This is a genomic window from Paraburkholderia haematera (assembly GCF_905220975.1).
Lineage (GTDB): Bacteria > Pseudomonadota > Gammaproteobacteria > Burkholderiales > Burkholderiaceae > Paraburkholderia > Paraburkholderia haematera.
Genome location: NZ_CAJNBK010000024.1, coordinates 1 through 56,491, shown reverse-complemented (window position 1 = coordinate 56,491; position 56,491 = coordinate 1). Strand labels below are relative to the sequence as shown.

Below are 56,491 nucleotides of genomic sequence, written 5' to 3'. Positions count from 1 at the left end.
GCCGACGCTACCGCCGCGCCGCTTGCCCCTCCTTTCGCACCTTGGCTTGCACCGTTCGAACCACTGGCAGCCACCGCACCCGACGCGCCATTCGCCGCTGTCGCGCCCGAAGCGGTGACCTCCGTCGACGAAGCGACCGCTGCAGCCGCTGCGGAAGCCGCTGCCGCTTCCGACGCAGCCTGTGCGTTAGCCTGGGCGGCGAGCTTGCTCGCGCCCGCCTTGCCGACCGCCTCCGCCGACGCATTGCGCGACGCCGCCTCCTGCTGCTTCATCGCCTCGCCGATCGGGATCGGCTGGCCGAGCGTGTCGATGACCATCTGCATCTCGACCTTCTTCTGCTGATCGGACAGCGCGATATTGCCCTTGGCAAACGCGATGTCGTGCAGATCGAGCTTCCATTCGGAGGGCCCGCTGGAAGACGCCAGTTTGAAAGTCCAGTTGTTGCGCCCATCGAGCAGTCGTTCGAGGTCGACCGACGGATTCACGAGATTGATCGCGGGAATCACAATGTCGTGCGCGAGCAGCGGCAGAACCTTGACCTCGAAGTCGATCTCGTCGAGCGTCGCGAAGTGCGGCTGCCGGGTCCAGTCGGGATTGCCTACCGCGATACTGGCCGCCGAAAAACGCGGCCAGGGCACCCAACCCCGCCAGCCGGTCTCGCCAACCGGGCGCTGCCACCCGACTTTCAGATCGCCGTTGATCGCGAAAGGCCGGCCGATCGCTTGTGTGACTTTGTCGTTGATGTAAGGCCGGGCCCGATTCCAGTCAAAGGTCAGAATAAAAATTGTCAGCGCAGCCATCAGAATGACGATGATCGCCATCAGCCATGCGATGATTTTTCCTATCCGTCCTCCGATCGTGTGCGACACCGCCATTGAGAAGCTCCGCCTTTGTTCTTCGTTGTGCATTGGGGCAGCACGTATCGTGCCTGTTAGTGTTATCTAATAAGGTGTCGTTTTATCATGCCGCGCCGTTCCGGCACAGATTACTGGCCCTGGAAACGTCAAGGAATGTCATGGCGGCCGCCGAATCCACGCAAAAATCCACCACGATCCCACTCATGACCGATGTTCCCTTCGTTCTCGCCGACGGCATCGCCCGGCGCGATGCATTGCGCGGGCAGACCCTGCTGCAACCGACGACCTTCGCCCTCTGCGCCGGCGACCGCGTCGCGGTCACCGGGCCATCGGGCTCCGGCAAGAGCGTGTTTCTGCGTGCCCTCGCCCTGCTCGATCCGCTCGATGCCGGACGCATCATGTGGCATGGCGCGCCGGTCGAGCGCGCCGCTATTCCGCGCTACCGGCGCAACGTCGCGTATATCCGGCAGCGGCCCGCGCTGCTCGACGGCAGCGTCGAAGACAATCTGCGTTACCCGTTCGAATTGCGCACCTATCGCGACGTGCGTTTCGATCGCGCTCGCGCGGCGAGTCTCGCCGCCCAGGCCGGCCGCGGCGACGATTTTCTGGACAAACGTGCGAGCGAGTTGTCCGGTGGAGAAGCGCAGATCACTGCGTTGATTCGCGTGCTGCAACTCGCACCCGAAGTGCTGCTGCTGGATGAACCCACCGCTTCGCTCGACCCGGAGTCGTCGCGCGCGATCGAGGCTCTGGTGCATGCGTGGTTCGCGGCCGATCCCGGCCGGCATGCGTCGATGTGGGTATCGCACGATCCAGCCCAAGCCGCGCGCATGAGCGCGCGGCATCTCACGATGCGCGCCGGTGTGCTCGACGAATCCGTGGCGACGCCCGCGCATCAGGAGCTCGGCCAATGACATTGCAAAACCTGAGTCTCTGGGACGTCGCAATCGCCGCGTTGCTGATCGTGGTGAACGGTGTCGTGTCGGTGGCGCTCAAGCTGGATCTCGAACGCAAGCTGGCGTGGGCGGCGCTACGCACCGTCGTGCAGTTGCTGGCGATCGGCTATGTGCTGGGCTGGGTGTTCCGCTACGACCACTGGTTCGTGGTGCTGCCCTTGATGGTCGTGATGACGCTGATCGCCGGCTTCGCGGGCGCGCAGCGCGGCAGCCGCACCTATGCGGGCCAGCGTCTGGACAGTGTGCTGTCGATCTGGGTGAGTTCGTGGCTGGTGGCCGCGGTTGGACTCTTCGTCGTGATCCGCATTCACCCCTGGTACGAGCCGCAGTATGCGATTCCGATTCTCGGCATGATCCTCGGCAACACGCTGACCGGCGTGTCGCTCGGTATCGAACGGATGACCGAGGAATTGACCGCGCGGCGTGACCGTGTGGACATGGCGCTCGCGCTCGGCGCGACCCGTTGGGAAGCGGCGCAGGCGCCGGCGCGCCAGGCGGTGCGCGCGGGCATGATGCCCACGCTGAATCAGATGGCCGTGGTCGGCGTGGTGAGTTTGCCCGGCATGATGACGGGGCAGGTGCTGGCGGGTCAGTCGCCCTTGCAGGCGGTGCGCTATCAGATCGTGATCATGTTCCTGATCGCGGCGGCGTCGGCCTTGGGGACCGTGGGCGCGGTGCTGCTCACGTATCGCCGGGTCTTCTCGGCGGAGCACCGGTTTCTGTCAGCACGGCTGGTCGAGCGGCCCTCAACCCAGCGTTGAAGGGACAAACAGACGCGCGACGCGGCTTGCGTCGCGTGTTCGCTATCTGTTCACCCTTTACGCCGCGCAACCCTCAACGTTTCGCGGTGACCGCCACCTCGGTGCCGTCATTGAGCGTCAGCGTTTTCGTGCTGCCATTGGTCGGCATCGTAAAACGCACAATCTGGCTGACGGACACGTTGTTCGGACACTTGAGCGTTTTGCCGCCGCTCGTCACTGTCTTCACGCCGTGCGGCGTCTGCGCCTGGAAGCTCAACTGCACGGACGCGGTGCCGTCACTCGCAACCACCGGTGCAAAGCGGATCTGCGTCTGACGAATCATCGCGCCGTTGGTATCGGTTGGGAGCGACGAGTAATTCGGGCAGCTATCCGTTGCGGGCACGGGGCCGCCAGGCGGCACGGTTTTCCACGTGAAGTCGTCCGATTCGCCGGAGCGGATCGTGCGCGTTTCCTGTGAATTGCCGAACTGTTTCGACGTGACGCGGACCGTATAGCGAATCGGACCGTCGAGGGCGGACTGCGACGTCACCGTGATCGGCGTGGCCGCGTGGGCCGCTGTCACGAGCATGCCGAATGCGAGAGAAGCGACAACTGAAACGGCGGAGAGTTTGAAGCTTAAGCTCATACTGTCACCTCGTTGTTGTGCCGTTGCGCGCTCGCTTTGGCGCTACCGCCAGTGCATCGCCTGACCGAAGCCCGACCGAAGTCTGAATGATGCCTGATCGACGCCGGGTAAAGGCCCAGCCAGACGAGCCGCGAGACACGCAACTGTTTTAGCATGATGCCCCACCAGTCTACCGCCAAGCGGCGCCGCGCGCGCCTCATACGAATCGGGTGTTACCCCGCTTGCAATGAGGCGTTTTCTGCGCGTGCGATCTGACAGCAACACCCAACCCTCGGCAAACCCTGCGCGGTTTAGAAACCCGTCAGGACCAGCTTGCCGATGGCGCGACCGTCTTCGAGCAGCCGATGCGCGCGGCGCAGATTCTCAGCGTTGATCTTGCCGAGATCCTGGCCGACCGTCGTGCGCAACGTGCCCGCATCGACGAGACGCGCCACCTCGGTCAGCAGCTTATGCTGCTCGATCATGTCCGGCGTGCCGAACATCGAACGCGTGAACATGAATTCCCAGTGGAACGCGGCGCTTTTCGCCTTCAGCAATTCGACCGGCACCGGCTGGCTGTTTTCGACAATCGAACAAATGCCACCCTGCGGCTTGATCACTTCGGCGGCTGCAGGGAAATTCCGGTCGCTATCGTTGAAGATCAGCACGTAATCGACCTGGTCGATGCCGAGCTTTTTCAGCTGCGCGGGCATATCGCCGAAGTGATCGACGATATGATCCGCGCCCAACTCCGTTGCCCACTTCGCCGATTCAGGACGCGAGGCGGTCGCGATCACTTTGAGTTTCGCCAGTTGTTTGGCCAGTTGGATGCCGATCGAGCCGACCCCGCCCGCCCCGCCGACGATCAGCACGGTGCGGCCTTCGTCCGCGCCTTGCGGCGACACGCCGAGGCGGTCGAAGAGCGCCTCCCAGGCCGTGATTGCGGTCAACGGCAAGGCGGCCGCGTGCGTGAAATTGAGCGATGCCGGCTTGCGCCCGGCAATGCGCTCGTCGACCAGATGAAACTCGCTATTCGCACCCGGCCGCGTAATGCTGCCCGCATAGAACACCGGGTCGCCGACCTTGAACAGCGTCACGTCCGGGCCGGCCGCCACCACGGTGCCGGCAGCGTCCCAACCGAGCACGCGCGGCGCTTTCTCGACGGTGTCTTTGGGGGCGCGCACCTTGGTATCGACCGGGTTGACGGAGATGGCTTCGACCTTCACCAGCAGGTCACGGCCAGTGGCTTCAGGTTGGGGAATATCGACGTCGACCAGGGACTCAGCTTGATCGATCGGCAAATAGCGATAGAGACCTACGGCTTTCATTACGGCTCCTGTTGTTTCAGATGAGGTTGAGAGACGGGCGATCGTTGCCGGCGGCGCCTCGCGCCATGCGGGCCAATCGATCGCTTTGGCGTCATCCTAAAGGGGTTCTTATTCTCAAAAAACCATCATAATGACTGAAACATCTTTTTGAATTTCAGAAGAATGGACCATCCTGACGATCCTGCGGCACCTGCCTTACAACCCGCCATAAAACCCTCATCCGGCGAACGGGAACGGCTCGATCTGCTCGACGTCGCCCTGTTCGTGCGAGCCGCCCTGCTCGCCAATGTGTCGGCGGCCGGCCGTGAATTCGGCCTGTCGGCGGCGGTGGCAAGCTCGCGCATCGCACAACTGGAAAGGCGCCTCGGTGCGCGCCTGCTGCATCGGACCACCCGGCGCATCAGTCTCACGCAGGACGGCGAAGTGTTCATGACCCGCGCGCAGGCGCTGCTCGACGCGGCCGATGCCGCACGCGCCTCGGTGGGCCGCGCGCGGGCCGAACCTCAAGGGCGTTTGCGGGTGTCGATGCCGTCGTCGTTCGGGCGGCAACACGTATCGCCGGTGATCAGCGAATTTCTGCGCCGCTATCCCGGCGTGAGCGTCGATCTGCGCCTGACGGATCAGGTGATCGATCTGGTCGATGCGGGTATCGACGTGGCGATCCGTGTCGGCGTGCTCAAGGATTCGTCGCTGGTGGCGCGGCGCCTGGCCGTGAACCGCCGCGTGCTGTGCGCCGCGCCTGCTTACCTCGCCGCACGCGGGACGCCGCACCATCCTTCGGACCTCGCGCAGCACGAATGCATGATCCTGTCGGACCAGCGCGACTGGGCATTCGTGACGCCCGCCGGTCGGATCGAGGTCCGCGTGAGCGGACGCCTCGTCGTCGACAACGGTGAGGTCATTCGCGACGCCTTGCTGGCCGGTTTCGGCATCGCGCTCAAATCGACCTGGGACGTGGCGCGGTATCTGCGCAGCGGCGAACTGATGAGCGTACTCGACACCTATCCGCTCGCGGAGAATGTGGCGATCTGGGCGGTGTATCCCAGCCGTGCGTTCGTGCCGCCCAGGACACTGGCGTTCATCGAGTTCCTTGCCGCGCATTTTGGCGATCCGCCTTATTGGGACGCCGAGCCAGGATGAGTGGGATGAGTGGAGTGCGCGGAGTGCCGGAATGAAGGTCGCGGCTTTTGAATGAGGTCAGCTAGATCGCGCTCATCCGGCCTCATCCAAACGTTTCTTCATTGCCGCGGTAATGCGCTGACGCGTCTTCGCGTAGCCCGCCCACGGGCCGGGATTAAGGTCCTGTAGGCGCTCGTGCAGCTCGGCGCCGGCTCTTCAACCGATGCTCGTCAACCGCCGCTCGCCGGCTCGAGCTCGATCGGCACCTCCGCGAAGCCGCGAAATCGAACGCGTCCGCCGCGCGTTGGTTCGCCGCCGAGCCGATACGCAGGAAAACGCTGCACGAAACGTCCGACGGCAATGCGCGCCTCGAGCCGCGCAAGCGACAACCCCGCGCACTGGTGAATGCCGAAGCCGAATGCCAGATGCCGGTTCGGATCGCGACGGATGTCGAAGCGGTCTGGTTCCGCGAACTGCTCGGGGTCGCGATTGGCCGCGCCGATGCACAGTGTGACGGGCGTCCCGCGCGCCACCGCGACGCCGCCGATCTCCGTGTCGACCGTTGTCATCCGGTTGCCGAGCTGATTCGAGCTTTCGAACCGCAAACACTCTTCGATCGCCGACTCGATAAGCGACGGTTCGCGCAGTAACGCGGCGCGTTGCTCAGGCCAGTCGATGAGCGTAACGAGACCGTTGCCGATCAGATTCGTGGTGGTCTCATGACCGGCATTCAGAATGAAGATGCAGTTTTGCAGCAACTCCGTTTCCGATAACTGCTCGCCACCCTCTTCGCCCTGGATCAGGCGCGTCAAGACGTCGTGCTGCGGATCGCCGGGTTCGCTGCGGCGCCGCGCCACCAGACCGCGCAAATAGTCGACGAATTCGCTGACCGCGCGGTTTCCCCGTTCGAGTTGCGCCTCGTTCGGCGACGGCTCAAGCGCGCCGAGTATCGCCAGCGACCAGTCGCGTAACGGCTCGCGCTCAGCGTGCGGCACATCCAGCAGATTACCGATGATCTCGACCGGAATCGCCGACGCGAACGCGCCAATCAGATCGATCCGGCCACGCACCGCGGCAGCGTCGAGCAAGCCATCCACGAGGCGGATCAGCCCTGGCTCCATGGCCGCGATCGCGCGCGCCGTCAGCGCACCGGCGATCAGTTTGCGCACCCGCGCGTGACGCGGCGGATCGTTGAAGACGAGACTGGTGGTGTGGTGGGTGTAGAGCGGCGAGTCGCCGTACTTCGGCTTGAACTCGACGGTCTTGTCGGAACTGAATGTTTTCGGGTCGCGATAGACCGCTTGCACGTCGCGAAAACGCGTCAGAAACAGCGAGCCGTCCGGCATGCGTTTGACCGGCTCATGGGTGCGCAGCGCGTGATAGACCGGGTACGGGTCAGCATGGAACGCGGGGCTCAGATGGCGCAGATCGAAGTCGCGCGCAAGAGTGGACGCGTCGCTGGTGGTCGCGGGGGTCATGACTTGTCTCCGTGGTGGTGCGCCGCTTCGCTGGTGCCAATGCGTGCCGTGTACGGTGTGCCACGCGTCTCATCGGCGCGGCGGGCTCGACAGGCTCGATGGGCTGCGGGGCGTCGTTCGAAGCGCCAGTATGACGCGGGCCCCCGATGATTGCACAGCAGATTGCCGGGCGGAGCACGCGGTGGGAAGCATGACAGGTTTCCAGGCAGGTCGGTTGTCAGCTACCCAGGCGGGCCGCGGGTCGCCGAACCGTTACAATGGCGGAATTTTCCGCGCGAGCCGCGCGCCCGTCCTTTTCTGCGTTAACGCGTCGTCCATGAACCTCGTCATCCAAAGCACCGCGCCCCTTTCCGCCGATCATCACAAAACGCTCATCGCGCTTGCGCGTGGCTCGCGTGCCACCGTCATCGACGCGAACGCGATTCGCATTGCCGGCGCGAACATTGCGCAGCGCGCCGACCTCGAGGTCTATTGCAGCACGCATCAACTGGACTACGCGTTTGTCGAACCCGGCCGCCAGTTGCGTGACTTCGGCCTCGTCGCGATGGACATGGATTCGACGCTGATCACGATCGAGTGCATTGATGAAATCGCCGACTTCTGCGGGTTGAAAGCCGAAGTTGCCGCGATCACCGAAGCGTCGATGCGCGGCGAAATCAAGGACTTCAACGAAAGTCTGACGCGCCGCGTGGCACTGCTCAAGGGACTCGATGCCGGCGCCCTCGAACGCGTTTATGAAGAGCGGCTGCAACTCTCGCCGGGCGCCGAACAGATGCTGGCCGGCGCAAAAGCGGCGGGATTGAAAACGCTGCTGGTGTCCGGCGGATTTACGTTCTTCACCGAGAAACTGAAGACCCGACTCGGCCTCGATTTCACGCACGCGAACACGCTCGAAATCGTTGATGGCAAGTTGACCGGCAACGTAATCGGCGAGATCGTCAACGCCGACGTGAAGGCACGCACACTGCGCGAAACGTGCGCCCAACTGGGCATCGAACCGACCCGCGCGATTGCGATGGGCGACGGTTCGAACGATCTGAAAATGATGGCCGCTGCGGGACTTTCGGTCGCATTCCGTGCGAAGCCGGTGGTACGCGAAGCAGCCAGCGTGGCGTTCAACCACGTTGGACTGGATGGATTGCTGCGTTTGTTCTGACGCCTCGAATTTGCGCTGGCCGGCGCAATGACGGCCAGCGCAGAGATGCGTGTTATTTGTTGAGATAGGTTATCAGGAACACACTCAACATGCAGATTGCAACGGCGCCTGTCACGACGTTGAACCACTTCAGAACACGAGCAAAATTTTCGTCAGATTCCAAGAATGTGAACACTTTGTGCATGATTGCCTCCTTTAGCGAATCAGTATAATTGCTGCGCTATCTGAAAAATCTAAATCAGGCATATGTGTAGGATTGCAAATAGTACTGCCGCAACGGATGTTGCAAATATTGAAGCTCCGATTACCACGCGCGACAATGCCCCCGCAACGAACCGCTTCTGCCTGTTGCCGGCGGATGTGCCCGCCCGGTCATGATGTGCGTAGACCAAGGCCGACATCACGACAATGGAACAGGAAAAAGCGAGCACACAGAATCCAGCAATGGCGGACTCCAGAGCAGTCACCACGCCACGCCCCCGCTCCAGCGCAGTCACCGCTTCATAAACCGCGGCCGCGCACAGTCCGATCGCACACCAGAGCAATTGGCCGTCTTTCACGGATGCAGCGATCAACGCCTTCGCGACGCGCCAGCCGTGCGTGGGGGCGACGAGCGCTAGCGTAAAGATCGGGCCGACAATCGGCACGCCAAGATTCAGCAACATCCAGAAGAATAGATTCATCGAAGCTCACCATTGTGCAGTTACCGTTAGTCAGGATGTGCACCATCGTAGCGTCGAGATCCGGCGTCGACCATTCGGCCGAATGGTTAGGCTTACTGGCTATCTTGACAAAATAAAAAGCCCATCAGGAACACGTCCCGATGGGCTCATTCGACCTTCAACAAATCTTTTTAGGCGCTTAACCCAGTGCCACCAGACATTGTTCGATATCCGCGCGCAAATCGGCCTCTTCTTCCAGACCGATATAGAACCTCACCAAGGTGCCGCGATACGGCCATTGACCTTCCGTGCGCATCGAGGCGACGTCGTAGGGCATCGCGAGACTGTGTGCGCCGCCCCAGCTCCAGCCGAGCGAAAACAGCTCAAGCGACTCGCAGAACGTGTCGATTTGCGCCGCGCTGTAACGCGCGTCGAACACCACCGAAAACAGTCCGCCCGCGCCCGTAAAATCGCGCTTGAAAAACTCATGCCCTGGACAGTCGGGCAACGCCGGATGCAAGACCGCCGCGATTTCCGGGCGAGTTTTCAGCCAGGTAGCGAGATTGAGCGCCGCGCGGTCGTGCTGTTCGAAGCGCAACTGCATGGTCGGCAGACTGCGCAAAATCAGCGAACAGTCATCAGACGACACGCCGATACCCATACGCATGCGCGCAGCCTTCAGCTTCAGATGCAACTCGCGATCGACGGTGATCGTCGCGCCCATCAGGACGTCGCCGCCACCCGACTGGTACTTGGTTAGCGCCTGCACCGAAATATCGACGCCGTGGTCGAACGGCCGGAAACCGAGCCCCGCCGACCAGGTATTGTCGATTGCCGTGACGACGTTGCGCGCGCGCGCCGCCGCGGTAATAGCAGGCACGTCGGGCACTTCCATCGTGACCGACCCGGGTGCTTCAAGCCAGATCAAACGCGTATTCGCCTGGATCAGATCCGCGATCCCCGCGCCGATCATCGGATCGTAGTAGCGTGCCGTAATTCCAAAATCTCGCGCCAGCCAGTCGCCATGGTCGCGGTTCGGCGAGTAGACGTTATCGGGAATCAGCACGTCGTCGCCGGCCTTGACGAGGCCGAAGTACACGTTCGAAATCGACGACAACCCCGACGGCTGCAACAACGCGTGATTGCCGCCTTCGATGGTGGCAAGCCGCTGCGCCAGCGCGAGCGAAGTCGGCGTGGCGTGCAGGCCATAGCGCCATTGCGCGTCGTTTTTCCAGTCGAGCGCGCGCATCGTCGCGAGATCGGGGAACACGACCGTCGACGCGCGCGTAACCGGCATTGAGAAAGATTCGAAGCCCGGCGTGAGCTGGTCATCGGCACGCACGATGCGGGTCTGCAGATCGCGTTTGAGTTTGTATTGAGTCATGGTCCAGGTCGGCTTCATTCGCCGGTTTGCAGGTTGCTAACGCCACCGACGGCGTGACCGCCGTTCGTCGCCGAGGCGGGCGCTGCTGCGCTGCCTGCGGACGGTTGCGGCGTGGTCGCCTTGCCGGCCGCTGCACCGGCCGCCGCTGAAGCAGCCGGCACGGCCTGCCCCGCTGCCAGTGGCTTCAGATCGAACGGCTGTGGGTCGGAGTCGTCGACGTTCATACGGTCGCCCGCGACCGAGCCGTCGGCGGCGAATTTGCCCACCCAGTTGCCGGTGATATGCGTGCCGTCGTTCGATTCTTCGACTTCGAGCGTATCGCCGTCGCGGTCGCCCGCGATCAGGATCACCTCGCCGGTATCGGTGTACTGATACTCGCCGTGTACGCCGGCGGGATCGTCGGTTTTCGCGCCGAGCCGCAGCACGATCTGACGCGCGCCCAGCATGCCGGCGTAGCGCGGAAACTTCGCGAATTCGGGGCTCGGCCTGAGCGGCAACTGAATCGGCGGGGGCGCCGCCAGCGCCTTGACCGCGTCGCTTTCCGCCCATGCCTGCGCGGGCAGCACAGCGCCGGCACACAGCAATGCAGCCGCGCTCACTACGCTCCGAAGGAAGTTCCCTTGGGGGACTGCCCAACCGCGCCGACGCGTCGCACCCTTCATCGCTTTCGATTCCTGCATCCGTTCGTTCCTTGTTGCCCGATACGTGCTTGTACCCGCTGACTGCTGACTAACTGCCGGGCTTCGTTCGGCAGGGAAAGACGACGCCTAGCGTTGCTTTGCGTTGCCTTTCCCGCCTCGGACCTAGATCCGTTCGAAGATCGCCGCGATGCCCTGACCGCCGCCGATACACATCGTCACCAGCGCATAACGGCCGCCGACCCGCTGCAATTCATACAGCGCCTTGACGGTGATCAGTGCGCCGGTCGCGCCGATCGGGTGGCCGAGCGAAATGCCCGATCCGTTCGGATTGACCTTGGCCGGATCGAAGCCCAATTCCTTGCTGACCGCGCACGCCTGAGCGGCAAACGCTTCGTTCGCTTCGATCACATCCAGATCGGCGACCGTCAGGCCGGCGCGCTCGAGGGCTTTGCGCGTCGCCGGCACCGGGCCGATGCCCATGTAGGCCGGATCGACACCTGCATGCGCGTACGAAACCAGCCGTGCCAGCGGCTTGATACCGCGCTTTTCAGCGACGCTGCGTTCCATCAGCACGACCGCCGCGGCGGCGTCGTTGATGCCGGACGCGTTGCCGGCCGTCACCGTGCCGTTTTCCTTCGCGAACACCGGCTTCAACTTGGAGAAGTCTTCGGCCGTTGCGTTCATACGCGCGTGCTCGTCCGTATCGAACACGACGTCGCCCTTCTTCGACGGAATCGTGATCGGCAGGATCTGGTCTTTGAAGTAGCCGGCGGAAATCGCGTTGGCCGCGCGGCGATGCGATTCGAGCGCGAGCGCATCCTGCGTTTCGCGCGAGATTTCATATTTGCGCGCGACGTTCTCGGCGGTCACGCCCATATGGATCGACTGGAACGGGTCGTTCAGCGCGCCGACCATCATGTCGACGAGGCGCGCATCGCCCATGCGCTGACCAAAGCGCGCAGCCGGCATGGAATACGGCGCACGGCTCATGTTTTCCGCGCCGCCGCCGATCGCGATGTCGGCATCGCCGAGCAGCACGCTTTGGGCGGCCGAGACGATCGCCTGCAAGCCCGAGCCGCACAGGCGGTTGACGGTCAGCGCGGGCGCATGTTGCGCGACGCCGCCGTTGATCGCCGCCACGCGGGCCAGATACATGTCTTTCGGTTCGGTATGCACGACGTTGCCGAACACCACGTGGCCGACTTCGTCGCCCGACACGTTCGCGCGCGCCAGCGCTTCACGCACGACGCGTGCGCCTAGATCAGTCGGCGGAAAATCCTTCAGACTGCCACCAAAACCGCCGATTGCCGTACGTACACCGCTTACCACCACTACGTCCCGTTGCATCGCTCGCTCCTCTCTTTAGTCTCAGGATAATCTGGCCTTGCCGGTTGTGGGACGCGCCTCGCGGCGCGTTGCCGTCAGCCGGCCAGGATGTGTTCGACCGTTGCCCGCGAAGGGATCGGCGCGACCGCACCGTAACCTTGCGTGGACAGTGCCGCGGCGACGTTCGCATAACGCGCCGCTTGAAAAGGATCGTCACCCGCTACGATACGCGCGATGAACGCGCCGCCGAAGCAGTCCCCCGCGCCGGTCGCATCGACCGCGTTGACGACGTGGCCCGGCACGACGCGCCGTTCGTTGGGCGTGGCGATGTACGAGCCCTCCTTGCCGAGCTTGAGCGCCACGACGCGCGGACCGTGCGACAGCAGAAAGTCGACGATCTCGTCGCGGCCGGTCAAGCCAGTGAGCTCGGTCACGTCGTCCCAGCTCGGCAGGCAAATGTCGGTTTGACGAATGGCTTCGAGCATCACCGCGCGTGCTCTGGCGAGCGGCCAAAGCTTCAGGCGCAGGTTGGTGTCGAAGCTCACGCGCACGCCGTTCGCGCGCGCATGCCCGATCGCCGCCAACGCTGCGTCACAGGCGCTCAGGCTGATCGCGAGACTGATGCCGGACAGATGGATGACTTTAGCCGCGGCGATCGCATCGAGCGGCAAATCGTGCGGCGCGTAGCGGCTCGCGGCCGACCCCGCGCGCAGATAGTCGAACGCGTGACCAGCGGGACCGTGCGAAACGAAATAGACCCCGGTGGACGCGTGCGGATCGACGCGCACGAGCGACGTGTCGACCTGCTCGCGTTCCCACAGATCCATCAACAGATGCCCGAAATGGTCGCTGCCGACGGCCGACACGAAACTTGTGTTCGCGCCCTGGCGCGCTGCCGCGATGCAGAAGTTCGACGTATCGCCGCCGAAGCCTTGCAGATAGTTCGGCTGATCTTTAGCCGACTGATTGAACTCGATCATCGCCTCGCCGAGCGCGAGGATTTCTGAGGGTCGGCTTGCCGGGGGCCGGCCGTCCGGCGTACTGGCCATGCTCACCGTCATCGCTTACACCTCGCCCCACAGGTCGTGGCCGTCGGCGCCGGTGATCTTCACCGAAACGAAATCGCCGACCTTGTAGCGCTTCGACGCCTTGGTGGCCGGCGCGATATACACAACACCGTCGATCTCGGGCGCGTCCGCCGCCGTACGGCCAATGCCGCCGTCGGCATTGATCTCGTCGACCAGCACTTTCAGCGTCTTGCCGACCTTCTTCGCGATCCGTTTGGCCGACACTTCTTCAGCGACTTGCATGAAACGCGCGCGGCGTTCTTCACGCACTTCGTCGGACAATGCGCCGTCGAGTTCGTTGGCGCTCGCGCCTTCGACCGGCGAGTAAGCAAAGCAGCCCACCCGATCCAGTTCCGCCTCGCGAATGAAATCGAGCAGCGTCTGGAATTGCTCTTCGGTCTCGCCCGGGAAGCCGGCGATGAACGTGCTGCGGATCGTCAGATCGGGACAGATTTCGCGCCAGGCCTTCACGCGCTCCATCACCTTCTCGGCGTTGGCCGGACGCTTCATGCGCTTCAACACTTCGGGATGCGCGTGCTGGAACGGCACATCCAGATACGGCAGCACGTGGCCCTTGAACGGACCTTCGGCCATCATCGGAATGACTTCGTCGACGCTCGGATACGGATACACGTAATGCAAGCGCACCCATGCGCCGTATTGCGCCGCGAGTTCGCCGAGCGCGCCGACCAGATCGGTCATGCGCGTCTTGATCGGCTTGCCGTTCCAGAAACCGGTACGGTATTTGACGTCGACGCCGTATGCGCTCGTGTCCTGCGAAATCACCAGCAGTTCCTTCACGCCGGACTTGAACAGGTTCTCCGCTTCGAGCATCACTTCGGCAACCGGCCGCGACACGAGGTCGCCGCGCATGGACGGGATGATGCAGAACGTGCAGCGGTGGTTGCAGCCTTCGGAAATTTTCAGGTACGCGTAGTGGCGCGGCGTGAGCTTCACGCCGGCAGCCGGAACCAGATCGATGAACGGATCGTGCGGCTTGGGCAGATGGTTGTGCACCGCCTGCATCACTTCGCCGAGCGCGTGCGGGCCGGTCACGGCCAGCACCTTCGGATGCACTTCTTCAATCAGGTTCGAGCCGCTCGCACTCTGCTTTGCGCCGAGACAGCCCGTGACGATCACTTTGCCGTTTTCGCTGAGCGCCTCACCGATCGCGTCGAGGCTTTCCTGCACCGCTTCGTCGATGAAACCGCAGGTGTTGACGACCACAAGGTCTGCGCCGTCATAGGTGCCGGAGATCTCGTAACCCTCGGCGCGCAACTGCGTGATGATCTGTTCGGAGTCGACCAGGGCTTTAGGACAGCCGAGGCTGACGAAACCGACCTTCGGAGTCGAAGGGGTCGGCACGGCGGGGGAAATGGTCTGCGACATAGGTGGGTCCGGCGTATAGCGGTGACGATGGCGACAAATGGGGACGGTGCGGCAAGGCCAAGGGGTCCGATGGTCATCAAGACCCAGCCCGGAGGGCGTCCCGCGCACGCAACCCTTTATTGTACCGCGCTGGCGGGCGTACAGCCGGCCAAGAGGCGAGGCATTGCCGGTTCGAGCCGCCCGAGGGCCGCGCCTTGATATGCCGGTATCAAGTTATTGAATTCCAGCGCGCGCTCGATCACCTCGAGAATTTCGCGCGAATCATGCAGGCGTCGGATGGCGGCATGCAGTTCGGCAGCCTGCGGCCAGGTCCGCTTGAGATAGCTGAGCCACATTTTGACGCGTCCATGCTCATGGCGGGCCGCGACACGGGCTTGCAGTTTTCTCAGGTAGTCAGCGAGCTGCTCCAGCACGGCCGGCCACTCCTCGGCGGAAGGCGTCCGGTCCATCAGTCCGCGTATGCGCAAGGCGAGGAAGGGATCCGATACGGCGCCCCGCCCGATCATCACGTCCGCGCAGCCGCTGACCGCCCGGCACCGCTCCCAGTCGGCCACCGTCCAGACCTCTCCGTTGGCAATGACCGGCACGTCCACGGCGGCATCGATACGCGCGATCCACTCCCAGTGGGCCGGCGGCCGGTAGCCATGGTCGCGTGTTCTGGCATGCACCACGATGGAGGCCGCGCCGCCTTCGGCCAGCGCCGTGGCACAGTCGATCGCGAGCGACGTATCGGACACGCCGAGCCGCATTTTTGCCGTCACGGCAATGCCGGCAGGCACCGCGGCGCGAACAGACGCAACGATCCGGTTCAACTGATCGGGATGCGCCAGCAGCATCGCACCGCCACCGTGCCGATTGACCACTTTGGCCGGACAACCGAAGTTCAGATCGAGTCCATGCGGCGACAAACTGGCCGCCTGGGCCGCATTCAGCGCCATCCATTCAGGATCGCTGCCGAGAAGCTGGATCACCATCGGTGTGCCGCTGGGTGTGCGGCCGCCGTGGAGGACCTCGGGTGTATCTCTCTCGTAGACACGTTCGGGAAGCACCGAGCCCGTGACCCTGACGAATTCGGACACGCACCCGTCGAATCCGCCCGTGCCGGTGAGCACGTCGCGCAACACGTAATCCGCAAGCCCTTCCATGGGCGCAAGAAACAGCCGGCTCATGCGAGAACGGCGCCTAAGCTGCCTTTGCGAATCTGACGGTCAACCAAGGCTGACAAAACCGACCCTCGGAATCGAAGGTGTGGGCGCGGCACGGAAAAGGGTCTGCGACATAAGTGGGATGGGCATACAGCGGTGGCGACGGCGGCAAAATGGGGATGGCGCAACAAGCACTGAGGGGCAGCAGGATCACGAGAACCACACCCGGAGACAGCGCATGCAGCCCGCGATTGTACCGTGCCCGCGGCCGGCCGCTTACGTGCGGCGCGCCGGCCGCCTCGATCGCATCCGGCGCCCCTTGGCGCAATGTGCACAGCCGGCCGCCGCGGCCGTGGGGCGAACGCGCAAAGGTGCGCTCGTCGCGCCGGCAACGGCGTTGCGTTGCGCGCTTACTTCTTCTCCGGCTCCGGATTGCTTTGCGGATTAGCCGGCGCAACCGGCGCTCCAGCCGCATTCACCGGCCCACCTGGCGTGAACGGGAACGTGGCGAACATCGATTTCGCCTGGTTCTGCATCTGCTCCTGCATCTGCACGAACATGTTCTTCGACTGCTCGATATAGCTGGTCATCATGCCCTGCATCATCGGCGCCTGCATGTTCATGAACTGGGACCAGACTTCGGGGTTCATCGCCTTGCCTTCGTACAGATTCTTCGACTGATCGGCGAGCTTGGCCTGAATGTCGATGAAGGCCTGGATGTTCTTCTCCAGATACGTGCCCATCATGCCCTGCATCGCATGACCGTAGAAACGGATGATCTGCGACAGCATCGACGACGAGAACATCGGCAAGCCGCCGCTCTCCTCTTCGAGAATGATCTGCAACAGGATGGCGCGCGTCAGGTCCTCGTTGCTCTTCGCATCGATGACCTTGAAATCCTCCTGATCCAGCACGAGCTGCTTAACATCCGTCAGCGTGATGTACGTGCTCGTCTCGGTATCGTAGAGTCGACGATTCGGATACTTCTTGATCAATCGTTCGGCTGTTTTCTTTGTAGTAGTAGTCATGTAACGCCTTTGAGCGCAAGTTGAGCGCGGAAACGGCGTCATGCCGGCTGCGCAATCGGGTAATCGCACAGTCGAGACGCCGCCGGAACCATCTGAGCAGAAGCACGCCGCCTTGTGAGCAGCGCGCCGATGACTCAGCCCATATGCAAACCGCCATTCAGCGAAAAGTCAGCGCCTGTCGAGAAACCCGATTCGTCGGAGGCGAGCCATGCCACGATCGAACCGATTTCGTCCGGCTGGCCGAGACGGCGCACCGGAATCGTCGCCACAATCTTTTCCAGCACGTCCGGGCGGATCGACTTGACCATATCCGTGCCGATGTAGCCCGGCGACACGGTGTTCACCGTCACGCCTTTAGTGGCCACTTCCTGCGCTAGCGACATCGTGAAGCCGTGAATGCCGGCCTTCGCGGTCGAGTAGTTGGTCTGACCGAACTGCCCCTTCTGGCCGTTCACCGACGAAATGTTGATGACTCGCCCGAAACCGCGCTCGACCATACCGTCGATCACCTGCTTGGTGACGTTGAACAGGCTGGTCAGGTTGGTGTCGATCACCGCCGTCCAGTCTTCGTGCGTCATCTTGCGGAATACGACGTCGCGCGTGATACCGGCGTTGTTCACCAGAATATCAACCTCGCCGACTTCGGCCTTGACCTTGTCGAAGGCTGCCTTGGTCGATTCCCAGTCGCCGACGTTGCCTTCGGACGCAATGAAATCGTAGCCAAGCGCTTTCTGCTCTTCGAGCCACTTCACGCGGCGCGGCGAGTTCGGGCCACAGCCTGCGACCACCTTGAAGCCCTCTTTGTGCAGCCGCTGGCAAATGCTCGTGCCGATGCCACCCATCCCGCCCGTTACGTACGCAATTCGCTGTGTCATAAACTACACTCCGTTATCGTTTTCGAGGCGCCGACCGGCTGCCTCTTCCCTCGCCTGGTGCTTCATCTCCACTGCCGCCGGGCGACCGGCCGACGAGGCCACTGCTCGCCGCGCGCCACCTGTTGCGAAGCGCCGCGCGGCAACCCTGCTTACCGCCTGCTAAAAAACTTTTACCTGAGCCCACGTGAGCAGGCCCGATGCCCGCCGTTAAGCGCGCTCGAGCGCCAGCGCCACGCCCATGCCGCCGCCGATACACAACGACGCCAAGCCCTTCTTCGCATCGCGCTTCTGCATTTCGTGCAGCAGCGTGACGAGAACCCGGCAACCGGACGCACCGATCGGGTGACCGATCGCAATTGCGCCGCCGTTCACGTTGATCTTCGACGCGTCCCAGCCCATCTGCTGATTCACGGCCAGCGCCTGCGCGGCAAACGCTTCGTTGATTTCCATCAGGTCGAGATCGGCCGGCGTCCAGCCCGCGCGCTCGAGACAGCGGCGCGATGCGGGCACCGGACCCATACCCATCACTTTCGGATCCAGACCCGAGGTGGCGTAAGCCTTGATGCGTGCGAGCGGCTTGAGGCCGAGCGCTTCGGCTTTCTTCGCGGACATCACCAGCACCGCCGCCGCACCGTCGTTCAGGCCCGACGCATTGGCTGCCGTGACCGTGCCTTCCTTCGAGAAAGCCGGCTTCAGGCCCGATAGCGATTCAGCCGTGACGCCGTGACGCACGAACTCGTCCGTTGCGAAACGCAGCGGCTCGCCCTTGCGTTGCGGAATGTCGACCGGCACGATTTCGTCGTTGAAACGGCCCGACTTCTGCGCGGCTTCCGCCTTGTTCTGCGACAGCGCCGCGAACGCGTCCTGCTGCTCGCGCGTGATGCCGTATTCTCTCGCGACGTTTTCCGCCGTCACGCCCATGTGGTACTGGTTGTAGACGTCCCACAGGCCGTCGACGATCATCGAGTCGATCAGTTTTGCGTCGCCCATGCGGAAACCGTCGCGCGAGCCCGGCAGCACGTGCGGCGCGGCGCTCATGTTTTCCTGACCGCCGGCAATCACGATGTCCGCATCGCCCGCGATGATCGCGTTGGCCGCCAGCATCACGGCCTTCAGGCCCGAGCCGCACACCACGTTGATCGTCATGCCGGGCACGGCCGCGGGCAACCCCGCCTTGATCAGCGACTGACGCGCCGGGTTCTGTCCGGAGCCTGCCGTCAGCACCTGTCCCAGGATGACTTCGCTGACCTGCTCCGGCTTCAGACCAGAGCGTTCGAGCACGGCGCGAATCACTGTGGCGCCGAGTTCGGGCGCGGCGATCTTCGCCAGCGACCCACCGAATTTGCCTACTGCCGTACGGGCGGCCGATACGATCACAACATCAGTCATTTCCATATCCTCCGGACATCGGCCAAATACGCCGTAGCCCGTCAAGTTAAAAAATCTTGTTGCTCATGCGCCCTTGCCATCCGGGCGCGCATTCATACCGCCAGACACACCGCGCCGCGAGGCGCGCTAAAGCCTACTCCCGTTGCCGTACATAACGCCCCGGCGCCGGCTCGATCACCGGGAATTCAGCGGAACCGGCAGAGGCGCGCGGCTTCACTTTCTTGCCGCCGAACTGGTCGAGCCACGTGGTCCATTCGGGCCACCAGCTGCCAGGCACTTCGGTTGCCTGATCGAACCATTCGTCCGTGCTTTCCGGCAACGTCTTGACGTCGCCTTCCAGTGTCCAGTAGCTGCGCTTTTTCTTCGCTGGCGGATTGATCACCCCCGCGATGTGACCCGACGCGCCGAGCACGAACTTCAGCGGCCCGGTGAGCAGCGGCGCCGACGCATAGGCGGTTTGCCACGGCACGATATGGTCCTCGCGTGAACCGTAAATGAAGGTGGGCACGTCGATCTTCGAGAGGTCGACCGGCTCGCCGCAGGTAGTCAACGCACCGGGCTCGCGCAGACGATTCTCGAGATACGTGTTGCGCAGATACCAGACATACATCGGGCCCGGAAGACTGGTCGAATCGCTGTTCCAGTACAGCAGATCGAACGGCACCGGCGTGCGCCCTTTGAGGTAATTGTCGACGACGTAGTTCCACACCAGATCGTTCGGCCGCAGGAACGAGAAGGTGTTGGCAAATTCGATGCCGCGCATCAAGCCTGGCGCGTTGCCGTTCTTGCCGCCGATGGTCTGCTCGCGCATCTGCACGTGCGCTTCGTCGACGAATACGTCGAGCACGCCCGTGTCCGAGAAATCGAGCATTGCGGTGAGCAGGGTCATCGACGCTGCCGGATGCTGGCCACGCGCTGCCGCCACTGCCAGTGCCGTGGCCAGCATCGTGCCACCCACGCAGAAACCCAGCGTGTTGATCTGCTCGCGGCCGCTGATCTTGCTGACCGTCTCGATCGCCTTGAGGACGCCCTCGCCGATGTAGTCGTCCCAAGTCTTGTTCGCAACCGATGCATCCGCATTGCGCCACGAAATCAGGAACACCTGATGACCCGATTCGAGCCCGTGCGCGACCAGCGAGTTCTCCGGTTGCAGATCGAGAATGTAGAACTTGTTGATGCAAGGCGGCACGATCAGCAGCGGCCGCTCGCGCACGGTAGCCGTGCGCGGCTTGTACTGGATCAACTGCATCAGGTCGTTCTCGAACACCACCGAGCCTTCGGTGGTCGCGAGATTTTCGCCGACCACGAAACCCGATTCGTCCGTTTGCGAAATCTTGCCGCGCTGCAAATCGGCCAGCAGATTCATCACGCCCTGCCGCAAGCTCTCACCCTTGCTATCCAGCAAGGTCTTTTGCGCTTCCGGGTTCAACGCGAAGAAGTTGCTGGGCGATGCCGCCGCGGTCCATTGCTGAACGGCGAAACGGATGCGCTCGCGCATCTTCGGTTCGGTTTCGAGCGCGTCGACCATCTCCTGCAGATAGCGCGCGTTCAACAGATACCACGCTGCGGTAAATGCGTAGGCCGGCGTCGCGCTCCAGGCGTCCGAACTGAAGCGGCGGTCCTTGAGCTCGGGAGTCTTCGCCGTGGAGGTAGCCGCCTGCTGGATCAACTCCATCGCCTCGCGCGAATAATCGGCTTGCAGCTTTTGCAGACGCTCCGATGGAATCGCGGCGCCCGGAACATCGAGTCCGGCGAATGAAGGCAGTGACGGCAAGGATCCCGCGGCCAGTTTGCTGAAGTCAGGTATACCGGGGAACGACGGCATCTGCGGCAAGCCCATTTGCGGCATGGCGGGAATGCCCATTGGCGGCATCTGAGGCATTTGCGGTATCGGGAAATGCGCACCATTGCCGCCAGGCGGCGTGCCGAGCGAACGCCATGCGTTCATCCAGGTGTCGAATAACTGCTGCATGCCTGCGGCTGGCGTTGCACCGCTCGTACCGGCCTGCTGCGTGTGCTCCGTGGAGGAGTCCGTGCTGGGGGAAGCTGAGGAATGTGATGCTGCCATACCTGCTTTTGACCGGTAAGTCCTTGCGGACGGGTTGAGAGGCAGGTTCATGCGCACGTGGGCGATTGCTCGCGACCTCGTCACGCCCTGTCCCATGTACGAGGAGCTGTGAGGAACATTCTTGCTCCCCATCGCAAGGCATGTCAATGCTTGTTCCCGATTTTGCCGCAGTGCGATAGTTTTTTAATTATCGTTTTCCCTGTGTAGCAGATCGCGCTTCTGGAGCGTGGGTTCATCCATGCCGGCGCACGCGGAAAAAGCTCCCATAATGCACGAGTTTATGAATATTTATGTGTTCGCATGCGGACACTTTTGCCGCAGATTTACACATGTGTGGCGAATTCCGGCAGCGCAGCAAAAAAGCGTGCCACGCCTCCAAACAAACCCTCATCCATGCGCTCTCAGGAGGGCGTCGCGCCCACCATGGTGGGCGCCATAGCGGCTCGCTCAATCCGCGATCGTCTGCGCCTGATCGTCCAGCCAGATCAGTGCGGCCATGCGGCCGGTCTCGCGATCGCGGCGATAGGAATAGAAACGCTCACGTTGCGTGACCGTACACAGGTCACCGCCGACAATGCGGCTCACGCCGAGCCGCTGCAAGCGCAAGCGCGCCAGCGCCGCGAGATCGGCGAGATATTTGCCGGGGTTTTGCGGATGCGTAACGAATGCATTCGCGGTGGCTTCGCGTTGCGCGCCGTCCACGTCATTCATGAAGGCGTCACGCACGTCTGCACCCACCTCGAAGGCGTCCGGGCCGATCGCCGGGCCGAGATAGGCGTGCAACGACGCGGCCGCTACGCCGGCAAGACCGGCAACACGCTCTGCGGTCTGCTCGACGATGCCCGCCGCCAGGCCACGCCAGCCGGCATGGGCCGCACCGACCGCGCGCCCCGCTTCGTCGCACAACAGCACCGGCATGCAATCGGCAACCATCACGAGGCACACCGTGCCGGTCCGATCGGTGACGCTGGCGTCCGCTCGTGTCGGCGCGCCGCTTGCGCGAGTCTGCTCGAGCGCCTCTTCAGCACGCACGATGCCGGCGCCGTGAATCTGCTCGAGCCAGGCGGCCTCGTCTACGCCTGCCAGTCTTAATAGCCGCGCGCGATTGGTTGCGACCGCGGCGGGGTCGTCACCGGCTTTCATCCCCAGGTTCAGACCGCCGGGTTGATCCACACCGTCCTGCCAGCGGCCGAACGGCGGCTCGCTCACGCCGCCATTGCGCGTGGTGACGAACGCACGCACCCGCGGCGACACGTTCCATGCCGGTTGCACAACATCCGCAAAGCTCAGCTCGGGCAAGCTCATGCGTGACCGTCCTCGTCGTGTTCGTCGTCCTCGTCGTGATCGCCGCCGTGTGTTTCGTCTTCGTCGGCATAGTCTTCCGCGGGGGCGTCGTAGTCGTCTTCCTCATAGTACGTCTCGTCGAACTCGCCCGCATCGTCGCGCCCGAGGCCGAGCGCCGCGGACAGTACCTGCATGTCTTCCGGCGCATCGGCGCGCCATTGCATGGTCCGGCCGGTTTGTGGATGGATCAGGCCGAGGCGCCATGCATGCAGCGCCTGACGCGCGAAACCGTCGGGCAACGGCGTCACCGAGCGCTTGCCGCGCGCGCGCCCATAAACCGGATCGCCGAGCAGCGGATGGCCGATATGCGCGCAATGCACGCGAATCTGATGGGTGCGGCCGGTTTCCAGATCGCAATGAATCGCGGTGACCGGCTGACGTTGCCAGATCGCGGTGTCCACGCGCCGGAAATGCGTGCGCGCCGCCTTGCCCGACGCGCTCGTCACCACCGCCATGCGCGTGCGTTCGCGCGGATCGCGGCCGATCGGCGCGTCGATCGTGCCTTCTTCGGGCATGTTGCCCCACACCAGCGCGAGATAACGGCGTTTCACGGTACGAGCCTGGAGCTGGCGCACCAGATCGGTCTGCGCCTCGAGGGTGCGCGCCACCACCATCAGACCGGACGTTTCCTTGTCGAGCCGATGGACGATACCCGCACGCGGCAAGCCCGCCGCGGCGTCGCCATAGCGGTACAGCAGGCCATTCAGGACGGTGCCGCTCCAGTTGCCGGCTGCCGGATGCACGACCATGCCGGCCGGCTTGTTGATGACCACCAGGGTGTCGTCCTCGTAGACGATCTCGAGCGGCACCGGCTCAGGCGTGAACGCGAGCTGCTCCGGCAGCAGATCGGGCACGAGCTCGATGGTCGCGCCAAGCGGCACCGGCTGACGAATCTTCGCCGGCTTACCGTCGATGCGCACCCGCTCCGATTCGATCCAGCTTTGCAGCCGGTTACGTGAAAACTCCGGAAAGACTCGGGCGAGCACCTTGTCGAGGCGTTCGCCGGCCATTTCGTCGGGCACGACGACGCTGCGCGGCGACTCGTCCGCCACGCGGCTCGCCACCGTCGGCACCATGCCTGGCAGGCCGCCGGAGGCGAGCGCGTCGCTGCCGAGATCGTCGTCGAGTGAATCGACGCCCAACGCGTCGGAGGGGTCAGCGCTTACGCTATAATCTTTGTTGCTATTCCCGGCACCGGTTGTGGTACCTGGAGTATTTGAGCGGGTCATTGAGTCTGGGTCACCTGGACGTAAAGCTAGACTGGAAAATGCGAGCCTTGAACACCATCACTAAAGCGGCGATCAATTTGGCGGCCATCAAGAAGGCGGCCCGGAAAGTGGCCGGATATATTGCGTGCGCCGCAGCCGTCGCCGTTGTTGCGGCTTGTCACGGCCTGCCGGAAAAGACCGACGAGACAGCTACGTGGAACAACAACAAATTATATACGGAGGCGAACGACGCTCTGTCAGGTGGTGATTTCGGCAAGTGCGCCAAGTATTTCGAGATGCTCGAAGGTCGCGACCCGTTCGGCCACTTTGCACAGCAAGCGCAGATCAACGTAGCGTATTGCAACTGGAAAGACAACGAAAACGCCGCCGCCGACCAGGCGATCGACCGCTTCATCCAGTTGCACCCGGATCACCCGGACATCGCCTACGCGTACTACCTGAAGGGCATGATCCACTTCAACGACGACCTCGGTCTGTTCGGCCGCTTCTCCGGCCAGGACATGAGCGAGCGCGATCCGAAGTCGCTGCGCGAGTCGTATGACGCGTTCAAGGTCGTGGTCGACAGGTATCCGAACAGCAAGTATGCGCCGGACGCCGCGCAACGCATGCGCTATATCGTGAACGCGCTGGCGTCGCACGAAGTCCACGCGGCGGACTATTACTACCGCCGTGGCGCCTACGTCGCCGCGATCAACCGCGCGCAACTGGCGTTGAAGGAATACAAGAACGCGCCGGCTATCGAAGACGCGCTGCACATCATGATGCTGTCGTATGAGAAGCTGAATCAGCCGCAACTGGCCGACGACACGAAGCGCATTCTGGCAGGCACGTTCCCCGACAGCCCGTACATCACGGGCCATGCAAGGCCGGGCAAGGAAAAGTCCTGGTGGCAGTTCTAAGGCTCAACCAGACGCTTTAACCTGAAGCTTTAAAAAGAAACGCCACGACTTCGGTCGTGGCGTTTCTGTTTGTGGAGCGCCGCCAGCCTGTGCACCACAGGCTGGCATCAGGCGCCCTCAGTCCCGCTCGAACAGCGCAATCGACTCCACATGCGAAGTGTGCGGGAACATGTTCACCACGCCCGCCCCCACCAACCGGTAGCCGGCTTCATGCACCAGCACGCCCGAATCGCGTGCGAGCGTCGCCGGATTGCACGACACGTAGACAATGCGCTTGGGTAGCGGCCCATTACCGCTCTGCGCGATCTCCGCGAGCGCCTTGGCGACCGCCAGCGCGCCTTCACGCGGCGGGTCGACGAGGAATTTGTCGAAATGGCCGAGCGCGCGCATGTCGTCGGCGGTGACTTCGAACAGGTTGCGGCAGGCGAACGACGTATGACCCGCCACACCGTTCACCTCGGCATTGGCCAGCGCGCGCGAAGTCAGCACATCACTGCCCTCGATGCCCACCACTTCCTTCGAAATCCGGGCGAGCGGCAGCGTGAAATTGCCGATCCCGCAAAACAGATCGAGCACGCGGTCGGTGCTGGCCGGCGCCAGCAAACGCAGCGCGCGGCTCACCAGCACGCGATTGATCGCGTGATTCACCTGGGTGAAATCGGTCGGCTTGAACGGCATCCGGATGTTGAATTCCGGCAGCGTGTAGTCGAGTTGCACGTCGAGCGGATAGAACGGCGAAACCGTCTCAGGGCCGCCCGGCTGCAACCACCATTGGATCTTGTGTTCGTCGGCGAAATCGCGGAGCACCTGTTCGTCGGCGGCGGTGAGCGGCGCGAGGTTGCGCAGCACCAGCGCGGTGACCGACGAGCCGACCGCGAGCTCGATCTGCGGCGTACGATCGTAAATCGACAACTTGCGGATCATGAAACGCAACGGCATCAGCATGGCCGAAATGTGCGACGGCAGCACCTCGCAGGTCTTCATATCGGCGATTTGGCTGCTCTTCTTCTCGTAGAAGCCGATCCGCATGCCACCCTTTTCCGGCAGATAGCGCACAGCCAGACGCGCGCGATAGCGGTAGCCCCACGCCGGTCCGTGAATCGGCCGGAATATCGTTTCCGGGCGCAGCTTCGCCAGATGCTGGAAATCGTCTTCGAGTACGCGCTGTTTGACCGAGATCTGAGCGCGGATGTCGAGATGCTGCATCGAACAGCCGCCGCAGATATCGAAATAGCTGCATTTCGGTTTGGTGCGAAGCACGCTTTCGCGGAACACCTGCACAACCTCGGCCTGCTCGAATTTCGACTTGCTGCGATGCGTCGAGTAGCTGACACGCTCGCCGGGCAGCGCGCCTTCGACAAAAACCACCTTGCCGGGCGTGCCGTCTTCGCTCTCGATGCGGCCCACGCCGCGCGCTTCCATATCGAGCGAAACGATTTCGATGATCGGCTCATTGCCGGTGATGACGCGCGCTTTGACCGGAGCGGGTGCCTTCTGGCGCTTAGGCGAGCGGCGTTGGGGGGCAGTTCGGGACACCTGCGACTTCCTGACAAACTTGGGGAAAGGCGAGATTGTAGACGAAGCGCCATCGTTGCCAACGATTTGGCGCAGCTGCGGCCGTCAGCGCCTGCCTACCACCCGCCTCACGGCCGACTCAGGTGCCACGAACCGCTTCGCCATCAGCTTGTTGCGGTCTATTGGTCGAACGCGGCCAGATACTCAGCCCATTGTGGCGCCGCTTCCTGCGCTAACGCATTCTTGACCAGGTTGATCTCGTCAGCATACTCCTCAGCCGAAAACGCACCGCGGATCAACTGGAAGCGGCAGTACAGCAGGTACGTATTGACGACGTCGGTCTCGCAATAATTGCGGATTTCCTCGATGCGCCCTTCCTGGTACGCGTGCCACACCTGGCTGCCGTCCATGCCCATCTTGCCGGGGAACCCACACATCTTCGCGAGCGCGTCGAGCGGCGCGTTGGCACGCGCCTGATACATTGCCAGCACGTCCATCAGATCGGTGTGACGCGCGTGATAGCGGCTGATGTAGTTATTCCACTTGAACTCGCGGTCGTCCTCGCCAAGATCCCAGAAACGGGACGCAGGGATCCCGTTGACCAGCGCGCGGTAGTTCAGCACCGGCAGGTCGAACCCGCCGCCATTCCATGACACGAGCTGCGGCGTGTACTTCTCGATCACGCGATAAAACGACTGCACGAGCGCCGCCTCGCCATCTTCCAGCGTGCCGAGCGAGCGCACCCGGAAACCGTTGTTGTCGCGGAATACGCAGGAAATCGCCGCGATCCGTTGCAGGTGGTGCGGCAGGAAATCGCTGCCGGTCTTTTCGCGGCGCGCCGCAAAAGCGTGCTCGGCGACTTCGGCGTCGCTCAGCGTGGCGGGCAAATCTTCGAGGCGGCGAATGCCGGCGACATCGGGAATCGTCTCGATGTCGAAAACAAGAATCGGTGTCATCAGCTTATAGAACGGCGTCCTTCCGAACACCGTTGGAGGCAAAGAAGCGCTTTAGCCGCACCAGCGCTTCCTGTTGGATCTGGCGTACACGCTCGCGCGTGAGGCCCATTTCGTCGGCCAGTTCTTCGAGCGTGGCGGGCTCGATGTGATTCAGCCCGAAGCGGCGCTCGATCACATGACGGTGCTTGTCCGACAGGCGGGCAAGCCACGCACGTGTAAGCGTTTCCAGTTCGCGATGCTGTACTTCCGCGTCCGGCGACTGGCTCTGATCGTCGGACAGCAGATCGAGCAGGCTGCTCGCCGGGTCGAGATCGAGCGGCGCGTCGAGCGATGCGGTGTGTTCGTTCAGCGCGAGAATGTCGGTGACTTCGTCTGTGGTCTTGCCGGTCAGATACGCGATGTCGTCGATGCTGGCGTCGCGGCGCTCGGCGGCCTCCCCGGAATTCATCGAATTCTTTTCCAGATGGCGCTTCGCGCGCAGCACCTGGTTGAGCTCACGGATCACGTGTACCGGCAAACGCACCGTGCGCGCCTGGTTCATGATCGCGCGCTCGATGCTCTGACGGATCCACCAGGTGGCATACGTCGAAAAACGGAAGCCGCGTGTGGGATCGAATTTCTCGATGGCGTGCATCAGGCCGAGGTTGCCCTCTTCGATCAGATCGAGCAGAGGCACGCCGCGATTCAGGTAACCCTTCGCGATGCTGACGACAAGCCGCAAATTGCGCTCGATCATCACTTGCCGCGCGTCGAACTCGCCCGCCTTCGCCAGACGCGAATACTTCTGCTCTTCCTCGACGGTCAGAAGCGGCTTGACGCTGATACGGTTCAGGTAATGCTGAATCGTGTCGGCCGTCAGCTCGGCTTGCAGCAGCGCACGGAAATCGTCCACGTCGGGCGGCGCTTCGCTCGCGCTTTCGCGGCCCTCGCCGACTTCTTCCGCGCCCTGGCGCTCGTCGAGATCGCGCTCCTCCACGATCTCTTCTTCCGCGTCCGAAGCGCCGCTGTCCTCCACCGAAGCGGACGTGACGCGGCTATTCGTCTCAGACTCGGCTTGCGGCAGGCGGCGCTTCGATTTCGGCATGGTCGTGGATCGCTTATTGCGGCGGCAAGTACTTCAGTGGGTCGACAGGTTTACCCTGCCGGCGAACTTCGAAATGCAACATCACGCGGTCGGAATCGCTATTGCCCATCTCAGCGATCTTCTGCCCTTTGGTCACCGCATCCCCCTCTTTTACCATCAAAGAGCGGTTGTGTGCATACGCCGTGAGATAAGTTGCATCATGTTTGATGATAATGAGATTGCCGTAACCACGCAGCCCATTTCCGGCATAAACCACGCGCCCATCCGCCGAAGCCTTGACCGGATCGCCAGCCGCGCCGCCGATATTAATACCCTTGTTGGTCGAATCGTTGAACGTGCCGAGCATCGGCCCTCGCACCGGCCATGCGAACACAACGTTGCCGGATGCGCCCGCACTCGAGTCGCTCGCAGCACCCGGATTGGCCGGCGGCGTCAGCGACGCGTTGTTCGCACCCGAACCATAGATCGGCGGCGCCGCGACGCCCGCCGACGGCGTGCTGCCAAGCGGCGCGCTTTGCACCGGGCCACCGCCAATCGGCGCCGTCGACACGCCCGGCGTCACGCCGGCGGTATTCGCGCCCGGCGGCACGACGCGCAGCAACTGATCCACTTCAATCTGATTCGGATTGGTGAGATTGTTCCACGTCGAAATGTCGCGGTAATTCTGGCCGTTCTCCAACGCGATCCGGTACAGCGTATCGCCCGGCTTCACGCGATAGTAGCCCGGCGGCGGCGGTCCGAGTGGCACGGCCGGTTGCTGCGCGGCTTGCGTGCCGAGCGCGCCGCTGCCGGAGCGGTCGACGACCGGCGCCTGATCGAGGCGGGTCGCACACGCCGACATCAACAGGGACAAGGCGAGCACGCACACGCTACGCTGGGTTACGGTCATGGGAATATTCAGTCTGGTTCTTTGCATCGCGCGCAACATACTCATCGGTGTCAAATCACTCCGGATTTTAAGGGTACAAAGAAAACGCGATCAAGCCGCGACTCGCGCCACTGCGCGGGTCCGAGGCGTTCGACCAGGGTCAGCACCTGGTTTTGGCCTTCCTGCGAGCCGACCGGCGCGACCAGACGGCCGCCGATCGCGAGTTGTTCAAGCAATGCTTGCGGTACGTCGAGCCCGGCCGCGGCAATCACGATCGCATCGAACGGCGCCGCCGACGGCAACCCGAGGCGCCCATCGCCGTAGTGCAGCCGGATGTTCGGAATGCGCAGCGGACGCAAGTTCGTCTTCGCACGTTCTGACAGCGGCTTGATGCGTTCGATCGAATAAACATCACGCGCAACCTGGCTCAGCACCGCTGCCTGATATCCGCAACCGGTGCCGATTTCGAGCACGTTGTTCAACGCGCGGCCGGCAGCCGCCAGTTCGATCATCCGCGCGACCACCGAGGGCTTGGAAATCGTCTGGTGATGGCCAATCGGCAGCGCGGCATCTTCATAGGCCTGAGCCGCGAGGCCCGGGTCGACGAACATGTGGCGCGGTACCACCGACATCGCGTTCAACACGCGCTGATCGGTCACACCGTTCGCACGCAGGCGTTCGACCATCCGTTCGCGAACCCGTTCCGATGTCAACGCCAAAGCGCCGTTCAATGCGACATTCGGCACAGCGGTCCGCTCATTGAGTTTGGCGGCGGGCTTGTTCACCGGCGCCGGTTTTGGCGCGGCGCGCACGGCCGCACCCTGCGCGACGGCTGTTGCTTGGGGTTTGGCCTGCGGCTTGGCCGAGGCGCTGCCTTGCAGGCTCGCCGGCGCCTTCATTGGCCCCTTCGCTTGCGGTTTGGTGTGCGACGTCGCCTGCGTTTGAGTTTGAGTCTGTGCCCTCGCCGGCGCCTTCGCCGGAGTCTTCCCCGCGGAACCAGGCGGCGAATTCTTCGCCGGTTGCTGGCGTGCGTTCAGCGCCGCGCTCGCGGCGAGTGCCGCCGCGCGCACTTCGCCCGGACGCCCTTCAGTCCGGCGCGGTTCGCGCACCAGGTCTTCGAGGCCGAGCGGAAAGCGCTTTGCGCGCTCGCTGGTCATGAAGCGCCGCTGCCGGCGCGAGCCCAGTCGCGCGCTGCGGGCAGCATTTGCGTGTGGGTCAGATCGAGTTGCAACGGCGTGATCGACACCTGGCCGTTGGCGACAGCGTGGAAATCGGTACCCTCGCTCGCATCGCGCGCGCTGCCCGACGGGCCAATCCAGTAGATCGGTTCGCCGCGCGGGTTGGTCTGGCGGATCACCGGCTGCGACGGATGCCGCTTGCCGAGACGCGTGATATGCCAGCCGCCGAGTTGCTCATACGGCAGGTTCGGAATATTGACGTTCAGGAGCGGATGCCCCGGCAACGGTTGTTTGAGGTAGTGCGCGACGATCTCGGCGGCAACACGTGCAGCGTCTTCGAGATGCACCCAGTCTTTGTCGACCAGCGAGAAGGCGATGGCAGGCACACCGAACATGACGCCTTCGGTGGCGGCGGCGACGGTGCCCGAATAGAGCGTGTCCTCGCCCATGTTCTGGCCGTTGTTGATGCCCGAGACGACGATGTCAGGCCTGTGGTCGAGCATACCGGTGAGCGCGATGTGCACCGAGTCGGTTGGCGTGCCGTTGACGTAGTAAAAACCGTTCGCCGAACGCAGCACCGAAAGCGGACGCGACAGCGTCAAGGAATTGGACGCCGCGCTGCAGTTCTGCTCGGGGGCCATCACGGTGACATCCGCGATCGGTTTGAGCGCTTCGTAAAGCGCGGCAAGGCCGGGCGCCAGATAACCGTCGTCATTGCTGAGTAGGATTCGCATGCGGCGATTGTAACCGAGGAAAGAAGGCACGCGAACGACACAGCAGGCAGTGCACGCATCACATGCAAAGCACACGCGCCGGGCTCCGCGCCGACGGGTACCGACCGCGCAGGCACCCGGCCTCAAACAATAAAAACGCACGGTCGTGCGGATTGTTTTACACTCAGAATAGTTGCGACGCCCTGAGGGAAGTGCCCTTCAGGGACCCTGATCGATATGGAGACACGATGCGCGCGATTCGCTGTAATCAATACGGGCCGCCGGAGAGCCTGGTCGTTGAAAATCTGCCTGACCTCGAACCGCCGCCGGGCCACGTCGTGATCGACGTCAAAGCCGCAGCCGTCAACTTTCCCGATGTGTTGATCATCGAGAACAAATACCAGTTCAAACCGCCCCTGCCCTTTACGCCTGGCTCGGAAGTCGCGGGCGTCGTGCGCGCGGTTGGCGCCGGGGTGACACTGTTCAAGACGGGCTCGCGCGTGGTCGCATTTACCGGCTCGGGCGGGTTTGCCGAGCAGGCGCTGGCACCGGTCACGGCGTGCGTGCCGCTGGTGGACGGCGTCGATTTCGAGCTGGCCGCCGCGTTCACGCTCGCCTATGGCACTTCGCATCACGCGGTGGTCGATCGCGGTCAGTTGAAGGCCGGCGAGACGATGCTGGTGTTGGGCGCGGCGGGCGGTGTCGGCCTCGCCGCGGTCGAGATCGGTAAGGCACTCGGCGCGCGTGTGATTGCGGCGGCGTCGACCGACGAGAAGCTCGCCACCTGCGTGAAGCACGGCGCGGACGCCACCATTAATTACAGCACCGAAGACCTGCGCGAGCGCATCAAGGCGCTGACCGACGGCCGGGGTCCGGACGTGATCTACGATCCGGTTGGCGGTGTGTATGCAGAGCCGGCGTTTCGCAGCATCGGCTGGCGCGGGCGTTATCTGGTAGTTGGCTTTGCAAACGGCGAGATTCCGAAGTTGCCGCTCAACCTGACGCTGCTCAAAGGCGCAAGTCTGGTCGGCGTATTCTGGGGCGACTTTGCAAAACGCGAGCCCCAGCACAACCACGCCGCGTTCGATCAGATGACCGGCTGGATCGGCGAAGGCAAACTCAAGCCCTACGTGTCGGAACGTTATCCGCTCGAAGACACCGGACGCGCGCTGCGCGATATGGCGGAACGCCGGGTGATCGGGAAGATTGTGATTACGCCTTGACCGCGAGTTCTGGCGAGCTCGACATACGCTTCAGTGAGCGACAAATAAAAACGGCGCGCGGTTCTAGAACCGCGCGCCGTTTTTGCTGGACCTGGGCTTGCCGAACCCTGCACTCACACAATCTGTTGCGCATGCAATCTGGCAATGTGGTCGGAATCGTAACCTAGCGATTGCAGGACTTCATCGGTATGTTCACCCAGTTCCGGGCCTAACCAGCGCGTTTCGCCGGGGGTTTCCGACAGCTTCGGCGTGACCGACGGCAGCGTGATTTCCTGACCGTCCTGCCATTTGAAGCGCTGGATCATCTGGCGCGCCATGAATTGCGGATCGGTGAACATGTCCGCGACGCTGTAAATACGGCCGACTGGCACGTCGGCGGCGTTCAGCACGGTGAGCGCTTCGTCGATGGTGCGCGTGGCGAGCCACGCGGCGATCGCGCCGTCAATTTCCTGGGTGCGCGGCACGCGGCCGTCGTTGTGCGCCAAGCCTGGATCGTTCGCCAGGTCTTCGCGCTCGATAGCGATCATTAAACGCTTGAAGATCGGGTCGCTATTGCCGCCAATGACAATGCTGCCGTCGCGGCAAGGATACGTGTTCGACGGCACGATGCCCGGCAGCGACGCGCCGGTGCGCTCGCGCACCATGCCGTACACGCCGTACTCCGGCACCACGCTCTCCATCATGTTGAAGACCGCCTCGTACAGCGCGACGTCGACCACCTGCCCTTTGCCGCCGTTCACCTGCTTGTGATGCAGCGCCATCAGTGCGCCAATCACGCCGTGCAACGCGGCAATCGAATCGCCGATCGAAATGCCGATGCGTGGCGGCGGTAAATTCGGGTAACCGGTGATGTGACGCAAACCGCCCATGGATTCGGCGATCGCGCCGAATCCAGGCCGGTCGCGATACGGCCCGGTCTGGCCGTAGCCGGACAGACGCACCATCACGAGCCCGGGATTCTCCGCCGACAGGACGTCATAACCGAGGCCGAGCTTCTCCAATAACCCCGGCCGGAAATTCTCGACGACGATATCGGCTTCTTTCGCCAGTCGCCGCACGATCTCCTTGCCTTCTTCGGCTTTCAGATTGATCGTGACGGATTTCTTGTTGCGCGCCTGCACGGCCCACCATAGGGACGTGCCGCCGACTTCCGGATAGAGCTTGCGCCATTTGCGCAGCGGATCGCCGCCTTTCGGATCTTCGATCTTGATGACATCGGCGCCGAACTCGCCGAGAAATCGCGCGGCGAACGGGCCGGCGATCAGCGTACCGAGCTCGAGCACCTTGACGCCGGCAAGCGGGCCTTTAGGTGTGGCGCTAGGATCAGGATTGACGCTCATGAGTCTCCTCTGTGTTCTGTTCTTGCCCGGGCGCTGCGGGCGGCGGGCGGCGTTGCGGCTCAGTCCCGCGCGGCTCGCTCAGGCATGGCAGGCGTCACGACGTGGCGCTGTCAGTGACTTAGCGCTACATCGAGCGCCGGTCGAGCATCGCACGGGCGATCGTACCGGCGTCGACGTACTCGAGTTCGCCGCCCACCGGCACACCGCGCGCGAGGCGCGTCACGACAAGACCGCGCGCCTTGAGCGTCTGCCCGAGGTAATGCGCGGTGGCCTCGCCTTCATTGGTGAAATTGGTTGCGAGCACAACTTCCTTGACGATGCCGTCCGACGCGCGCTTGACCAACCGGTCGAAATGGATCTCCTTCGGGCCGATGCCGTCGAGCGGACTGAGTCGCCCCATCAGCACGAAATAAAGGCCGCGATAGGTCATGGTCTGTTCGAGCATGATCTGGTCGGCGGGCGTCTCGACGACGCACAACAACGCCGGATCGCGTTCCTCGTCAAGACAGACTTCGCAGATCTGCGCTTCGGTAAAGGTGTTGCACTTCTCGCAGTGCTGCAGATGTTCAGTCGCGAACAGCAACGAGCGCCCGAGTTTTTCGGCGCCGTCGCGGTCGTGCTGCATCAGGTGGTACGCCATGCGTTGCGCGGATTTAGGCCCGACCCCGGGTAGCACGCGCAGCGCTTCGACGAGCGCCGACAAGGCGGAAGGTTGTTTCATGCGGATCGGCGGTGTCGAAGTGGGTGTTGCCTGGTAGGGTCCGGTACGCGGGTGGCGTTGCGGTTGCTTCGGGTATTGCGGGTATTGCGGGTATTGCGGGTATTGCGGGTACTTCTGCTGCGGTTACTTCGATCAGTTCGATAACGAATCGGCCTCGCGCGCTCACCGAACGAACTGCACTGCATCGATGCAAACCTGCACGAGCCGGAGCGAGCGTTTGAACGAGCGCGGCTCGCCTATTCAACTCACGCCGCGCTCAACGCAGCGGCGCGAGTCCCTTCTTGCAGCGATGTCGCTTAGAAAGGCAGCTTGAAGCCCGGCGGCAGCGGCAGACCCGAGGTCATACCGCCCATCTTTTCCTGAGCGGTGGCCTCGGCCTTGCGCACGGCGTCGTTGAACGCAGCGGCGACCAGATCTTCCAGCATGTCCTTGTCGTCGGCGAGCAGGCTCGGATCGATCGACACGCGGCGCACGTCGTTCTTGCAGGTCATCGTCACCTTGACGAGACCGGCACCCGACTGTCCTTCGACTTCGATCAATGCAAGCTGCTCCTGCATCTTCTTCATGTTTTCCTGCATCTGCTGGGCCTGCTTCATCAGCCCGGCGAGTTGGCCTTTCATCATGGACATGCTCCTTCTTGATAGCGTGAAATCCGGAAATCGGGTGCGCCACAGGGCGCGGCGAATCAGTGGACGGACGGCGCGCCGTTCGGGCCGGCGTCCTGTGCAATGGGGCGAATCGAGCCGGGCACGATGCTCGCGCCGAACTCGCGGATCAGCGACTGCACGAACGGATCAGCGCCGATTTCGCGCTCCGCTTCCTGCTGGCGCTGGGCGCGCATGGCGGCGTCGTGGGCGGCTGCCGTACGGCGCGCCGGGCCGACTTCGACCAGGACATCGACGTTCTGGCCGAGCTTGTCGGCGAGCGCGGCTTTCAGTTTAGCGACCTGCGAGGCTTCCGCGTACTGGGGCACCGGCACGTTCAGCTTGAGCGTGTTGCCTTCGAGCGCCATCAGTTCGCTGTTGAACGCGAGTTGATACGAAATGCCCTTGAGCGGCAGGTCGACGGCAAGCGCGGGCCAGTCACCCTGAAAACCCAGCGGATCGAGCGGCACGGCGGGCGGCAACGGCCGCTTGTCGGCCATCGGCGCGGGTGTCGGCGCAGGCGCGGCGTTCACGCGGACGTCGTCGGGCCCGCTGTCGAACACCGGCATGTAGTTGTCGTCCGGCAGGCCGTAATAGCCCTCGTCCGCTGCCGTGAGCGGCATGTATTCATCGGGCGGCATGTCGTCCCACGGCGCAGCTGAGGAACTGTTCTGCTCCTGGGCCTGCGGCGAAGGCGCACGCGTTGCCGGCGCGGCGTCTTGTGGCGACGCACGGCGTGGCGCGCCCGGCGTCGGCACATTGACGACAACGCGTGGCGCGGCGGGCTTCGGCGTCGCCGGGGCTGCGCCGGGCTTGGCGGCGGCTGCAGCCGTGGCGCGGCCACGGTCAGACGACACTTTCAAGCCGGCGCTGCGCAATACATTGAGCGCGTCGCTCGCGCCGCCTGCACGGCGCGGCGGGATGTCGACAACGGGTTGCGATTCTTGCGAGGGCGTCGCCGGCGCGGCCTCTTCTACTCGTGCAAACCCGGCTGCGGCCGCAGCAGCGAGCGAAGACGCGGGCGCCGATTCCTGGGAGGCGGCTGCAGCGGGCGATTCGTTCGGGGCTGGTTCGGCGGGCGCATCGTCCCACGGTGCCAAGGCCGGCGCAGCCGCAACTTTCGTTGCTTCGGCCGCTTCGGTCGCCGGCTCCTCGTGCGTGGTTTCGGGCGCCGAGGCTGCTCCGGACGCGCTCTTGTCCGAAGGTGCAGACACCTGATTGCCCAGAGTCGGTTCAGCCGACGGCGCTTCCTGCCACGGCGCTAAAGCCGGTGCCGCCATGACGTTGGCCGCCGCTGGCGCAGGCGCCACGCCCGATTCGCCGGAAGCCGCTGCGGACCCGGAAGCGATTGCCGCTTCATTCGCTTCAACAATAGTTGGCTTCGGCGTGTCAGCTTTTTCAGCAGATCCCGCAGACGCGAGGTGCTGTGAATCCGGCGTGGTGAGCTTCGCTTCCGCCACTGGATTTGCCGAGCGCGCGGGCATAGCGGCAGCCCCTTCAACCGCACGCGACGGCGCCGCCGCCTGTTGTGCAGCCACCGCCGGCGAGCCGGCACGCCTCGCACCACCTGCCCCGGCCCCCGCCGGCCCTGCCGGACGCGCCGAAGCCGCACCGCCACCCGTGGGCGCCGGCTCGAACGCCAGCATGCGCAACAGCGTCATCGTAAAACCGGCGTATTCGTCGGGCGCGAGACCCAGTTCGCTTCGGCCGATGGTCGCAATCTGATAGAACAACTGCACCTGCTCGGCGCTCAGCGCTTCGGCAAACCGGCGCAAATCACCCGCTTCCGGCCACTCGTCTAACACCGACGACGGCGCGAACTGCGCCCAGGCGATTCGGTGCAACAAGCTCGCCAGATCCTGCAGCGCTGTCGAAAACGACAGGCTGCGCAAGGCCATCTCGTCCGCGACAGCCAGCACGGCGGCGCCGTCACCGTCGGCAAGCGCGTCGAGCAGGCGAATCAGATAGCTTTGATCGAGCGCGCCGAGCATGCCGCGCACCGCTTCTTCATTCACCTGATTGGCTGAATAGGCGATCGCCTGGTCGGTCAGCGAGAGCGCGTCGCGCATCGAGCCATCGGCCGCGCGCGCGAGCAGGCGCAATGCCTGGGCGTCGAACGGCACTTTCTCTTCGCCGAGAATATGCTCGAGATGCGACACGATGTGCCCGGCCGGCATCTGCTTCAGATTGAACTGCAGACAGCGCGACAGCACCGTGACCGGAATCTTTTGCGGATCGGTGGTGGCGAGAATGAATTTGACGTGCGAAGGCGGCTCTTCCAGCGTCTTCAACATCGCGTTGAACGCGTGGTTGGTCAGCATGTGCACTTCGTCGATCATGTAGACCTTGAAGCGCGCGTCGACCGGCGCGTAAACCGCGCGCTCCAGCAGCGCCGCCATTTCGTCGACACCGCGATTACTTGCCGCGTCCATCTCGACATAATCGACAAAGCGGCCTTCATCGATCTCGCGGCATGCGCGGCACACGCCGCACGGCGTGGAGGTCACGCCGGTTTCGCAATTCAGCGCCTTGGCGAAGATGCGCGACAGCGTGGTTTTACCGACACCGCGGGTGCCGGTAAACAGATAGGCATGATGCAGACGGCCACCGTCGAGCGCGTGCGTGAGCGCGCGCACCACGTGCTCCTGTCCGACGAGCGAAGCGAAATCCTTCGGCCGCCATTTGCGTGCGAGAACTTGATAGGTCATCCGGAAATTGTATCAGTAACGATGGCGCGCAAAACCGAATCGAGACGGCGCACGAACGCGTGTTGCCGCTTCATTGAAACAGGCTAACGGACCGATAGAAAAAAATAGATGAAGCGCGCGAAAAACGCCAATGCAACGTCAGCTTGACAGCGTTCGAGGTGAGACAGGGATGGGGAGATGCGACCGGCGAAAACGCGGATGACAAACAGGACAACGACAAGCAGAAAAAAGGAAGGTGACGAGCCTGACCCTCGGCACTGGTGGAAAACGGCTGTGGCTGCTTCGTTCCCGACCTGACCAGGTTGACCATCCCTCCATGCGAGGAGGCCCGTCACGAAACATTCTATCATCGCTTGGCCCGTCGCGCGACTGTTAATACGATCAAACCGACATCGACGCGCTGAATCAGGAGCTTCGCATCATATAGTGTGGCACCCGGCAATATGCGTTCGGGACACTTGAGTTTGCGCGGCCAGCCACCAGATAAGTTGCGTCGCGGTTGTTAAAACGTGGTGCAGGCGTAGTGGCACTTCACCGGCAGCCATTGGCCCACTGCCCTTGATGAGTACTATCACCACCGGCAACGCATAGCGAATTAAGCTAAACTGCCGTACGGATGACCCGCAAACGCGAGCTTTCAGCACATTCCCGAAAGGGTTTTTCGACTTTTTCAGGCGTGCGCCGGCAAGGCTCCGATTGCGGCAAAGCGAACGGAAGTTTCCCTAGATTTTGACGTATCGTGGCGAGCAATTCAGGCGGGCCTCGAACCGATAGAGGTATTCATACAATGAGCGAATCAATCAAGCATATTAGCGACGCATCGTTCGAACAGGACGTCGTGAAATCCGATAAACCCGTGCTGCTCGATTTCTGGGCTGAATGGTGCGGTCCGTGCAAGATGATCGCGCCGATCCTCGACGAAGTCGCCAAGGATTACGCCGATCGCCTGCAAATCGCCAAGATCAACGTCGACGAACATCAATCGACGCCGGTCAAGTTCGGCGTGCGCGGCATCCCCACGTTGATCCTGTTCAAGAACGGCGCTGTCGCCGCGCAGAAAGTTGGCGCCCTGTCGAAGTCGCAACTCACCGCGTTCCTCGACGGCAATCTGTAAAGCAACGCAGCGGCGCCCGACGCATCGGCGCGCTCCGGGTCCTTTGAGATCGTCAGGCGCGCTGGCTTAGGCGTGTTGTCCGGCGACAACACGCTTGATAAGAAAGATGCCATACCGCCGCACTGGCGGAAATTGGCGTGTGCTATGCTAGAATCCGCAAAACGTCGAAAAGACGTGTAAGTCCTTGAGCGGTTCCGCTCACTCTCCTCCCAGATTTCATTTCGTCGCACCTTCTCCTGCGGGTTCTCCGTATGCATTTATCCGAGCTTAAGACTCTGCACGTGTCCGAATTGATCGAGATGGCCAATGGCCTCGAGATCGAAAGTGCAAACCGCCTGCGCAAGCAGGAATTGATGTTTGCCATTCTAAAAAAACGAGCCAAAACGGGCGACACGATCTTCGGCGATGGCACGCTCGAAGTGCTGCCGGACGGCTTCGGCTTCCTGCGTTCGCCGGAAACCTCGTATCTCGCCAGCACGGATGATATTTACATCAGCCCGTCGCAAATCCGCCGCTTCAACCTGCACACGGGCGACACGATCGAAGGCGAAGTGCGTACGCCGAAAGACGGCGAACGCTATTTCGCGCTGGTGAAGGTGGACAAGGTCAACGGCCAGCCGCCGGAAGCCTCGAAGCACAAGATCATGTTCGAAAACCTGACGCCGCTGCACCCGAACAAGGTGCTGCTGCTCGAACGTGAAATGCGTGGCGAGGAAAACGTCACGGGCCGCATCATCGACATGATCGCGCCGATCGGCAAGGGCCAGCGCGGCCTGCTGGTTGCGTCGCCGAAATCCGGCAAAACCGTGATGCTGCAACACATTGCGCACGCAATTAAGCAGAACCACCCGGATGTCGTGCTGTTCGTGCTGCTGATCGACGAACGCCCGGAAGAAGTGACCGAAATGCAGCGTTCGGTGGCCGGCGAAGTGATCGCCTCCACATTCGACGAACCGGCTGCGCGCCACGTGCAAGTCGCCGAAATGGTGATCGAAAAAGCCAAGCGCCTCGTCGAAATGAAGAACGACGTGGTGATTCTGCTCGACTCGATCACGCGTCTCGCGCGTGCGTACAACACCGTCGTGCCGGCCTCGGGCAAGGTGCTGACGGGTGGTGTCGACGCAAACGCGCTGCAACGCCCGAAGCGCTTCTTCGGCGCGGCGCGCAATATCGAGGAAGGCGGCTCGCTGACCATCATCGGCACGGCGCTGATCGAAACCGGCAGCCGCATGGACGACGTGATCTACGAAGAATTCAAGGGCACCGGCAACATGGAAGTGCACCTGGAGCGTCGCCTTGCTGAAAAGCGCGTCTACCCGTCGATCAACCTGAACAAGTCCGGCACGCGCCGTGAAGAACTGCTGATCAAGCCCGAAGTTCTGCAAAAGATCTGGGTGCTGCGCAAGTTCATTCACGACATGGACGAAGTCGAATCGATGGAATTCCTGCTCGACAAGATTCGCCAGACGAAGAGCAACTCCGAATTCTTCGACATGATGCGTCGTGGCGGCGGCAGCTAAGGCCTCGGGCCGAAACAGCCGCACCCGCTGCACCGCATAAGAAAGCCGCTCGCCAGAAACGAGCGGCTTTTTTTCGTCCTTGGGGGTTTCGCGCGAAAAGTGCATGCTTGTACTGCAACATGTACGTGAACGTACACGTTGCAGTACAATGAGATCAGTCCGTCATGCCTGCCCCACCTTATGTCGAAGGACTCATCCGCCCTGCTCACCGTACGCGATGCCGCCGAACGCCTCGGCGTCACGCCGCGCACGCTGAAGTACTACGAGGAACGCGGCCTCGTCTCGCCTACCCGCAGTGAAGGCCGTTACCGCCTTTACGACGAGGAAGACCTGAAGCGCTTCGGCCGTATTCTGCGTCTGCGCTCGCTCGGCTTCTCGCTGCACAGCATCACCGAAATGCTTAAGCGCCCGCTCGAGCCAGTGGAAGGCGGCCATCGCTATTCCACCGACTCGCTGCGGCAAATTCGTGACGCGATCTCAGACCAGGTCGAAGCGCTCGATGCCCGCATCGAAACGATGCGCCGCGAACTCAAGGAAGCGCAGAAACTGCGAGCCGAACTGAGTCCCGACCTCGACTATCTCGAACGGCGCCTCGCCGGTGAGAATGCCGACGCACTGCTGGAACAGCGACGCAACGCATTCGCCAAAGCCGGGAACACGCCGCCCGCGAAGCGCGCGAAAAAGTCGGGCGAACCCACGTGAGCATGGCCTCACCCCGCGTCCCGCTGTTTAGCGCCGCAAAACTGCGTGGCGATTTTTTCCCGTGGGTGCTGGCCGTCGTCACCGGCCTCGACTACTTCGACAACTCGATCTTTTCGTTTTTCACCAGCTACATCGCAGGCGGCATCAACGCGTCGCCGGACGAACTGGTGTGGGCGTCGAGTGCCTATGCGGTGGCGGCCGTGCTCGGCATCCTGCAGCAGCAATGGTGGGTCGAACGCTTCGGTTACCGGCGCTACGTGGCCGGCTGCATGCTGCTCTATTCAGTTGGCGCGATCGCCGCCACGTTATGCGAGTCGTCGATCGAACTCGCGTTCGCGCGTGGCTTTCAGGGCTACTTTATCGGCCCGATGATGGGCACCTGCCGCATTCTGATTCAGCTGAGTTTCACGCCACAGCAGCGGCCGGCGGCAACCCGTGCTTTTCTGGTGCTGATCGTGTTGAGCAGTGCGCTTGCACCGCTGATCGGCGGCCAACTGGTTGCACACTTCGACTGGCGCGCGCTATTCGCCTGCACTGCACCGGTGGGCGTGCTGTTTGCCATCCTCGCCCTGCTCGCGCTGCCCGATACGGGCAACCGCTTGCCGGAAGAACGCGGCGCGGCACACTTCTGGCCTTATCTGATCTTCGCGTTCGCACAAGGCGCGCTGCAAATCGTCATGCAACAAGTGCGGTTCCAGCTGTTCAGCGCCTCGCCGGGGTTGATTCTGCTGACTGTCGCGGGCATCGTCGCGCTTGGCTGGTTTGCATACCAGCAATGGCACCATCCGGCGCCGCTGGTGCGCCTGCATGCGCTGCGCGAAAAGGTGTTTCAGGTCGGGCTCGTGCTGTACATGTTCTACTACTACATCTCGACCGTTTTCAGCTATCTGACGTCACGTTTTCTCGAGAGTGGCCTCGGCTATCCGGTCGAGAATGCCGGGCAACTGGTCGGCGTGACGTCGCTGATTTCAGCGAGCGCGCTGTTCGTCTACCTGCGTTACGCGAAGCTCCTGCCGCGCAAGAAGTGGATCATCGTGCCAGGCTTCGTGGTGGCCGCGTTCGCCGCTGCGTGGATGACGCGCATGTCGCCCGGCGTGGACCAAGCCGCGCTGATCGTACCCATGCTGCTGCGCGGCCTGCTGTTGCTGTTTATCGTGCTGCCGGTCGCCAATTTGACGTTTAGAATCTTCGCCATCGAAGAATTCACGCACGGCTACCGGCTGAAAAACATCGTGCGGCAACTGACAATCTCGTTCGCGACGGCTTCGGTGATCATCGTCGAACAGCATCGGCAGGCGCTGCATCAAACCCGCCTCGCGGAGTTCGTCAATCCGTACAATCCGTTGTTCCAGAGTTCGCTCGCTGCGCTGACCAGCGATTTCAGCGCCGCCGGCCGCTCGCCGTCCGAGGCGCATTCGCTTGCGATTGTGCAAATCAGCCGGATAGTTACGCAGCAGGCTAGCTTCCTGAGCTCGCTGGACGGCTTTTACTTTCTGATCGGCATCGCGATATGCGGCGGCATTTTCGCCGCGTGGCAAAAACAGATCGACTAAGGGTTTCATCAGGCCATGTTCTCGAAACTCACCCAATGGCTCGGCACGCGCCGCCGTGACCGCGCGCTGCGCAACTACGCGATCGAGGACGCCATCTGGCAAGCCACGCTCGACGGCCTGCCGTTCCTCGCCCATCTCGAGGCGCCGGATCGCGAGCGCCTGCGCGAGCTGACCAGCCTGTTCATCGCACAAAAAGAATTTTCGACTGCGCACGACCTCGAGTTGACCGACGCCATGACCGTGGCGATCGCCGCGCAGGCGTGTTTGCCGGTGCTGAACCTGAGCCTCGACCTGTATCGCGGCTGGGTCGGCGTGATTGTCTATCCGGGCGAGTTCGTGATCCGCAAGACGGTCGAGGACGAAGACGGCGTGGTGCACGAGGTCGAGCACGACGCGAGCGGCGAAGCGTGGGAAGGCGGCCCGGTGGTGTTGTCGTGGGAAGACGCGCAGATGACCGGCGGCACGGACGCCTATAACGTCGTGATTCACGAATTCGCGCACAAGATCGACATGCTGACCGGCGAGGCGGACGGCCACCCCCCGCTCATGCGGCGCTGGCATGCACCGCTCGATTCACAGGCATGGGCCGACGTCTTCGACCATGCCTTCGACCACTTCTGCGCGAAAGTGGACGCGGTGCCGGATAGGCGCTGGGCACGTTTCGAGCGCGATTCGCTGATCGATCCGTACGCGGCGGACCATCCATCGGAATTTTTTGCCGTTTGCAGCGAAGCCTTGTTCGTCCAGCCGCAGGCCTTCGAGGCGGAGTATCCCGAGCTCTATCGCCTGCTGGCGCGGTATTACCGGCAGGATCCCGCGCGGGTCGGATTGGCGTTCGCTCCAGCCTGACCCCCGCTGCATAAAGGGCTCTGCGGGGGCACCATGCCGCATGCGCACGGAAAATGAATCGGCAAAACAGCGGAGAACGGGGCACAAAACACTGGCAAAAAGGCAGTAGAAAGGTCGTCAAGCGACTGATTTTCTGGCATAATCGCCGTTTTTCGACCACAGGCAAGTGGCTCGCGCCTAGATGCTGTCCGCATTCATAGCGGCTGCACGCGGGTTGGCTACCGCCAGATTAAAGGAAAGACCATGAAAGAAGGCATTCACCCGAATTACCGCGAAGTCCTGTTCATCGACATGTCGATCGACTTCAAGTTTGTCACGCGCTCGACCATCCAGACGCGTGAAACTGGCGAATTCAACGGCAAGACCTACCCGCTCGCCAAGATCGAAGTGTCGTCGGAATCGCATCCGTTCTACACCGGTCAACAAAAGATCATGGACACGGCAGGCCGCGTCGAGAAGTTCAACAAGAAGTTCGGCACGCGCGCTACCGGCAAGGCAGCAGCGAAGTAATACGCGCCTCGTCGCCGGCCTTGGCCCGCAACGAAGCAGCAGCAAAAAAGGGCAGCGCAAGCTGCCCTTTTTTGTCGCCCTATTCCAGACGCCCGGGTGCGAAGCGTCGCCCGCCGAAGCGTCGCTCGGCGAACCGTCGCTCGGCGAACCGTCGTCCATTGCGGCGGCGTGTTACAGGCATCCCGTTCACGTTGCGAGCCGTTACCGGCCGTGACGCGCATCGCACGGCACGACTACAATGCCGGATGCTCCAAATTGGCCATTCCCGCCGGACATTCCGTCCGGTCCCGGCTGCACCGCTTATCCGATATCCACACACTGCATGAGACCTGTCGTTCGCCTCACTGCCTCCGCGACCAGCGCATTGCCGCGCTGGCTGCTGCTGACCATCTGTATCGTCTACGCGTTCTTCGGCCTGTTCGGCCGGGATCCGTGGAAGAACGAGGACGCAGCCGGCTTCGGCGTCATGTGGACGATGGCCAACGGCAGCGCGCACGACTGGCTGCTGCCGAATCTGGTCGGCAAGTACATGACGGAAGACGGCCCGCTCGGTTACTGGCTCGGCGCCAGCGCGATCCGCACGCTCGCGCCATGGGTCGACGCGAGCAATGCCTCCCGCGTGTTTACGGGCCTGCTGTTTTGCGCGGCCTGCGCGTTCGTCTGGTATGCGGCCTATCTGCTCGGCCGGCGCGCCGAAGTGCAGCCGTTCAAATACGCATTCGGCGGCGAGCCGGAGCCGCGCGACTACGGCCGCACCCTTGCCGACGGGGCGCTGCTGATCCTGCTCGCCTGCTTCGGCCTTGCCGAACGCGGCCACGAAACCACGCCGCAGGTGGCGCAGTTCTTCGGCATCGCCATGCTCGTCTATGGGCTCGTGCGGATGATCGACAAGCCGGTCCAGGGTGCGCTGATCTGGGGCCTGGCGCTCGGACTCGTCGCTCTCGCCAGCAGCCCGGTGCTGGTCGGCGCGTTGTTGCTCGGCACCCTGGCGATGGCGCTGATCGTGCGCGAGGCGCGTTCGCGCTGGCTGCTGCTGGCCGGTTTGCCGGTGGCGCTAGCGCTGTCGGTTGCCTGGCCGATCGCCGCACTCGCCGCGTTTCCCACTGACGCTGTCTGGTACCTGAACCAGTGGGTGCACGTCAGCCTGTCGTCATTCGCCGGGCCGCCTGGCTCGGTGGCCGCCTACGCGTTCAAGAATCTGCCGCTCTTCACCTGGCCGGCCTGGCCGCTAGCGCTCTGGGCGTGGTTCAGCTGGTCGGGCCTGCGGCGCGCGCCGCACGTCGCGATTCCGCTGTCGGTGATCGGGCCGTTGCTCATTCTGGTCGTGTTGCAGAGCCATCAGTCAAACCGGCTTTATATGCTGTTGCTGCCGCCGCTCGCAGTATTGGCCACCTTCGCGCTGCCCACGCTCAAACGCGGCGCGATCAACGCGATCGACTGGTTCGCACTGTTGAGCTTCACGATCCTCGGCAGCTTCGTCTGGCTGGTGTACATAGCCGGGCTGACCGGCTTCCCGCATCCGCTCGCGCGCAACCTCGCGCGTCTCGCTCCGGGTTTTGCGCCGCAATTCAAGATTCTGTCGTTCGTGTGCGCCGTCGCCGTGACGATCTGCTGGTTCGTCCTGGTGCAATGGCGTCTGGCCCGTCATCCGAAAGTCCTGTGGCGCAGCGTGGTGCTCTCGAGCGCCGGCACGACGCTGATGTGGGTGCTGCTGATGACGCTGTGGCTGCCGGTCGTCAACTACAGCCGGACCTATAAGGATGTCGCCCAGCAGATCGCGAGCCACCTGCCGGACGACTACACCTGCATCTCGCCGGTGCGCCTCGGTAACGCGCAAATCGCGACGTTCGCCTATTTCGGCGACATGCATTTCTCCTTCAACGAAGATTGCGACGTAATCCTGCGTCAGGACACCCAGGACTTCGGCGACCCGAGCGCGATGTCGGACTTCATGTGGAAGCTGGTGTGGGAAGGCCGCCGCGTGGCCGACCGCGACGAACGCTTCCGCCTGTATGTGCGGATCGACCGTCCGAAGCCGCCGGTCGTCAAACGCCGCAACTGGCACAAGAAGCCGGACTGATCATGTTCGCCGACGTACGGAAAATCGCCGGGCTCGCATGGCCGGTGCTGATCGGCCAACTGGCGATCATCGCGTTCGGTGTGATCGACACGGCGATGGTCGGCCGCTATTCGGCCGTCGATCTCGCCGCGCTCGGCCTCGGCTCGTCGATCTATATTTCCGTCTACATCGGTCTGACCGGCATCCTGACCGCGCTGCAACCGATCACCGCGCAGCTCTACGGTGCGCGCCGGTACATCGAGATCGGTGAAGAAGTGCGCCAGGCCTTGTGGCTCGCGCTCGCGTTGACCGTGATCGGCTTTCTGATTCTCTATTTTCCAGGGCCCGTACTGCAGGTGGCGCGGGTGCCCGAAGCGCTGCACGAGCGGACGGTCGCCTATCTGCAGATTCTGGCGTTCGGCTTGCCGGCCGGCCTCGCCTTTCGCGTCTACAGCTCGATCACCAATGCAGTCGGCAAACCGCGGCTCGTCATGATCCTGCAGATCGGCGCGTTGCTGCTCAAGGTTCCGCTCAACACATGGTTCATCTTTGGCGGACTCGGCGTGCCGGCGCTCGGCGGGCCGGGTTGCGCGCTCGCCAGCACGTCGATCAACTGGGGGCTGGCCGTGGTTGGGATGCTGCTGTTGACGCGTGTCCACGTGTTCAAGCCTTTCGCGATCTTTGCGCACTTCTGCTGGCCGGTCTGGCGCCGGCAGGCGGCGCAGTTACGCCTCGGCATTCCGATGGGTCTGTCGTACCTGATCGAAGTCACCTCGTACACGTTCATGGCGCTCTTCATTGCCCGCTTCGGTACGACGACGCTCGCCGGACACCAGATCGCCGGCAACATCGGCGCGGTGCTCTATATGACGCCGCTGGCCATTGGGATCGCTTCGTCGACGCTGGTCGCTCAGGCGCTCGGCGCGCATCGCCCGGAAGCGGCGCGCACGCTGTCGCGGCACGGCATCATGATGGCCGTGGCGATCGCCTGCTGTTACGGGGCGATCGTGCTGGTGCTTCGGCCGTACCTGATCGAAGGCTATACGCCGGATGCGCAGGTCGCGGCGGCGGCGATGCCGCTGGTGTTGATCGTCGCGTGCTACCACATGTTCGATGCATTGCAGATCACCACCGCATTCGTGCTGCGCGCGTACAAGGTGGCGGTCGTGCCGACCGTTATCTATGCGGTCGCGCTGTGGGGCGTGGGACTCGGCGGCGGGTATCTGCTCGGCTTCAATGTCTCCGGCAACACGCCGGAGTGGCTGACCGGCGCGCGCGGCTTCTGGGTCGCCAATACGGCAAGCCTGGCGATTGCCGGCATCGGCTTGCTGCTGTACTGGCGTGGCGTGAGCAAGCGGTATTTGCGCGCCGAGGCGGCGGTCAGGGTGGATTCGGCGGTTTGACTACGTCGCTGCATTTAAATCGTTTGCAATAAGTCACCGTTCGTTGCCTCTCGAACCCATCAAGAGCGGCTGCCGTCCGGCAGCCACCCGCCCTCTCTTTTTTCTCAGGCCACTTGCGCCTCTTCCAGCGCCTGATCAAGCCGTTCGAAAATCTCCCGCGCCGCGAAAAGTGCGTTCAGCGCCGCCGGGAAACCCGCGTAGAGCGCCATCTGCATGAATACCTCGACGATCTCCTCGCGCGTACAGCCGACGTTCAAGGCCGCCTCGATATGGACCTTCAACTGCGGTTGCGCGCAGCCGAGTGTCGCCAGCGATGCAATCGTTGCGATCTCTCTCGCGCGCAGATCGAGTTGCGGCCGGCTGTAAATGTCGCCGAAACCGAATTCGATCAGCAGGCGCCCGAAGTCCGGCGCGATCGGCGCAAGCGCGGCGATCACCTGTTCGCCGGTCGAGCCGTCGATTTCCTTCAGTTTGTTCCAGCCTCGGGTGTAGCGATCGTTTTGTGCGTGTTCCATGGTGAGTCCTTTTCCGAATGCGAAAGCGATTGAGGTTCGTCGATCTGTCGTGTCTGCGTACTCGCGGCGGGCTGCCGCCCGGCAGCCTCGTAATAGGCAATCTTGTCGATGATCGCGCCGAGATTGCTCTGCAACTCGGCGATCCGCGCCAAAACCGCATCCCGATGCGCCACCAGCATGTCGCGGCGCTCACTCACCGTAGGATCACCTTCGGCCCGCAGCGCCGCGAACGCCTGCATTCCGGCGATCGGCATGCCGGTCGCCTTCAGACGCATCACGAACTGCAGCCAGTCGAGATCGGCCGGCGAATACAGGCGATGTCCCGCCTGCGTACGCCCGACCGCCCGGATCAGGCCGGCCTGTTCGTAGTACCGCAGCGTGTGGGTGGAGACGCCGATCGTTCCGGCGACTTCCCCGATGGTGAGTGCTTTTGACATTTTCGACATGACGGAACTCAGGTTAGGACTTCGAGTGCACTCTAAGTCAAGTGGAAGACGCTGTCATTTATCCATGCGGTCATTTTTTATGGTGGACCGCATAGATCGATAAACTCATAACCGCTTAATCGCCAGGCAAAAGCTTCAAATATTGTTCAGCCTGATTTACTTGTCATGAATCGATCGGTATAAATCGTCGGCGTTTGCAAATAAGGGCGCGCAATTTGTTCTATGCTTAAGCGCAGCGTTTGCTGACAGGCTGCGTCGTTCCGCGTTTTCCCTTTGTGGCTAACTTTTTTTGCCCTCAATGGAGTGCTTGCCATGCTGAAGAAGTTTTTGATGCTTTGCGTTGCTTTGGCTTTGTCGCTGTCGGCCGGATTTGCGGCGGCCGTCGAAGTGAATTCCGCCGATCAGGCGGCGCTCGAATCGGTCAAGGGTATCGGCCCGGCGCATGCCAAAGCGATCATCGACGAACGCACCAAGAATGGCCCGTTCAAGGATGCCGACGATCTCGCCACCCGCGTCAAAGGCATCGGCACCAAATCGGTGACCAATCTCGAGGCGGCCGGTCTAACGATCAACGGCTCGTCCACGCCGCCTACGGGCGCCAAGGCAGCCTCGAAGTCCGGCAGCACCGCCAGCACCAAGGCGGCGCCGGCAGCCGCTCCCGCAGCGACCACCGCGGCCACGACAACCGCATCAACGGCACCGGCCGCGCCTGCCGAGGCATCGGGCACCAAGGCTTCGAAGTCGAAGAAGAAGAGCAAGGCTGCGGCGTCTGACGCGGCGGCGGCTTCGGCGCCGGCCGCAATGGCTCCGGCCACTGCTGCCAGTGCGCCGGCTGGCGCATCCGGCACCAAGGCTTCGAAGAAAAAGGCGAAAAAGAGCACGGCTGCATCGGCTGCGGCAGCCTCTGGCGGCGCATAAACTGGGTAGAGCGCCGGGAGCATCGCGGCGGCGCCCGTCACGGGTGATACACGCGTGACGAACACGTCAGCGCCGCCCCGTTCCCGTCCGCCGCCCTCCCACCGGCGCCGCGCGACCGCGCGGCGTTTTCACCCGCTGACTCGTCAAATACGGGTCGGCATTCAAGAGAGACTGTCATGAGCCTACTCGACACTATCGGTTCCCTGCTTGGCAAATCGCCTGAAGGCGGCGGCCAGCAAGCCCTCGTTTCCGCTGCGCTGGAGTTCGTCAATAACCAGCCTGGCGGCCTGAACGGCCTGATCGACAGCTTCAAGCAAAAGGGCCTCGGCGACGTCGTGTCGTCGTGGGTCGGCAATGGCGAGAACCAGGCGATCTCGCCGGACGCGCTGCATAGCGTACTCGGCTCGGACGCCGTCACCAACCTCGCCGCCAAAGCCGGTGTGCAGCCGGACCAGGTCACCGGTTTGCTGTCGCAGATTCTGCCGCATGTCGTCAACGCCGCGACGCCTGAAGGCGAAGTCCCCGCCGATGGCAAACTGAATTCGACGACCGTGCTGGGTGCGCTCGGCGGCCTGTCGGCACTATTTGGCAAGGGCAACGCGTAAGCAGCGCCACCCGCTGCCGGCTTGTAACAGGCAAAAGCAGCAGGAAAAGCAGGCAAAAAAAAGCGGCAACGAAGTCCCCTTCGTTGCCGCTTTTTAACGTTGGCCGGAACGGCCCAACCCCTGCCGTTTCATGAGTAGCCGAACCCGTTTCGCTTAGTGCACGACGCGATCGAATACGAGCTTGCCGTCTTCCACTTCGACCGGAATCACATCCTTCGGACCGAACTTGCCGGCCAGAATCAGCTTGGCGACCGGGTTCTCGATTTCCTGCTGGATTGCGCGCTTCAACGGCCGCGCCCCGAACAGCGGATCGTAGCCGACCTTGCCGACGTGCTCGAGCGCCGCATCCGACACCACCAGTTGCATGTCGAGCTTGGCGAGCCGCTCATGCAGACGTTGCAACTGAATCCGCGCAATCGACTGGATGTTCGACCGGTCGAGCGCATGGAACACCACGACGTCGTCGATCCGGTTCAGGAATTCGGGCCGGAAGTGCAGCTTCACTTCTTCCCAGACCGCGTCCTTCACCGCTTCCTGCGGCTCGCCGACCATCGCCTGAATCACCTGCGAGCCGAGGTTCGACGTCATCACGATCACCGTGTTCTTGAAGTCCACGGTGCGCCCTTGCCCATCGGTCATACGGCCGTCGTCGAGCACCTGCAGCAGGACGTTGAAAACATCAGGATGCGCCTTCTCGATTTCGTCGAGCAGAATCACGCTGTACGGCTTGCGGCGTACCGCTTCTGTCAGGTAACCCCCTTCTTCGTACCCGACGTAGCCCGGCGGCGCGCCGATCAACCGCGCGACGCTATGCTTCTCCATGAATTCGCTCATGTCGATACGGATCAGATGATCTTCCGAATCGAACAGGAACGACGCCAGCGCCTTGCACAGCTCGGTCTTGCCGACGCCGGTCGGCCCGAGGAACAGGAACGAACCATACGGCCGGTTCGGATCCGCCAGTCCCGCGCGTGAACGGCGGATCGCGTCGGCCACCGCGGTGATCGCTTCGTCCTGACCGACCACGCGGTCGTGCAGTTTCTCTTCGATCTGCAGCAGCTTTTCGCGCTCGCCTTGCATCATGCGCGACACCGGAATGCCGGTGGAACGAGAAACGACTTCCGCGATTTCCTCAGCGCCCACCTGCGTGCGCAACAGGCGCGGCCGGGTCGGATTGTTCTGCTCGCTCGCTTCGGCCTTGGTCACTTCCTTCAACTGCGCTTCGAGACCCGGCAGCTTGCCGTACTGCAACTCGGCGACCTTCTCGAGCTTGCCTTCACGCTGCAAGCGAATGATTTCCGCACGCGTTTTTTCGATGTCTTCCTTCAACTGCGCGCTGCCCTGCACCGCCGCTTTTTCCGCGGTCCAGATTTCTTCGAGATCCGAATATTCGCGGTCCAACCGCTCAATTTCTTCTTCGATCAGTTGCAAACGCTTTTGCGACGCTTCGTCCTTTTCCTTCTTCACGGCCTCGCGCTCGATCTTCAACTGGATCAAACGACGATCGAGCCGATCCATCTCTTCTGGCTTCGAGTCGATTTCCATCTTGATCTTCGAAGCGGCTTCGTCGATCAGATCGATTGCCTTGTCCGGCAGGAAACGGTCGGTGATGTAGCGATGCGACAATTCGGCTGCGGCGACGATCGCCGGGTCGGTGATGTCGACGCCATGATGCAGTTCGTACTTCTCCTGCAACCCGCGCAGGATCGCGATAGTCGCCTCGACCGACGGTTCGTCGACCAGCACCTTCTGGAAGCGGCGTTCGAGCGCGGCGTCCTTTTCGATGTACTTGCGATATTCGTCCAGCGTGGTGGCGCCGACGCAATGCAGTTCGCCGCGCGAGAGCGCCGGCTTGAGCATATTGCCCGCATCCATCGCGCCTTCAGCCTTGCCCGCGCCAACCATCGTATGAATTTCGTCGATGAAGACGATGGTCTGGCCTTCGTCCTTCGCGATGTCGTGCAGTACGGCTTTCAGGCGTTCTTCGAACTCGCCGCGGTATTTCGCGCCGGCCAGCAACGCCGCCATGTCCAACGACAGCACGCGTTTGCCCTTGAGCGTTTCCGGCACTTCACCGTTGACGATACGCTGTGCGAGGCCTTCGACGATCGCGGTCTTACCCACGCCCGGCTCGCCGATCAGAACCGGATTGTTCTTGGTGCGGCGCTGCAGGATCTGGATCGAGCGGCGGATTTCGTCGTCGCGGCCGATCACGGGGTCGAGCTTGCCCGCCCGCGCACGCTCGGTCAGATCGACGGTGTACTTTTTCAGCGCTTCACGCTGGCTTTCGGCGTCCTGGCTGTGCACTTGCGAACCGCCGCGCACCGCCGCAATCGCGCTTTCCAGCGACTTGCGCGAGAGGCCGTGCTGACGCGCGAGACGGCCGGCCTCGCCTTTATCGTCGGCGACCGCGAGCAGGAACATTTCGCTCGCGATGAACGTATCGTCGAGTTTCTGAGCTTCTTTGTCGGCCTGGTTGAGCAGCCCGGTCAGTTCGCGGCCGATCTGCACGTTGCCATCCGTGCCCTGCACTTGCGGCAGGCGCGTCATGGCGTCGTTCAGCGCCGTTTGCAGCGCCTGGACATGCACGCCCGCACGCGAGAGCAGCGAGCGCGCCGATCCATCCTGCTGGGCAACGAGCGCAGACAGAACGTGAACGGGTTCAATATATTGATTGTCGTGACCGACTGCGAGACTCTGCGCGTCGGCCAATGCTTCCTGGAATTTAGTGGTAAGTTTGTCGATTCTCATCAAGAGACCTCCAATTTCGATTACCACCAAATTGAGGCGTTTTACGCAGGTTTCAAGCGCTTTTTTGCAACCAGAAACAACTATTTAACAATTGATGCGCGAGAACTTGCTGCCCGGATTCAGGAGAGCGGTGCCGCGCCGCCAGCAGGTCCGACCGGCACGATTGGGATAACGGTGCTTAAACCCAGCAGCGCGGTCAGCGGGCCGCGCGGCTCCGCAACCTCGCCAATGGTGTAACGGTCGAGTTCGGCAAGGAATGCGTTGCGCGCCGCTTCAAGCGCGCCGCGCAGTCGGCAATGCGGTGTAATGACACAGGCCCGGCGCTCTCCGTGCGGGTCCGGGAAGCAGCCGACCAGCGCAAAGTCGCTTTCCGTGGCCCGCACAATCTCGCCCACGGTCACCGCGCTGGTTCGCTCAGCGAGACGCAGGCCGCCGTTTCGCCCGCGTACGGTCTCGACCCAGCCGAGTTCGCCGAGTCGCTGAACCACTTTCATCAAATGGTTTTTGGAGATCCCGTACGCGTCCGAAATGTCCTGGATGGTCGATAAACCATCGCCACGGACAGCCAGGTACAGCAGGACGCGCACTGAGTAATCCGTGTAGTCGGTCAATCTCATAAGCACAGGTGTCACAATGAGCGCAAGCCGCGATCCGGGGGATAACCGCGTCGATGCAAGGGTTGCCGGGGGCCGCCGCTTCGCCTTAAGATGCAGACGCTACGCATATTTTATTATTCTGCGCTAACAGTCGGTGTTTGTCTCTCGGCAGTAATGGTAACGTTTCCCGCATAGGCCATTTATGCGAAAAGCGGGTTATTCGTGGCTTACTTCCTCTTGTTTGAACACGGTTTGAGGCCATTCCCGGCGGTCTGTGGCGCCGTGTGGCGATTCAAAATGAATAACTGCACTATCTGGAATTCGCATGAATCCGTCTTTTCCTGCCGCACCGTTTGTCGAGCGAGCCGGCGAGCCTACTGAGGCGAATATTCGCGAACTCGTCTACGGGTTTTACGACCGCGTTCGTGCCGATCCGCTGCTGGGTCCCGTGTTCGACGCGACGCTTGCGGGCCGTTGGGAGGACCACTTGCCCAAGATGTGCACGTTCTGGGGCAGTCTGGTACTGGGCGCGAAGCAATACCGGGGCAATGTGCAGCAGGCGCATGAACCGCTCGAGGGCGTTGAGCCGCAGCATTTCAGCCGCTGGCTGTACCTGTTTCTGGATACGGTGGAGTCGCGCTATCAGCCGGCCGCGGCGGTCCGTTTCATGGAACCGGCGTTGCGTATCGCGCAGAGTTTGCAATTGAGCCGCTTCGGCTGGGATTACAAGATTCCGGAGGAACAACAGGCGTTGCTGGAGCGGGTCGCGCCGAAGCGGCGTCCGCCCGGCGATGAGCATGCCGGGGGCGCCCTGGCCGCTACGCGACCGCCCGGTGAACCGTTCCCGGCGCGGATCGTCGGCCAAGCGAAAGACGATTGACGCGGGCGTTCGAGAAGCACGCGCCCTAATCCGCTTTCTGGTTACCCGATTCGATGCCCCACCTTGCCAGTGCCGCGTCGTCGGTAACGCGGGCGTCGACCCAGCGCTCGCCTTCTTCGGTTTTCTCTTTCTTCCAAAACGGCGCCTGGGTCTTCAGGTAGTCCATCACGAACTCACACGACGCGAAGGCGTCACCCCGATGGGCGGCGGTGGTCGCCACCAGCACGATCTGGTCGAGCGGATAGAGCTTGCCGACCCGATGCACGATCAGCACCTCGATCCCCGGCCAGCGCTCGCGCGCGCTCACAACGATCGCTTCCAGCGACTTCTCCGTCATGCCCGGATAATGTTCGAGCTCCATGGTTTCGACCGCGCTGCCGTCGTTCAGATCGCGCACGGTGCCGACAAAACAGGCCACCGCACCGATCTTCGGATTGCGCGCGCGTAACGCGGCGACCTCGGCGGTGAGGTCGAAGTCTTCCGTCTGAACGCGAACGGGCATCTCTGACTCCTGTGCGGCTGAGCGAATTAGCGTGGTTTAACGAGATTTCCGGCGGCTATCCGGGCCATCCGAACGGTTCACCCGCCGGTGACGGGCGGAAAGAACGCGACTTCGCAGTCTTCGGTGAGGCGCGTGCCGGCATCGGTCATCACGTGGTTGCAGGCCATGCGCAGCGCGCGGCCCTCGGCGAGGGTGTCGGCCCAGATGCCGCCGCGCACGCGCAACCAGGCGCGCACGTCGCCGACGGTGGCGATGCCGTCGGGCAGATCGACCGTTTCGTCGGCGGTTTCGAGCGCTTCGCGCACGCTTGCAAAATATCGGAGTTGAATCTTCATTGGGAAGCCGCCGGCTGTTGCCGGCCTCAGTTCAGCAATTCGGAAAAGGGGATGAAACGCACGGTCTCGCCGACGCTGATTGCGTGGTTCGGCGGATTGTCGATCAGGCCGTCGCCCCAGACGGTCGATGTCAGGACAGCCGAGCTCTGATTCGGAAACAGATCAAGGCCGCCTGCCGCATTGATGCGCGCGCGCAGGAACTCGTTGCGACGGTCGGCCTTCTTCTGCGTGAAATCGGCGCGCAGCGACAGCGCGCGCGGCGCCACCGTCCGCATGCCGGCCAGAAGCAGGACGAACGGGCGAACGAACAGCAAAAAAGTCGCGAAGCTGGAGACCGGATTACCCGGCAGGCCGATAAAGAAGGTTTCAGCTGACGTAGCCGCATCGCTCTGCTGCGCGGCCCGGCGCACGGCACCGAACGCAAGTGGCTTGCCCGGTTTCATCGCGATCTGCCACATCGACAGGCGCCCTTCCGCCTCGACTGCCGGCTTGACGTGATCTTCCTCGCCGACCGACACGCCGCCGCAGGTGAGGATCAGATCGTGCGCCTGCGCGGCTTCGCGCAGCGTTGCACGGGTAGCGTCGAGCTTGTCGGGGACGATGCCGTAGTCGGTGACGTCGCAGCCCAGGTTTTCCAGCAGCCCGCGCAGCGTGAAACGGTTCGAGTTGTAGATCGCGCCGGGTTTCAGCGGCTCGCCAGGCATGGTCAGTTCGTCGCCGGTGAAGAACACGGCGACTTTTACGCGGCGGTGCACCTGGAGCTCGGCGCAGCCGACCGAGGCGGCCAGCCCCAATGCTTGTGGCGTCAGGCGCGTGCCCGCCGGCAGGATGATCGAGCCGCTGCGAATGTCCGCGCCCTGGGCCGTGATCCATTCGCCGGGTGCCGGGCTGTGGAGGATGGTGACTTCGTTGCCGGCGGCCTCGGTTTGTTCCTGCATCACGATGGCGTCGGCGCCTGGCGGCACTGTGGCGCCCGTGAAGATGCGGGCTGCTGTGCCTGGCTTTAACGGCTCGGGCGCGTGGCCGGCTGGAATGCGTTGTGAAACCGGTAGGCGGCGGTTGTCAGCCGTTGCGAGATCTTCCGTGCAGATCGCGTAGCCGTCCATTGAACTGGTGTTCATTGGGGGGACGTCGAGCGGTGAAATGACGTCTTCCGATAGTACGCGGTTGAGCGCTTCCAGCGTGGGGATTGATTCCGTGCCGGTGATGGGGCTCGCTGCGCTCAGCAAGGTCGCCAATGCTTCGGCGGTGGAGAGCATGGGAGCGCGGGACGTTGGGGTGGACATCTTCTGGTCTCGAAGCCGCAGGTTAAAGGAATATTGTAGCGGTCGGTGACGGTGGGCGGTGGTGGCGCGGAGTTATGCTGGTTTTTTGCCTTTGGCGGTGGTGTGTTTTCTGTTTCCCTTGGGTGGTGGACTTTTCTTGTGTTGCTTGTTCGCTCGGCGCGGTTGGTCTGTGTGCTTACAGCTTTGGCCTTTCCTTGATTTGTTATTGGTTTATTAGCGTTGCCCCTGTGCGGGGCGGCACCTACTTTTCTTTGCCTGCCGCAAAGAAAAGTAGGCAAAAGAAAGCGGCTTA

The 56,491-nt window shown here is 62.7% G+C and carries 50 protein-coding genes, 1 other RNA gene and 1 pseudogene (1 of these 52 cut by a window edge); 17 read left to right on the top strand and 35 right to left on the bottom strand.

Annotated features, from left to right (window positions below):
- Positions 1–875, bottom strand: the 5' end (the start) of a protein-coding gene (locus KHO23_RS28490) for an AsmA family protein (protein WP_211615400.1). 1,612 nt of this gene lie to the left of the window's left edge; the window shows 875 of its 2,487 coding nt (coding positions 1–875); it begins with the start codon at positions 873–875; its stop codon lies beyond the left edge, outside the window.
- A 185-nt stretch (positions 876–1,060) separates the two neighbouring features.
- Here KHO23_RS28490 and KHO23_RS28485 point away from each other — a divergent pair, with 185 nt between their 5' ends.
- Together KHO23_RS28485 and KHO23_RS28480 are read left to right on the top strand one after the other, a co-directional pair.
- Positions 1,061–1,771 (top strand): ABC transporter ATP-binding protein, encoded by a 711-nt coding sequence (locus KHO23_RS28485; RefSeq protein ID WP_211615398.1) that lies wholly within the window; start codon positions 1,061–1,063, stop codon positions 1,769–1,771.
- Positions 1,768–2,574, top strand: coding sequence for an ABC transporter permease (locus tag KHO23_RS28480; protein WP_211615396.1), 807 nt, complete (start codon positions 1,768–1,770; stop codon positions 2,572–2,574). The genes KHO23_RS28485 and KHO23_RS28480 overlap by 4 nt, the downstream gene beginning before the upstream one ends.
- 73 nt (positions 2,575–2,647) lie before the next feature.
- Here KHO23_RS28480 and KHO23_RS28475 read toward each other — a convergent pair whose 3' ends face one another.
- Entirely contained in the window at positions 2,648–3,199 is a 552-nt protein-coding gene (locus KHO23_RS28475) for a DUF6013 family protein (protein WP_211615394.1), read from the bottom strand.
- A 290-nt stretch (positions 3,200–3,489) separates the two neighbouring features.
- On the bottom strand, positions 3,490–4,506 hold the full coding sequence (locus KHO23_RS28470) for a zinc-binding alcohol dehydrogenase family protein (RefSeq protein WP_211615392.1): 1,017 nt from the start codon (positions 4,504–4,506) through the stop codon (positions 3,490–3,492).
- Positions 4,507–4,668: 162 nt separating this feature from the next.
- On the opposite strand from KHO23_RS28470, the gene KHO23_RS28465 reads away from it, so the two are divergent.
- Positions 4,669–5,646, top strand: coding sequence for a LysR family transcriptional regulator (locus KHO23_RS28465; RefSeq protein ID WP_211615390.1), 978 nt, complete (start codon positions 4,669–4,671; stop codon positions 5,644–5,646).
- A 209-nt stretch (positions 5,647–5,855) separates the two neighbouring features.
- Here the strand turns inward: KHO23_RS28465 and KHO23_RS28460 are convergent, their stop codons facing one another.
- Positions 5,856–7,103 carry a cytochrome P450 gene (locus KHO23_RS28460; RefSeq protein WP_211615388.1) on the bottom strand — a complete coding sequence of 416 codons (1,248 nt, stop codon included), beginning with the start codon at positions 7,101–7,103 and terminating at the stop codon, positions 5,856–5,858.
- A gap of 316 nt (positions 7,104–7,419) precedes the next feature.
- Here KHO23_RS28460 and serB point away from each other — a divergent pair, with 316 nt between their 5' ends.
- A complete protein-coding gene (serB, locus tag KHO23_RS28455) occupies positions 7,420–8,259 on the top strand; it encodes a phosphoserine phosphatase SerB (protein WP_211615386.1) in 840 nt (279 codons plus the stop codon).
- Between the two features lie 233 nt (positions 8,260–8,492).
- On the opposite strand, the gene KHO23_RS28450 is transcribed toward serB, so the two are convergent.
- The 13 genes from KHO23_RS28450 to KHO23_RS28390 all read right to left on the bottom strand — a co-directional run bounded on the left by KHO23_RS28450 (position 8,493) and on the right by KHO23_RS28390 (position 23,806).
- On the bottom strand, positions 8,493–8,942 hold the full coding sequence (locus KHO23_RS28450; protein ID WP_211615384.1) for a hypothetical protein: 450 nt from the start codon (positions 8,940–8,942) through the stop codon (positions 8,493–8,495).
- Between the two features lie 178 nt (positions 8,943–9,120).
- Complete coding sequence (locus tag KHO23_RS28445; protein ID WP_211615382.1) at positions 9,121–10,305, bottom strand: cystathionine beta-lyase; 1,185 nt, start codon at positions 10,303–10,305, stop codon at positions 9,121–9,123.
- A gap of 14 nt (positions 10,306–10,319) precedes the next feature.
- Positions 10,320–10,985 carry a hypothetical protein gene (locus KHO23_RS28440; RefSeq protein WP_211615380.1) on the bottom strand — a complete coding sequence of 222 codons (666 nt, stop codon included), beginning with the start codon at positions 10,983–10,985 and terminating at the stop codon, positions 10,320–10,322.
- Between the two features lie 123 nt (positions 10,986–11,108).
- Positions 11,109–12,293 carry a beta-ketothiolase BktB gene (bktB, locus tag KHO23_RS28435; protein ID WP_211615378.1) on the bottom strand — a complete coding sequence of 395 codons (1,185 nt, stop codon included), beginning with the start codon at positions 12,291–12,293 and terminating at the stop codon, positions 11,109–11,111.
- A 74-nt stretch (positions 12,294–12,367) separates the two neighbouring features.
- Positions 12,368–13,333 carry a sugar kinase gene (locus tag KHO23_RS28430; protein WP_211615376.1) on the bottom strand — a complete coding sequence of 322 codons (966 nt, stop codon included), beginning with the start codon at positions 13,331–13,333 and terminating at the stop codon, positions 12,368–12,370.
- A gap of 3 nt (positions 13,334–13,336) precedes the next feature.
- Positions 13,337–14,728: a 30S ribosomal protein S12 methylthiotransferase RimO gene (gene rimO / locus KHO23_RS28425; protein WP_211615374.1), complete on the bottom strand. Its 1,392-nt coding sequence runs from the start codon at positions 14,726–14,728 to the stop codon at positions 13,337–13,339.
- 116 nt (positions 14,729–14,844) lie between these two features.
- Entirely contained in the window at positions 14,845–15,897 is a 1,053-nt protein-coding gene (locus KHO23_RS28420) for a tRNA dihydrouridine synthase (protein ID WP_211615372.1), read from the bottom strand.
- A gap of 386 nt (positions 15,898–16,283) precedes the next feature.
- A complete protein-coding gene (gene phaR, locus KHO23_RS28415; protein ID WP_120291669.1) occupies positions 16,284–16,901 on the bottom strand; it encodes a polyhydroxyalkanoate synthesis repressor PhaR in 618 nt (205 codons plus the stop codon).
- A gap of 134 nt (positions 16,902–17,035) precedes the next feature.
- On the bottom strand, positions 17,036–17,776 hold the full coding sequence (locus tag KHO23_RS28410) for a 3-ketoacyl-ACP reductase (protein WP_074284259.1): 741 nt from the start codon (positions 17,774–17,776) through the stop codon (positions 17,036–17,038).
- A gap of 207 nt (positions 17,777–17,983) precedes the next feature.
- Entirely contained in the window at positions 17,984–19,165 is a 1,182-nt protein-coding gene (locus KHO23_RS28405) for an acetyl-CoA C-acetyltransferase (RefSeq protein ID WP_211615370.1), read from the bottom strand.
- 133 nt (positions 19,166–19,298) lie between these two features.
- Positions 19,299–21,137 (bottom strand): class I poly(R)-hydroxyalkanoic acid synthase, encoded by a 1,839-nt coding sequence (gene phaC / locus KHO23_RS28400; RefSeq protein ID WP_211615468.1) that lies wholly within the window; start codon positions 21,135–21,137, stop codon positions 19,299–19,301.
- Positions 21,138–21,680: 543 nt separating this feature from the next.
- On the bottom strand, positions 21,681–22,538 hold the full coding sequence (gene pgeF / locus KHO23_RS28395) for a peptidoglycan editing factor PgeF (protein ID WP_211615368.1): 858 nt from the start codon (positions 22,536–22,538) through the stop codon (positions 21,681–21,683).
- Positions 22,535–23,806, bottom strand: coding sequence for an RluA family pseudouridine synthase (locus KHO23_RS28390; protein ID WP_211615366.1), 1,272 nt, complete (start codon positions 23,804–23,806; stop codon positions 22,535–22,537). The genes pgeF and KHO23_RS28390 overlap by 4 nt, the downstream gene beginning before the upstream one ends.
- Before the next feature lie 38 nt (positions 23,807–23,844).
- On the opposite strand from KHO23_RS28390, the gene KHO23_RS28385 reads away from it, so the two are divergent.
- A complete protein-coding gene (locus tag KHO23_RS28385) occupies positions 23,845–24,705 on the top strand; it encodes an outer membrane protein assembly factor BamD (protein ID WP_120291659.1) in 861 nt (286 codons plus the stop codon).
- A gap of 117 nt (positions 24,706–24,822) precedes the next feature.
- On the opposite strand, the gene rlmD is transcribed toward KHO23_RS28385, so the two are convergent.
- The 6 genes from rlmD to surE all read right to left on the bottom strand — a co-directional run bounded on the left by rlmD (position 24,823) and on the right by surE (position 31,040).
- Positions 24,823–26,241, bottom strand: a complete 1,419-nt coding sequence (gene rlmD / locus KHO23_RS28380) for a 23S rRNA (uracil(1939)-C(5))-methyltransferase RlmD (RefSeq protein ID WP_211615364.1) — start codon at positions 26,239–26,241, stop codon at positions 24,823–24,825.
- A 158-nt stretch (positions 26,242–26,399) separates the two neighbouring features.
- On the bottom strand, positions 26,400–27,176 hold the full coding sequence (locus KHO23_RS28375; protein ID WP_211615361.1) for a 3'-5' exonuclease: 777 nt from the start codon (positions 27,174–27,176) through the stop codon (positions 26,400–26,402).
- 4 nt (positions 27,177–27,180) lie between these two features.
- Positions 27,181–28,260, bottom strand: coding sequence for an RNA polymerase sigma factor RpoS (gene rpoS / locus KHO23_RS28370; protein WP_211615359.1), 1,080 nt, complete (start codon positions 28,258–28,260; stop codon positions 27,181–27,183).
- A 13-nt stretch (positions 28,261–28,273) separates the two neighbouring features.
- Entirely contained in the window at positions 28,274–29,194 is a 921-nt protein-coding gene (locus KHO23_RS28365; protein WP_211615357.1) for a peptidoglycan DD-metalloendopeptidase family protein, read from the bottom strand.
- Between the two features lie 5 nt (positions 29,195–29,199).
- Positions 29,200–30,285, bottom strand: a complete 1,086-nt coding sequence (locus KHO23_RS28360; protein ID WP_211615355.1) for a protein-L-isoaspartate(D-aspartate) O-methyltransferase — start codon at positions 30,283–30,285, stop codon at positions 29,200–29,202.
- The gene (surE, locus tag KHO23_RS28355; protein ID WP_211615353.1) at positions 30,282–31,040 is read right to left on the bottom strand and encodes a 5'/3'-nucleotidase SurE; all 759 of its coding nucleotides are present in this window, start codon (positions 31,038–31,040) and stop codon (positions 30,282–30,284) included. The genes KHO23_RS28360 and surE overlap by 4 nt, the downstream gene beginning before the upstream one ends.
- 227 nt (positions 31,041–31,267) lie before the next feature.
- Between surE and KHO23_RS28350 the strand changes: the two genes are divergently transcribed.
- On the top strand, positions 31,268–32,242 hold the full coding sequence (locus KHO23_RS28350; RefSeq protein ID WP_211615351.1) for an NADPH:quinone oxidoreductase family protein: 975 nt from the start codon (positions 31,268–31,270) through the stop codon (positions 32,240–32,242).
- A 113-nt stretch (positions 32,243–32,355) separates the two neighbouring features.
- Here KHO23_RS28350 and KHO23_RS28345 read toward each other — a convergent pair whose 3' ends face one another.
- The 5 genes from KHO23_RS28345 to ffs form a co-directional block, all read right to left on the bottom strand.
- Positions 32,356–33,582: a CaiB/BaiF CoA transferase family protein gene (locus tag KHO23_RS28345; RefSeq protein WP_211615349.1), complete on the bottom strand. Its 1,227-nt coding sequence runs from the start codon at positions 33,580–33,582 to the stop codon at positions 32,356–32,358.
- 124 nt (positions 33,583–33,706) lie between these two features.
- Entirely contained in the window at positions 33,707–34,303 is a 597-nt protein-coding gene (recR, locus tag KHO23_RS28340) for a recombination mediator RecR (protein ID WP_120291643.1), read from the bottom strand.
- A gap of 296 nt (positions 34,304–34,599) precedes the next feature.
- Complete coding sequence (locus tag KHO23_RS28335) at positions 34,600–34,926, bottom strand: YbaB/EbfC family nucleoid-associated protein (RefSeq protein ID WP_007182071.1); 327 nt, start codon at positions 34,924–34,926, stop codon at positions 34,600–34,602.
- Positions 34,927–34,988: 62 nt separating this feature from the next.
- Complete coding sequence (gene dnaX / locus KHO23_RS28330) at positions 34,989–37,655, bottom strand: DNA polymerase III subunit gamma/tau (RefSeq protein WP_211615347.1); 2,667 nt, start codon at positions 37,653–37,655, stop codon at positions 34,989–34,991.
- Between the two features lie 234 nt (positions 37,656–37,889).
- Positions 37,890–37,988, bottom strand: an RNA gene (gene ffs / locus KHO23_RS28325) — signal recognition particle sRNA small type.
- A gap of 454 nt (positions 37,989–38,442) precedes the next feature.
- Between ffs and trxA the strand changes: the two genes are divergently transcribed.
- From trxA to KHO23_RS28285, 8 genes are all read left to right on the top strand, one after another.
- A complete protein-coding gene (gene trxA, locus KHO23_RS28320) occupies positions 38,443–38,769 on the top strand; it encodes a thioredoxin TrxA (RefSeq protein ID WP_054039468.1) in 327 nt (108 codons plus the stop codon).
- Between the two features lie 251 nt (positions 38,770–39,020).
- Positions 39,021–40,289, top strand: a complete 1,269-nt coding sequence (gene rho, locus KHO23_RS28315) for a transcription termination factor Rho (RefSeq protein ID WP_006048863.1) — start codon at positions 39,021–39,023, stop codon at positions 40,287–40,289.
- A 180-nt stretch (positions 40,290–40,469) separates the two neighbouring features.
- Positions 40,470–40,991 carry a MerR family transcriptional regulator gene (locus KHO23_RS28310; protein ID WP_211615345.1) on the top strand — a complete coding sequence of 174 codons (522 nt, stop codon included), beginning with the start codon at positions 40,470–40,472 and terminating at the stop codon, positions 40,989–40,991.
- Complete coding sequence (locus KHO23_RS28305) at positions 40,988–42,544, top strand: MFS transporter (protein ID WP_211615343.1); 1,557 nt, start codon at positions 40,988–40,990, stop codon at positions 42,542–42,544. Before KHO23_RS28310 ends, KHO23_RS28305 begins: the two co-directional genes overlap by 4 nt.
- Before the next feature lie 15 nt (positions 42,545–42,559).
- Complete coding sequence (locus tag KHO23_RS28300; RefSeq protein WP_211615341.1) at positions 42,560–43,393, top strand: M90 family metallopeptidase; 834 nt, start codon at positions 42,560–42,562, stop codon at positions 43,391–43,393.
- Positions 43,394–43,636: 243 nt separating this feature from the next.
- Positions 43,637–43,903: a type B 50S ribosomal protein L31 gene (locus tag KHO23_RS28295; RefSeq protein WP_211615339.1), complete on the top strand. Its 267-nt coding sequence runs from the start codon at positions 43,637–43,639 to the stop codon at positions 43,901–43,903.
- A gap of 322 nt (positions 43,904–44,225) precedes the next feature.
- Positions 44,226–45,983, top strand: a complete 1,758-nt coding sequence (locus tag KHO23_RS28290) for an ArnT family glycosyltransferase (RefSeq protein ID WP_211615337.1) — start codon at positions 44,226–44,228, stop codon at positions 45,981–45,983.
- Between the two features lie 2 nt (positions 45,984–45,985).
- On the top strand, positions 45,986–47,365 hold the full coding sequence (locus tag KHO23_RS28285) for an MATE family efflux transporter (protein WP_211615335.1): 1,380 nt from the start codon (positions 45,986–45,988) through the stop codon (positions 47,363–47,365).
- A 104-nt stretch (positions 47,366–47,469) separates the two neighbouring features.
- Here KHO23_RS28285 and KHO23_RS28280 read toward each other — a convergent pair whose 3' ends face one another.
- Positions 47,470–47,880, bottom strand: a complete 411-nt coding sequence (locus KHO23_RS28280) for a carboxymuconolactone decarboxylase family protein (RefSeq protein WP_211615333.1) — start codon at positions 47,878–47,880, stop codon at positions 47,470–47,472.
- The gene (locus KHO23_RS28275) at positions 47,832–48,326 is read right to left on the bottom strand and encodes a MerR family transcriptional regulator (RefSeq protein WP_211615331.1); all 495 of its coding nucleotides are present in this window, start codon (positions 48,324–48,326) and stop codon (positions 47,832–47,834) included. Before KHO23_RS28275 ends, KHO23_RS28280 begins: the two co-directional genes overlap by 49 nt.
- Before the next feature lie 312 nt (positions 48,327–48,638).
- On the opposite strand from KHO23_RS28275, the gene KHO23_RS28270 reads away from it, so the two are divergent.
- Both KHO23_RS28270 and KHO23_RS28265 read left to right on the top strand, forming a co-directional pair.
- Positions 48,639–49,244 carry a ComEA family DNA-binding protein gene (locus KHO23_RS28270; protein ID WP_211615329.1) on the top strand — a complete coding sequence of 202 codons (606 nt, stop codon included), beginning with the start codon at positions 48,639–48,641 and terminating at the stop codon, positions 49,242–49,244.
- A gap of 170 nt (positions 49,245–49,414) precedes the next feature.
- Positions 49,415–49,849 (top strand): annotated as a pseudogene (locus KHO23_RS28265) (YidB family protein); the annotation flags it as partial.
- Positions 49,850–50,002: 153 nt separating this feature from the next.
- Here KHO23_RS28265 and clpB read toward each other — a convergent pair.
- Entirely contained in the window at positions 50,003–52,600 is a 2,598-nt protein-coding gene (gene clpB, locus KHO23_RS28260) for an ATP-dependent chaperone ClpB (RefSeq protein WP_211615325.1), read from the bottom strand.
- Between the two features lie 119 nt (positions 52,601–52,719).
- A complete protein-coding gene (locus KHO23_RS28255) occupies positions 52,720–53,217 on the bottom strand; it encodes an Rrf2 family transcriptional regulator (protein WP_211615323.1) in 498 nt (165 codons plus the stop codon).
- A gap of 304 nt (positions 53,218–53,521) precedes the next feature.
- On the opposite strand from KHO23_RS28255, the gene KHO23_RS28250 reads away from it, so the two are divergent.
- Positions 53,522–54,076 (top strand): group III truncated hemoglobin, encoded by a 555-nt coding sequence (locus tag KHO23_RS28250; protein ID WP_211615322.1) that lies wholly within the window; start codon positions 53,522–53,524, stop codon positions 54,074–54,076.
- Positions 54,077–54,101: 25 nt separating this feature from the next.
- On the opposite strand, the gene moaE is transcribed toward KHO23_RS28250, so the two are convergent.
- The 3 genes from moaE to KHO23_RS28235 form a co-directional block, all read right to left on the bottom strand.
- Positions 54,102–54,578, bottom strand: coding sequence for a molybdopterin synthase catalytic subunit MoaE (gene moaE / locus KHO23_RS28245; protein ID WP_211615320.1), 477 nt, complete (start codon positions 54,576–54,578; stop codon positions 54,102–54,104).
- Between the two features lie 77 nt (positions 54,579–54,655).
- Entirely contained in the window at positions 54,656–54,913 is a 258-nt protein-coding gene (gene moaD / locus KHO23_RS28240; protein WP_211615318.1) for a molybdopterin converting factor subunit 1, read from the bottom strand.
- Positions 54,914–54,939: 26 nt separating this feature from the next.
- A complete protein-coding gene (locus KHO23_RS28235) occupies positions 54,940–56,172 on the bottom strand; it encodes a molybdopterin molybdotransferase MoeA (protein WP_211615466.1) in 1,233 nt (410 codons plus the stop codon).
- Positions 56,173–56,491: the final 319 nt, after the last annotated feature.

What these genes read in the sequence shown, in the direction of transcription:
- trxA (WP_054039468.1), top strand. Translation starts at nt 38,443, where the DNA reads ATGAGCGAATCAATCAAGCATATTAGCGACGCATCGTTCGAACAGGAC.
- surE (WP_211615353.1), bottom strand. Translation starts at nt 31,040, where the DNA reads ATGCGAATCCTACTCAGCAATGACGACGGTTATCTGGCGCCCGGCCTT.
- KHO23_RS28335 (WP_007182071.1), bottom strand. Translation starts at nt 34,926, where the DNA reads ATGATGAAAGGCCAACTCGCCGGGCTGATGAAGCAGGCCCAGCAGATG.
- dnaX (WP_211615347.1), bottom strand. Translation starts at nt 37,655, where the DNA reads ATGACCTATCAAGTTCTCGCACGCAAATGGCGGCCGAAGGATTTCGCT.
- phaC (WP_211615468.1), bottom strand. Translation starts at nt 21,137, where the DNA reads ATGCAGCAGTTATTCGACACCTGGATGAACGCATGGCGTTCGCTCGGC.
- KHO23_RS28385 (WP_120291659.1), top strand. Translation starts at nt 23,845, where the DNA reads ATGCGAGCCTTGAACACCATCACTAAAGCGGCGATCAATTTGGCGGCC.
- KHO23_RS28410 (WP_074284259.1), bottom strand. Translation starts at nt 17,776, where the DNA reads ATGACACAGCGAATTGCGTACGTAACGGGCGGGATGGGTGGCATCGGC.
- KHO23_RS28460 (WP_211615388.1), bottom strand. Translation starts at nt 7,103, where the DNA reads ATGACCCCCGCGACCACCAGCGACGCGTCCACTCTTGCGCGCGACTTC.
- KHO23_RS28310 (WP_211615345.1), top strand. Translation starts at nt 40,470, where the DNA reads ATGTCGAAGGACTCATCCGCCCTGCTCACCGTACGCGATGCCGCCGAA.
- KHO23_RS28250 (WP_211615322.1), top strand. Translation starts at nt 53,522, where the DNA reads ATGAATCCGTCTTTTCCTGCCGCACCGTTTGTCGAGCGAGCCGGCGAG.
- KHO23_RS28285 (WP_211615335.1), top strand. Translation starts at nt 45,986, where the DNA reads ATGTTCGCCGACGTACGGAAAATCGCCGGGCTCGCATGGCCGGTGCTG.
- KHO23_RS28450 (WP_211615384.1), bottom strand. Translation starts at nt 8,942, where the DNA reads ATGAATCTATTCTTCTGGATGTTGCTGAATCTTGGCGTGCCGATTGTC.
- clpB (WP_211615325.1), bottom strand. Translation starts at nt 52,600, where the DNA reads ATGAGAATCGACAAACTTACCACTAAATTCCAGGAAGCATTGGCCGAC.
- KHO23_RS28480 (WP_211615396.1), top strand. Translation starts at nt 1,768, where the DNA reads ATGACATTGCAAAACCTGAGTCTCTGGGACGTCGCAATCGCCGCGTTG.
- KHO23_RS28365 (WP_211615357.1), bottom strand. Translation starts at nt 29,194, where the DNA reads ATGAGTATGTTGCGCGCGATGCAAAGAACCAGACTGAATATTCCCATG.
- KHO23_RS28375 (WP_211615361.1), bottom strand. Translation starts at nt 27,176, where the DNA reads ATGACACCGATTCTTGTTTTCGACATCGAGACGATTCCCGATGTCGCC.
- moaD (WP_211615318.1), bottom strand. Translation starts at nt 54,913, where the DNA reads ATGAAGATTCAACTCCGATATTTTGCAAGCGTGCGCGAAGCGCTCGAA.
- pgeF (WP_211615368.1), bottom strand. Translation starts at nt 22,538, where the DNA reads ATGAGCTTGCCCGAGCTGAGCTTTGCGGATGTTGTGCAACCGGCATGG.
- KHO23_RS28420 (WP_211615372.1), bottom strand. Translation starts at nt 15,897, where the DNA reads ATGAGCCGGCTGTTTCTTGCGCCCATGGAAGGGCTTGCGGATTACGTG.
- KHO23_RS28405 (WP_211615370.1), bottom strand. Translation starts at nt 19,165, where the DNA reads ATGACTGATGTTGTGATCGTATCGGCCGCCCGTACGGCAGTAGGCAAA.
- rpoS (WP_211615359.1), bottom strand. Translation starts at nt 28,260, where the DNA reads ATGCCGAAATCGAAGCGCCGCCTGCCGCAAGCCGAGTCTGAGACGAAT.
- serB (WP_211615386.1), top strand. Translation starts at nt 7,420, where the DNA reads ATGAACCTCGTCATCCAAAGCACCGCGCCCCTTTCCGCCGATCATCAC.
- KHO23_RS28295 (WP_211615339.1), top strand. Translation starts at nt 43,637, where the DNA reads ATGAAAGAAGGCATTCACCCGAATTACCGCGAAGTCCTGTTCATCGAC.
- KHO23_RS28235 (WP_211615466.1), bottom strand. Translation starts at nt 56,172, where the DNA reads ATGCTCTCCACCGCCGAAGCATTGGCGACCTTGCTGAGCGCAGCGAGC.
- moaE (WP_211615320.1), bottom strand. Translation starts at nt 54,578, where the DNA reads ATGCCCGTTCGCGTTCAGACGGAAGACTTCGACCTCACCGCCGAGGTC.
- KHO23_RS28475 (WP_211615394.1), bottom strand. Translation starts at nt 3,199, where the DNA reads ATGAGCTTAAGCTTCAAACTCTCCGCCGTTTCAGTTGTCGCTTCTCTC.
- rho (WP_006048863.1), top strand. Translation starts at nt 39,021, where the DNA reads ATGCATTTATCCGAGCTTAAGACTCTGCACGTGTCCGAATTGATCGAG.
- KHO23_RS28485 (WP_211615398.1), top strand. Translation starts at nt 1,061, where the DNA reads ATGACCGATGTTCCCTTCGTTCTCGCCGACGGCATCGCCCGGCGCGAT.
- KHO23_RS28275 (WP_211615331.1), bottom strand. Translation starts at nt 48,326, where the DNA reads ATGTCGAAAATGTCAAAAGCACTCACCATCGGGGAAGTCGCCGGAACG.
- KHO23_RS28350 (WP_211615351.1), top strand. Translation starts at nt 31,268, where the DNA reads ATGCGCGCGATTCGCTGTAATCAATACGGGCCGCCGGAGAGCCTGGTC.
- recR (WP_120291643.1), bottom strand. Translation starts at nt 34,303, where the DNA reads ATGAAACAACCTTCCGCCTTGTCGGCGCTCGTCGAAGCGCTGCGCGTG.
- KHO23_RS28445 (WP_211615382.1), bottom strand. Translation starts at nt 10,305, where the DNA reads ATGACTCAATACAAACTCAAACGCGATCTGCAGACCCGCATCGTGCGT.
- KHO23_RS28440 (WP_211615380.1), bottom strand. Translation starts at nt 10,985, where the DNA reads ATGCAGGAATCGAAAGCGATGAAGGGTGCGACGCGTCGGCGCGGTTGG.
- KHO23_RS28255 (WP_211615323.1), bottom strand. Translation starts at nt 53,217, where the DNA reads ATGAGATTGACCGACTACACGGATTACTCAGTGCGCGTCCTGCTGTAC.
- KHO23_RS28465 (WP_211615390.1), top strand. Translation starts at nt 4,669, where the DNA reads ATGGACCATCCTGACGATCCTGCGGCACCTGCCTTACAACCCGCCATA.
- bktB (WP_211615378.1), bottom strand. Translation starts at nt 12,293, where the DNA reads ATGCAACGGGACGTAGTGGTGGTAAGCGGTGTACGTACGGCAATCGGC.
- KHO23_RS28345 (WP_211615349.1), bottom strand. Translation starts at nt 33,582, where the DNA reads ATGAGCGTCAATCCTGATCCTAGCGCCACACCTAAAGGCCCGCTTGCC.
- KHO23_RS28280 (WP_211615333.1), bottom strand. Translation starts at nt 47,880, where the DNA reads ATGGAACACGCACAAAACGATCGCTACACCCGAGGCTGGAACAAACTG.
- KHO23_RS28390 (WP_211615366.1), bottom strand. Translation starts at nt 23,806, where the DNA reads ATGACCCGCTCAAATACTCCAGGTACCACAACCGGTGCCGGGAATAGC.
- KHO23_RS28430 (WP_211615376.1), bottom strand. Translation starts at nt 13,333, where the DNA reads ATGACGGTGAGCATGGCCAGTACGCCGGACGGCCGGCCCCCGGCAAGC.
- rimO (WP_211615374.1), bottom strand. Translation starts at nt 14,728, where the DNA reads ATGTCGCAGACCATTTCCCCCGCCGTGCCGACCCCTTCGACTCCGAAG.
- KHO23_RS28300 (WP_211615341.1), top strand. Translation starts at nt 42,560, where the DNA reads ATGTTCTCGAAACTCACCCAATGGCTCGGCACGCGCCGCCGTGACCGC.
- KHO23_RS28270 (WP_211615329.1), top strand. Translation starts at nt 48,639, where the DNA reads ATGCTGAAGAAGTTTTTGATGCTTTGCGTTGCTTTGGCTTTGTCGCTG.
- phaR (WP_120291669.1), bottom strand. Translation starts at nt 16,901, where the DNA reads ATGACTACTACTACAAAGAAAACAGCCGAACGATTGATCAAGAAGTAT.
- KHO23_RS28360 (WP_211615355.1), bottom strand. Translation starts at nt 30,285, where the DNA reads ATGACCAGCGAGCGCGCAAAGCGCTTTCCGCTCGGCCTCGAAGACCTG.
- KHO23_RS28470 (WP_211615392.1), bottom strand. Translation starts at nt 4,506, where the DNA reads ATGAAAGCCGTAGGTCTCTATCGCTATTTGCCGATCGATCAAGCTGAG.
- KHO23_RS28290 (WP_211615337.1), top strand. Translation starts at nt 44,226, where the DNA reads ATGAGACCTGTCGTTCGCCTCACTGCCTCCGCGACCAGCGCATTGCCG.